General features: G+C 49.9%; 39 protein-coding genes and 1 tRNA gene (1 of these 40 running past the window's edge). 27 read left to right on the top strand and 13 right to left on the bottom strand.

What is annotated here, in order from left to right; genetic code table 11:
• A protein-coding gene (locus tag EKK48_26980; GenBank protein ID RTL36004.1) for an NAD(P)H-dependent oxidoreductase crosses the window boundary here: on the top strand, window positions 1–92 show its 3' portion. Its footprint begins 556 nt before the window's first position; 92 of the gene's 648 nt are visible here — the last part of the coding sequence; its start codon lies beyond the left edge, outside the window; the stop codon is at window positions 90–92.
• On the opposite strand, the gene EKK48_26975 is transcribed toward EKK48_26980, so the two are convergent.
• The 3 genes from EKK48_26975 to EKK48_26965 all read right to left on the bottom strand — a co-directional run bounded on the left by EKK48_26975 (window position 89) and on the right by EKK48_26965 (window position 5,766).
• Window positions 89–1,129, bottom strand: coding sequence for an ion transporter (locus EKK48_26975; GenBank protein ID RTL36003.1), 1,041 nt, complete (start codon window positions 1,127–1,129; stop codon window positions 89–91). The genes EKK48_26980 and EKK48_26975 overlap by 4 nt on opposite strands.
• Window positions 1,130–1,234: 105 nt before the next feature.
• On the bottom strand, window positions 1,235–5,230 hold the full coding sequence (locus EKK48_26970) for a CHAT domain-containing protein (GenBank protein ID RTL36002.1): 3,996 nt from the start codon (window positions 5,228–5,230) through the stop codon (window positions 1,235–1,237).
• A 140-nt stretch (window positions 5,231–5,370) separates the two neighbouring features.
• The gene (locus EKK48_26965) at window positions 5,371–5,766 is read right to left on the bottom strand and encodes a hypothetical protein (GenBank protein ID RTL36001.1); all 396 of its coding nucleotides are present in this window, start codon (window positions 5,764–5,766) and stop codon (window positions 5,371–5,373) included.
• A 120-nt stretch (window positions 5,767–5,886) separates the two neighbouring features.
• Here EKK48_26965 and EKK48_26960 point away from each other — a divergent pair, with 120 nt between their 5' ends.
• From EKK48_26960 to EKK48_26925, 8 genes are all read left to right on the top strand, one after another.
• Window positions 5,887–7,386 carry a hypothetical protein gene (locus EKK48_26960; protein RTL36000.1) on the top strand — a complete coding sequence of 500 codons (1,500 nt, stop codon included), beginning with the start codon at window positions 5,887–5,889 and terminating at the stop codon, window positions 7,384–7,386.
• 71 nt (window positions 7,387–7,457) lie between these two features.
• Window positions 7,458–8,078, top strand: a complete 621-nt coding sequence (locus tag EKK48_26955; protein RTL35999.1) for a hypothetical protein — start codon at window positions 7,458–7,460, stop codon at window positions 8,076–8,078.
• Between the two features lie 123 nt (window positions 8,079–8,201).
• The gene (locus tag EKK48_26950) at window positions 8,202–9,107 is read left to right on the top strand and encodes a PE-PPE domain-containing protein (protein RTL35998.1); all 906 of its coding nucleotides are present in this window, start codon (window positions 8,202–8,204) and stop codon (window positions 9,105–9,107) included.
• Between the two features lie 194 nt (window positions 9,108–9,301).
• Complete coding sequence (locus EKK48_26945; protein RTL35997.1) at window positions 9,302–10,702, top strand: hypothetical protein; 1,401 nt, start codon at window positions 9,302–9,304, stop codon at window positions 10,700–10,702.
• A 138-nt stretch (window positions 10,703–10,840) separates the two neighbouring features.
• Entirely contained in the window at window positions 10,841–12,313 is a 1,473-nt protein-coding gene (locus EKK48_26940; GenBank protein RTL35996.1) for a WG repeat-containing protein, read from the top strand.
• Window positions 12,314–13,222: 909 nt separating this feature from the next.
• Window positions 13,223–14,203, top strand: a complete 981-nt coding sequence (locus tag EKK48_26935; GenBank protein RTL35995.1) for a DUF4240 domain-containing protein — start codon at window positions 13,223–13,225, stop codon at window positions 14,201–14,203.
• A gap of 176 nt (window positions 14,204–14,379) precedes the next feature.
• A complete protein-coding gene (locus tag EKK48_26930) occupies window positions 14,380–16,926 on the top strand; it encodes a tetratricopeptide repeat protein (GenBank protein ID RTL35994.1) in 2,547 nt (848 codons plus the stop codon).
• A gap of 145 nt (window positions 16,927–17,071) precedes the next feature.
• Window positions 17,072–18,589 (top strand): hypothetical protein, encoded by a 1,518-nt coding sequence (locus tag EKK48_26925; GenBank protein RTL35993.1) that lies wholly within the window; start codon window positions 17,072–17,074, stop codon window positions 18,587–18,589.
• Window positions 18,590–18,647: 58 nt separating this feature from the next.
• On the opposite strand, the gene EKK48_26920 is transcribed toward EKK48_26925, so the two are convergent.
• Window positions 18,648–22,031: a hypothetical protein gene (locus EKK48_26920; protein ID RTL35992.1), complete on the bottom strand. Its 3,384-nt coding sequence runs from the start codon at window positions 22,029–22,031 to the stop codon at window positions 18,648–18,650.
• Between the two features lie 321 nt (window positions 22,032–22,352).
• Complete coding sequence (locus EKK48_26915) at window positions 22,353–23,846, bottom strand: peptidase S10 (GenBank protein RTL36172.1); 1,494 nt, start codon at window positions 23,844–23,846, stop codon at window positions 22,353–22,355.
• A 121-nt stretch (window positions 23,847–23,967) separates the two neighbouring features.
• On the opposite strand from EKK48_26915, the gene EKK48_26910 reads away from it, so the two are divergent.
• The 4 genes from EKK48_26910 (at window position 23,968) to EKK48_26895 (ending at window position 27,114) form a co-directional block, all read left to right on the top strand.
• Window positions 23,968–24,783 (top strand): ATP-binding cassette domain-containing protein, encoded by an 816-nt coding sequence (locus tag EKK48_26910; protein ID RTL36171.1) that lies wholly within the window; start codon window positions 23,968–23,970, stop codon window positions 24,781–24,783.
• 147 nt (window positions 24,784–24,930) lie between these two features.
• A complete protein-coding gene (locus EKK48_26905; protein ID RTL35991.1) occupies window positions 24,931–25,731 on the top strand; it encodes a hypothetical protein in 801 nt (266 codons plus the stop codon).
• 95 nt (window positions 25,732–25,826) lie between these two features.
• Window positions 25,827–25,903: transfer RNA gene (locus EKK48_26900), tRNA-Arg, on the top strand.
• Between the two features lie 206 nt (window positions 25,904–26,109).
• Window positions 26,110–27,114, top strand: coding sequence for a hypothetical protein (locus EKK48_26895; protein RTL35990.1), 1,005 nt, complete (start codon window positions 26,110–26,112; stop codon window positions 27,112–27,114).
• Window positions 27,115–27,172: 58 nt separating this feature from the next.
• Here EKK48_26895 and EKK48_26890 read toward each other — a convergent pair whose 3' ends face one another.
• Complete coding sequence (locus EKK48_26890; GenBank protein ID RTL35989.1) at window positions 27,173–27,733, bottom strand: hypothetical protein; 561 nt, start codon at window positions 27,731–27,733, stop codon at window positions 27,173–27,175.
• Between the two features lie 292 nt (window positions 27,734–28,025).
• Between EKK48_26890 and EKK48_26885 the strand changes: the two genes are divergently transcribed.
• The 9 genes from EKK48_26885 to EKK48_26845 all read left to right on the top strand — a co-directional run bounded on the left by EKK48_26885 (window position 28,026) and on the right by EKK48_26845 (window position 40,423).
• Window positions 28,026–28,880, top strand: coding sequence for an LpxI family protein (locus EKK48_26885; protein RTL35988.1), 855 nt, complete (start codon window positions 28,026–28,028; stop codon window positions 28,878–28,880).
• Window positions 28,881–29,014: 134 nt separating this feature from the next.
• Window positions 29,015–30,202 carry a tetratricopeptide repeat protein gene (locus EKK48_26880; protein ID RTL35987.1) on the top strand — a complete coding sequence of 396 codons (1,188 nt, stop codon included), beginning with the start codon at window positions 29,015–29,017 and terminating at the stop codon, window positions 30,200–30,202.
• Window positions 30,203–30,475: 273 nt separating this feature from the next.
• Window positions 30,476–31,558: a hypothetical protein gene (locus EKK48_26875; GenBank protein RTL35986.1), complete on the top strand. Its 1,083-nt coding sequence runs from the start codon at window positions 30,476–30,478 to the stop codon at window positions 31,556–31,558.
• Between the two features lie 249 nt (window positions 31,559–31,807).
• Window positions 31,808–32,221 (top strand): YjbQ family protein, encoded by a 414-nt coding sequence (locus EKK48_26870; protein ID RTL36170.1) that lies wholly within the window; start codon window positions 31,808–31,810, stop codon window positions 32,219–32,221.
• 21 nt (window positions 32,222–32,242) lie between these two features.
• Entirely contained in the window at window positions 32,243–34,504 is a 2,262-nt protein-coding gene (locus EKK48_26865; protein RTL35985.1) for a glutamine synthetase type III, read from the top strand.
• A gap of 26 nt (window positions 34,505–34,530) precedes the next feature.
• A complete protein-coding gene (locus tag EKK48_26860; GenBank protein ID RTL35984.1) occupies window positions 34,531–36,240 on the top strand; it encodes a tetratricopeptide repeat protein in 1,710 nt (569 codons plus the stop codon).
• 55 nt (window positions 36,241–36,295) lie between these two features.
• On the top strand, window positions 36,296–38,293 hold the full coding sequence (locus EKK48_26855) for an EAL domain-containing protein (GenBank protein RTL35983.1): 1,998 nt from the start codon (window positions 36,296–36,298) through the stop codon (window positions 38,291–38,293).
• Between the two features lie 75 nt (window positions 38,294–38,368).
• Window positions 38,369–39,673: a hypothetical protein gene (locus tag EKK48_26850; protein RTL35982.1), complete on the top strand. Its 1,305-nt coding sequence runs from the start codon at window positions 38,369–38,371 to the stop codon at window positions 39,671–39,673.
• A gap of 288 nt (window positions 39,674–39,961) precedes the next feature.
• Entirely contained in the window at window positions 39,962–40,423 is a 462-nt protein-coding gene (locus EKK48_26845) for a hypothetical protein (GenBank protein RTL35981.1), read from the top strand.
• Between the two features lie 5 nt (window positions 40,424–40,428).
• On the opposite strand, the gene EKK48_26840 is transcribed toward EKK48_26845, so the two are convergent.
• Together EKK48_26840 and EKK48_26835 are read right to left on the bottom strand one after the other, a co-directional pair.
• Window positions 40,429–41,343, bottom strand: a complete 915-nt coding sequence (locus EKK48_26840; protein ID RTL35980.1) for a hypothetical protein — start codon at window positions 41,341–41,343, stop codon at window positions 40,429–40,431.
• A 168-nt stretch (window positions 41,344–41,511) separates the two neighbouring features.
• Window positions 41,512–42,711, bottom strand: a complete 1,200-nt coding sequence (locus tag EKK48_26835; protein ID RTL35979.1) for an AI-2E family transporter — start codon at window positions 42,709–42,711, stop codon at window positions 41,512–41,514.
• A gap of 10 nt (window positions 42,712–42,721) precedes the next feature.
• Between EKK48_26835 and EKK48_26830 the strand changes: the two genes are divergently transcribed.
• Window positions 42,722–43,972, top strand: coding sequence for a sorbosone dehydrogenase family protein (locus tag EKK48_26830; GenBank protein RTL36169.1), 1,251 nt, complete (start codon window positions 42,722–42,724; stop codon window positions 43,970–43,972).
• A 94-nt stretch (window positions 43,973–44,066) separates the two neighbouring features.
• Here EKK48_26830 and typA read toward each other — a convergent pair whose 3' ends face one another.
• Entirely contained in the window at window positions 44,067–45,923 is a 1,857-nt protein-coding gene (gene typA, locus EKK48_26825) for a translational GTPase TypA (protein ID RTL36168.1), read from the bottom strand.
• Between the two features lie 269 nt (window positions 45,924–46,192).
• Between typA and rsgA the strand changes: the two genes are divergently transcribed.
• Both rsgA and EKK48_26815 read left to right on the top strand, forming a co-directional pair.
• On the top strand, window positions 46,193–47,344 hold the full coding sequence (gene rsgA / locus EKK48_26820; protein ID RTL35978.1) for a ribosome small subunit-dependent GTPase A: 1,152 nt from the start codon (window positions 46,193–46,195) through the stop codon (window positions 47,342–47,344).
• Between the two features lie 85 nt (window positions 47,345–47,429).
• Entirely contained in the window at window positions 47,430–48,755 is a 1,326-nt protein-coding gene (locus EKK48_26815; GenBank protein RTL35977.1) for a beta-glucosidase, read from the top strand.
• A gap of 122 nt (window positions 48,756–48,877) precedes the next feature.
• Here the strand turns inward: EKK48_26815 and EKK48_26810 are convergent, their stop codons facing one another.
• From EKK48_26810 to EKK48_26795, 4 genes are read right to left on the bottom strand one after another with little or no spacing between them, the layout of a single operon-like run.
• Window positions 48,878–50,185 (bottom strand): DUF2029 domain-containing protein, encoded by a 1,308-nt coding sequence (locus EKK48_26810; GenBank protein RTL35976.1) that lies wholly within the window; start codon window positions 50,183–50,185, stop codon window positions 48,878–48,880.
• Window positions 50,186–50,188: 3 nt separating this feature from the next.
• Entirely contained in the window at window positions 50,189–51,079 is an 891-nt protein-coding gene (locus tag EKK48_26805) for a hypothetical protein (GenBank protein RTL35975.1), read from the bottom strand.
• Window positions 51,076–52,098 (bottom strand): D-glycerate dehydrogenase, encoded by a 1,023-nt coding sequence (locus tag EKK48_26800; GenBank protein ID RTL35974.1) that lies wholly within the window; start codon window positions 52,096–52,098, stop codon window positions 51,076–51,078. The genes EKK48_26805 and EKK48_26800 overlap by 4 nt, the downstream gene beginning before the upstream one ends.
• A 30-nt stretch (window positions 52,099–52,128) precedes the next feature.
• A complete protein-coding gene (locus tag EKK48_26795; protein RTL35973.1) occupies window positions 52,129–53,814 on the bottom strand; it encodes a glycerol-3-phosphate dehydrogenase/oxidase in 1,686 nt (561 codons plus the stop codon).
• 346 nt (window positions 53,815–54,160) lie between these two features.
• Here EKK48_26795 and EKK48_26790 point away from each other — a divergent pair, with 346 nt between their 5' ends.
• On the top strand, window positions 54,161–57,055 hold the full coding sequence (locus EKK48_26790) for a CHAT domain-containing protein (protein ID RTL35972.1): 2,895 nt from the start codon (window positions 54,161–54,163) through the stop codon (window positions 57,053–57,055).
• A 298-nt stretch (window positions 57,056–57,353) separates the two neighbouring features.
• The coding region (locus tag EKK48_26785; GenBank protein RTL35971.1) for a hypothetical protein at window positions 57,354–57,671 on the top strand (318 nt) is incomplete at its 3' end.

Genomic DNA, 57,671 nt, shown 5'->3' with positions numbered 1-57,671 from the left:
TTTGTCCGCTTGGGTATAGAGCGGCTGACGATAAATATGCGCAGCTTGCGAAGGTCCGATTCGATGCCGATGACGTTGTAATTCGCGTTTAGGATTTGTCGGTAAATCGGCGTGTGAACAGACTCAACTCGGTCTCTAGCTCGAGTTTGTCTGGCACTTGTGGGCGCTGCTCTGTAGCGTCTGTGATGCCGCGCTGGGTGTTTGATGCGGTGTGCACATCTTGACTCGCGCTAGGGGCTGATACCGTAACAGGTGCTAGCAAGCTGAAGCCGCACATTCTGCAAAATACTGAATCACGATCGTGCGATTTCTCTCCACAGTTTTTGCACGTGCTGACAGGGTTTGCTGATTGGTGCAATTGTACAGAGACGATGCCGGTCGGTACTGCGATTATCGCGTAACCGAGCATCATTACTATGCAGGAAAGCAGCTGCCCGAGCGGTGTTTTGGGTGACATGTCTCCGTAGCCGACCGTGGTGAGTGTGACAATCGCCCAATAAATGCTGATTGGAATATTTGAGAAACCGTGTTCTTCACCTTCAACGACATACATCAACGCTCCGACTATGACGACTATCGCGACGATTGCTGCAGCAAACACAGTAATTTTCGGCAGGCTTAGCTGAAGCGCACGCTTCAACGTTTCAGCTTCGTGCAAAAATCGTGCCAGTTTCAGAATACGGAAAATGCGCATCAAGCGCAGAATTCGCACGATCATTAGATAGTGTGCATCGGCGGAGATCAATCCGATATATGTCGGCAGAACGGAGAGTAAATCAACGATGCCGAAGAAGCTAGTCGCATATGCCCAACGATTCGGCGCGCAGATGAGACGCAGTATATATTCGACGGTGAATATGGCTGTAATTGCAATTTCTGCGGTAAGAAATAGGTCGCCGTACTGCACGCGCAGCGAGTGCACACTGTTGAGCATAACGGTAACAACGCTGGTCAGAATTACCGCGATCAACACCAGGTCGAATGCTCGACCCATGCGTGTGTTTGATTCGAAGATTGTTTTGTAGAGCGCTTCGCGCCAGCCAGCCGGGGGCGCAGCAATGTTTGATGACACGGTGGTTACTTCAGGTTTCCGATTTGTGGTGGCTATTGTAAGGCCGCTTCGTGACATGTCAATGACAATGTAAGTACTATGAAGGTGTTGTCTGTACAAGTGTTTCTAAGCTTTCAAAAGGCTTGCAGAAACTTGCAAAAGGCTTTCAAAAAGCTGGAGCGGTTACCAACCGAGCCCATCGTAAATCCAGCCAGCCCAGTAGAACGGATGTTTCCACTGCCCGCTTGGGTTGTTGCGAACAGCTTGCTGTGCAGTTCTAAGCGCCATAGCCGGTGGCATTGGATTGGTTTTACTCCACAGGTTGAGGTAAAACTGCTTCATGAGTTCGCGCGTTGCATCGTCGTCTACTGGCCAAAGCGACATCACAACGCCTTTTACACCAGCTCCGATTAACGCTGCACGCAGCCCCATTACTCCCTGACCGTCATAACCTTTACCTCTTCCAGTATTGCAAGCGGAGAGGACGACCGTGCGACAACCACTCAAATCTTGACCGACGAGTTCTTCCGCTGTGAGATGATCGTCAGCGTCATTATTGGTGGAAGAGCTTGTGCCGTCACTTGCGGGCGCCACCAACAGACCAGACGACAGCAATGGATCCCTCTCCATCAAGAACGAGTTGTTGCTTACTTCTCCAGAACTCGCGCTGGCTATCTCCCTGGACACCCGCTTTTGACTGCTTCCAGGTGTGCCGGTGCCTGTTCCTATCCCTGCTGCTGACGCCGATCCTGCCGCTGCACTTCCCACTGCTGCTGCCGCCGATCCTGCAGATGCACTTCCCGCTGTACTGACGCCAGACGAAGCTGAGGCTAGTGTTGTAGTTGTCTGATTAAAAAATCCGTGTGTTGCAATATGAGCGAATGATGATTTCCCCAGGTTCTCCAGCAGAGCCGCCTTGGTTGCGGCGCCACCTGTCAATTCGGTAAGTTGATATCCCTGGTTTTTGACTAATCCTTCTATTTCTGAAACTTCTTGCTTCGTTCCGGGCAGGAAAAGCGCCTTGTTTGCAAAATCGATCCCGCCCACCAGAAGCACATTATTTTGAGTGTTCTGCGCAACTCTGGTTAAGCTCTCTTTCAATGAAATGAACGCCCGAGGACTATCGACCTGGGTCAGCAGCAAATTGTCTGCATGCGCGTTTTCCAGCAATACGCTCCATGGCAAAGTTGATAACTTCGAGTCTGGACATAACCACACTTTCCTCACGTTAGCCGGAATCGCCGCTTTTAGTGGCGTCCAAAGTTTATCGCTGACTGCGGTGCAAAGGACAGCAGGTGACCCCGTTGGTGTGTTCGCGGTAGCGGCGGTGTCGAATTTTAAATCGCGTACGGAACCGCCTGGAGCTGCCATGGACTGCACCCATTTGTTTATAGCGTCGTCAATGAGTGCTGCGTTTGAGAGACTTACGACTTTGACACCACTGGATTTGGTGACAACGAATGCGGCGTAAGCAGGACTGCCATCGTCGAATCTATGATAGTGAACTATATCTACAAAGGCTTCGTCGTCCGTCAACATATTGATGAAGTCTTTGCTGGTTTGTTGGAGCACTGTGTCGGCTTTGTCATCGGCTTTTCTTCGAAGCGCCAGCTTTCGTTCTAGTGCTTCCTTTTCCAAGGTCAAAGCTGCAACCGCTGAAGCATCTGCCGATTGAGTAGATGATTTTGAAAGTTGGTTTCTGATCTTTCTTAGCTGGTTGAGTGTGGCAGCGTCACCGGCTGAATCGCCGCTTGAGCGTCGCACAGAGTCGACCAATAAACCTTGCCACTGCATCAGGTATTGAAATGTTTTAGATGCTGAATCATTGTTCGATGCGTATGTTAACAACGGATCAATTTGATCGCCGATGCAGGTTACGAATGCGCATTGCTGCGCAAATGAAATTTGTGGAAAAACTGATTTCAGATATTTATCCAGTTTTAGACAAGCAAGTTGTACAGCTTGTGCTGACTGTCCGCCGGAAGCAGCTGAGCACTTCGCTAGCTGGTTGAGATCATTGACCATTCCTAAGATGCCAGAGGTGGCGGTATCATCATCGCGATACAAGTTGTATGCTCTGCGAAAGTGCATGTCGGCATCAGAATATTTCTTCGACGCGATCGCGATATCTCCGAGCATATCGTGTGCGCGTGCTAATTCGATTTCGCCTAGATAATTTCTATACGTGCTGTTTGATAGCGTTGTGACAGCAGTCTCAATGATTTTTGTTGCTTCCGCCGTTTTCGTTTCTAGCAGGAGAATTTTGGCGAGTTCGAGATAGTCGCGCTGTATCTGAGCAGCCGAGGGACGCCATTTCAGTGGTGACGTAAGTTGGCGTGCATACGATTCTGCCGCAGAAAGTTCGCCCCGCTCCACGCATAAATCTGTAAGCAGTTGAATACAGCTAAGATTGAAGGGCGAGTTCTTGTAGTACTCCGGACCTTGAGCTTCGATGAATAGTGATTCGGCTTGTTTCGCTTCCGACCAGGCACTGGTCATATCACGTTCTCTGAAACTAAGCGAAGCACGTGAAAGCGCTGCCGTTGCCATGTTCAGCACATTGTGTTGTGATTTTGCAAACTCGAATGATTCGTCATAAATGACCCGGGCTTTACCGAATTTGCCAAATAATTCGAACAAAGTCGCGAGGTCATACAACTCCGCGCCTCCTTTCGATTCGGTATCATATGCGATATCAGCTATTTCTAGTGCTTCGGTTCGATGGTCTTTGCCCGCCGCGCCGAGCAGATATGCCAGCCTCGTCATTGCAAACTGCCATGTCTTGAGTTTCGTGCTTCCGACTTTGTTCAACTCCTTCCAGGTTTTGTAGGAGTCCAACGCCGGTTGGGCAAATTCTCCACCAAGCGATGCCAGGCGGAAGGCCATCAAATATTGGTCATGAGCAATTTCTGGAGAAACTGGTCCCGCGAGTTTCGTTCTTATCGCTATAGCTTGCTTGAGCATTGGAATTACGGGCTCATTCCGCACTGGAAAAGCCTGGAACGACACACAAATGTCTTCCAGAAATTTTGCGTAGGCAATAGAATTCGGCTCGATCTTCTTCTGATTTTCGGCTATGCACAAATGAATATCGGTAGCCTTGAAATATTTTTTGTAAGTGGCAAAGCAGGTTTTATTCTGGAGCAGCAGCAGATTATCTAGAAAAATGTCTTTGGTGATTTGGAACTTGTTGTCTTTGAGCGCGGTGTTGTAGCACTGTTCCGCTTCATCCAGTTTTCCCAGCACCACAAGCACGCTTCCGAGGTCTCGCAGGCGCTCTGCTTTTCGCTCATCACTGGCTTCAGGGTCGGCTGTTAGAATTGCAACCGCAGCGCGATACTCCTTTTCTGCATCAGGATAGCGCTTCTGGTAGTAGTAAACATTTCCAAGTTGATAGTGGAAATCTGAGTTGACCGGCCGCGCCGATAATGTGGCTTTTGCCATTATGTCTAAGGCTTTCAGGAGAACGGTTTCGGCGGCCGGTAGATTATCTTGCAGGTAATAACAGTTTCCTAGCGATTCGTACGATTTGGCTAATTCTTCCGGATCTTTGAGTCTCTCTCTAATTGCAATTACTTTCTTGTATGATTCAGCGGCCTTTTTATACTCTTGTTTTTGTTTCAGTACATCTGCAAGAAGTGCCTGAGAAACGACCGAATCATCACTTGTGCCGAGTTTTGTGAGCGACTTGTTGAGGACCTTTTCGGCTTCGATGTAGTGTTCTTCGTTCAGGTACGAATTCGCCAGACCTTCCAAAGCAAAACGGTACATCTTCTTGCACCCTGCCAAAATCTGAGCCTGGTTGTAGCCTGCCTTGCTCAAATTCGCAGTGTGCGGCGGATTGACTTCCGCAATCTCGATGGCGCGCTTGCCTGCCTTTTCTGCGTCATCGCGGCGGTTGGTCCATGCATACAAATTCGCCAGATTCACAAGTGGATAAACGATTTCGATGTTATCTCGATCCGTTTCGCCAAGTTTGCTCACCAGAGGTTCCAGTTTCTTTATCGCGGCATCGTAGTTTCCGTGCTCGCTGTCCTGGTCAGCAAGTGTGCATGTGTGTTGCCACCACAATTGGGGCTCATTCTGCGCGCATAGTGGCGTGATTGTGCCTAGAACGATCGTCGCGGCAAATACGATCGCTAATACTGGACTAAGTGAGTTTTGGTGGTTTCTTTCCATTGACAAGCTGAATTGACTGATCAGCCTATTGTATATGCATTGGACGGTATGACGGTGAGCCTGATTTGACAATCGCCGCGCAGTGTTCTTTTGACCGCTTTCAGGAAAAGATTAAATCGGAAGAAATCGATCGTGTTGGCTCAAAGATTATTCCCGTCCACCTCAGGACCCCGCTCCTGTTCTTGTTTGGATTCATGCATCTCAGTCTTAATGAACCGCACTGTTTCTGTGCTCAGCTTTCGGAGCGCGCGTAAGTACGCTCTGCCCCCAAAGAATGCGATCGGCGGAACCAGGATGATTAGCGCCAGAATGGTCGGAATTGGAGTCACGAGCATTGCAATGTGGAAAAAAGGAGAGCCGAGACCAACGATGAAGACCACTCCTATAACGATCCACATGAGTGTATCGTAAATTACCGAAACGACTATTGAGAAAACGACGAAAGGGGCGTAAAAGGGTCTCGGAATGATCGCCTTAAGTTCAGGTCGAGCAAGACTATTTGTCTGATCCGCAGATTTGTCTGGAAGTGATGGCATAGATCTCTTTTATGCCCTTCCCCGGTGAACCTGATGCATCCAAAGCACAGATAATTCGTTCATTCCGTGCTTCTGCCGGGCATAATGGCTGCACTGTGAATCGGATAAGGAGTAACTCCAGTGCCATTGGATTGCACCCTGCCACTTGTCGAGCTCCGCGAAGCATTTTGCGATCTCGATCAAGCTCCGGAAGATGATGCGGTACAGTCCGTCCTGCATCTTATTGAGGAATCCATTGGGTTTGCGCGCCTTGTTGTTAACCTGCAAAAGAACAATGACAGGTTGATTAGCGTCGATTTGTCATCCTATCCGTTTCGAGAGACTGCCGATTTTTTCAGTCGTATCTCATTCGCAGACCTGCCTTGCGCTGACGGCCCATGTGAGAGATGGTCGTTGCCTATGCCGGAAATCATAATCGATGAATTGCGAGAAATGGCGCCGATTTTTGCCGCGGAAACGAAACGACCCGAGCTTATCATCGTTGGCGTTTTGGGACTGAACCGGCTGTTCAACGACTTTCTGCGCGAGGTTGAACACAATAAGCAATTTGTTGCGATTCGAGGTGCGACTCGCGATATTTATCGTTGTCTTACGTCGCCGCCACTGAATTACAACCAGGCTTTGCGCAGACGCCTGCGCGCACCAATCAAGACTTTCGCCGCGAAAGTTTACGATGACAACGATAGTGCTAGCATCATGCAGTTCGAAGTTCGCTACGACGATTTGCCTATAGTCCAAGTCGTAGATTCTATCAGCGACTCTCGGAAGCTGGAGTTTGGTTGGGATTCTTTGCTTAAACCCTCTTACAGCAAGATTCGCGGCGTTTCATGGCGAACCACTCCGAGCACGAATATCCAACCGCAGAACCTGCAGGAGGTTCTCTGTTTGATCCCGAGCCGTATTGATTCAATGTCATTTTCGGCAAAACTACAGCAGAAGACAAATCTCGCAGACACTGCAGCAGGAGTTATCGATGACACACTTTGTTTCCTGCGCAAGTTCGAGCAATTGAAGAAGCATAATCTCAAATTGGCTCTGGTCAACACTTATAGAACGCCTCACGAGATTTATGAGGAAGATTTTGCAGAGAGCATAAACCGCTCCCTGGAGATACTTGTGTCTTTCGATAAGTATCTGGAAAAATTTATTGAGGAGCAAAAGAAGTCGCCGAATCCTTACGATACTGATGGCTGCCGTTATATCTGCGAGTCCAAACTCGAGGAGGCCCGCCGTGAGCAGATTGAAATCAAAGTGGAATTGCCGAAGCACATTGTCGACGAGTTGGAAAGCTACGCACACTATGTTCCTGTGCCGAGAGAGCGCATCGACCTTGTCATCGCCGGATTGGTCTCATTGTTTGCTTCTGCCAGGTCTACGCTGCACAAACAGCGCATCAACGCCTTAACGAAAAAGGAATCAGGATATAGACTGGCGATTCGTGGGCTGCAGAATGATATTGAAAAGTTTGAATCGGCTTGTGCACATCTGTTGCGTGATTTTGGAAACGTCCGAGTGGTAGATGGCGGAAACTCTTCGGAATTGATGAAGGCGTGGCCCGCCAATGCACCGCATCCAATTGATGTTCCTGTATATATTGAGCGTGACGATTATTTGTTATGAAAGAATCGCTCGAATGTGTCAAAATTTCGAGGAGAATAGACGGATTCAATTAATTCAGCGAGGTCAAGCACATGCAGCATTTATCCAGAAGACGGCAAGATATGTTTGGAATGCTGCTAGTTTCTGCGCTGTGCCTCTCAGCATCTGCCGGAGCTTCGGCTCAGGGAACCGCACAACCTTTTAGTTGTGGAAACGGAATACAAGCCAGTGTCGAATCTAATTCCGGCGTCGATAGAAGATATACGGTTGGAAAAACTGGAAAAGTTATACAAGTAATTGCATTCGGCTCTGATATATCGACGGGCGGAATGGATGTTCGCAATCTAAGGCAGCCAAACAGCTTTCGTGGATTGTCCGTCTATTTCATTGAAAGCCTCGGGCGGACACGCGAGCAGGTTACGACACAATTTTGCTTTTCCGATAAAGACGGAGATTTCACAGTCACGCGGGAGTTGAAAGACTACCAAACGCAGATAATGAGAGATGGTTGGATTCTTGGTTCTGTTGATGCGATCGAGCTTCCGCCTCGCGCCACCGGCGCTACTTTGAAGCGATACACGCTGACATTCAAGTCGATTCTGCGCACTAACCTGATTAGATTTGGGGATGTGCTCTTGTCAGGCGATGATGTAGGACAACTTTTGACCGAAAACGCTGGTTGCGCCGGCGGTGCTTCGTGCAATCCTCGATGAACGATTACCTCAGCTGAAAACTTCTCTGGCCATACCGATATTTGTCACAAAATTATCCTGATTTATTCCGGTATTTGTTGTTAGAGTGACTGACAATTCGAGGATTTGTAAGTCGCACAGCAAATGCAAAAGGTATTCCTGCTAAAGTTTTTGGTGCTTGTTTCAGCGATGAGCATGCTTATATTGCCGCACTATTGCGCAGTGTCGGCACAGGCTGCGTATGCGCAGAACGTGTCGCCCTTGACTCGCCTCATTCCTGCGTCGGCGACTGTTCTGACGCTCACCGGACTGAACTTCAATTTGATAAATTACATGCCCGAGGTTTTTCATGGGCGTTTCTCTCGGTCGCCATATCGTATGTATCAGGTGCGTTATCCCGCGAGCATAAGTCCGCAAACGATTACGAAAGGCGTTGCTGCGCTGGATGCTGCATTGCGCTCCACGCCCGGTCCAATTATCGTTTTAGCGCACAGTCAGGGCGCGCAGGTCGCCTCTCATTGGATGCGACAGCACGCGAATGATTCTTCCGCTCCGCCGCCCAGTAGAGTGACTTTTATCCTCCTTGGGAATCCACTGCGCGCATGTGGCGGCCGCGGTATCGGTCAGCGCGAATTTGGTGGCACTATTGGTAAACCGACACCAACTACAACACCCTGGACGGTGATAGATGTAGCCAGAAGATACGATGGCTGGGCAGATTGGCCGACGGACGAGAACAATCAATTAGCAGTTAAAAACGCGAATATCGGAAGGCGGGTCTACCATATTCACTACGACGAAGTCGAACTCTTCGACCCTGCACATACTGTTTGGCAAAATGGCAATACCACTTTCGTGCTGACGCATGAGACTCTGACTCTCTTTCGTGGTCTGTCTCAGCCTCCTGGATGGGCTGAACGTGCGGCAAGCGCATATGTCGAGTCGGCTTATAACAGACCGTCTAACGATCCCAGAATTTCACCGCTTCCGATTCAGAAGGGCGACACGCTCTGGTACTGGAAGTTGCGGCGTTGGGGCGTGCCACTCTAATAGTCGCTCGCTAAGCGCTTTAGCGCGTCGGTACATGGCTTTAACAACTCCGAAACAGGAAGCTGTCTTTATTAAGTCCATGGATGCACTGCGTCCGCTTACTAGACAGTTTATTCACATCCGGACCAGGCGCAGAACACGACTCTGGGTTCGCGCGGTAGCATGCCGATTCTAATTTAAGCGAGGAATTTACTATGGGTGAAGGTTTCGAATCGAGCCGCAAGTTCACGAAAGAGGCTACTCAAGAGAATCGTGAACGTTCAAGTTTTCAGCAAGATGATAATTCGCAACCCGCTCACGGTGCCAGAGCACAGAAGTCCGTTTTGCAATCGGAGAACAAGCGCAAAGAGAATTCGACCAAGCAATATCTGCAACCTTTTGAAATCGTTGATAGTAAGAGCCGAGAAGGTCACGGACAAATTGGTAACACTGAACAAGTTCCGGATAAAGACAAAAGTCCAGACCGCGACAAAAGCCAAGACAGTGAAAATCGACCTACGGATGCTTTGGGCAGTAGCGACATGAAGCGCTTGTACGAGAAAAACAAGGGTCTCATTGATACCGATAACGATGGCTTTATTACTAAATCTGAAATCGAACAGGCTACTGCCAGCCAATTATTCAAGGGACAAGATGCACAGTTCGTAAGTGTTTTGAAAGGCAATTTGGAAAAAATTCAAACGCTCAGTGACGATGAATTTGGCTTTGAAAACGATGGCGTTACTTCGAAAGATATCGATGCGTGCAACGAGATGGTTAATCGCGCTGACCAAACTCAGGCGGAAAAAGACTTGATTGGTGGCATTGACGCAGCCTTTTGGCAGACCGGTCAAAAACTCAAAGATGCAAGTCATGAGTTGTTTGCTGATCAAGAAAATCCATTGAATAGCATTACTTTTGACGCCGTAACTCAGGGCGGTATTGGAGACTGTTACTTTGTTTCAGCGTTGTCGTCCCTGGCCAGGAACAACCCGCAGGCTATAAAAGATATGATCAAGGACAACGAAAACGGAACCTACACAGTTACTTTCCCGGGCGATCCGACTCATCCGGTCACGATTGATGCACCGACTGATGCAGAAATGAGTTTGTACGCATCAGGAAACAAGGGCATTTGGCCGTCTGTAATAGAAAAGGCTTACGGCAAATACTACGATCAAAATAAGACCGTATCTCAAGATGGCGTGCCCAATGGTTCCATGCTCCACGATGGCGTCCGAATTCTCAGCCCGAGCGGAGTCGACATCGATTTAATATCGTATTCGTCTTCATCCGAAATCGATGCAAAGTTGCAACAGGCAATCAAAGATGGGCAACCGGTCACAGTAGGCATCAATGGGAATATTCTGTCGTTAATCAAATCGGGCTATGATAAGACTGAACAGGGGTTGCAGAGAAAGCACGAATACAGCGTTGAAGACTACGATCCAGCCACCAAAACTGTGACGATTAGAAATCCATGGGGGCGTGGGGAACCTGTCGATGCTGACGGCAAACCCCGAGATGGTAAAGATGATGGTGTTTTTACTATGAGCCTGGACGAATTTCAACGTACATTCAGTGATGTGGCTTATGGACAGAAAAAATCGTCTTGATTATTGTCGGCTGAAGTGGTCTTATTGAAGCAAGGTGAGTTGCATATACTGGAATTGGACATTTGTGACGCGGATAAGTGATCGCAGTCTCTGATATAAGTGTTATTTCCCTTATTCTTGCGCCAACGGAACAAATTCATGGATAAATATGGATACATCAACACCAGAGGTGAGTTTGTTGTCGAGCCGCAGTTTATCAATGCTACCGAGTTTGTCGATGATTTTGCGGTAGCGGAACTTCCGCACAACAAAGCGTCAGAACCAGCTATGGCAGTCTGTTGCGTAAATACGCACGGGCACGTCGTGCCGATTCGGAATTTACGTGTTCACTCGCAAACTGCAGAGGGTCTCTTTGAAGTTGGTAAAGACGGCGAACCGAAAGGTTTTGCAGATATTGAAGGAAATATTCTTGTTCCGCCAAAATACGTGCGTGTATCAGCCTTTTATCAAAATCGCGCTGTCGTCATGAAGTCGCGAAGTGTTCCTCACCCCGGACAGTCGTATTCATTCGATCTGATATTGATCGATAATAGAGGTCGCGAATTACGCAATCTTGGCTTGAGTCACCTGCGCGACGAATATTGGTCCGACGGCTTGCTGCGCGTTGACGAGGGTGAAAGGACATGCTACGTCGATCCTGATGGAGAAATCGTAGTTCGTGCGCCTGAACATTACAGCGGCGACTTCAGTGAAGGGCTGGCCAGCTTTATGTTCACTATCGACAAGCAAAGGTATCACACGCAACAGGGATATTTTGACAAGCATGGTCGCGTTGTCATTCCGCCGACGTTCGATTCTACTTACAATTTCAGCGAAGGATTGGCGGGTGTTAAAAAGAATAATCGCTGGTTTTTCATTGATAGGGAAGGAAATGTCGCGATCACGCTTCCTGAAGATTGCGCTGACGTGCGAGAATTTCGACACGGTCTTGCCGGCGTAGAACTCGGTGCCGAACTGGTTCGTGACGAAACCAATAATTGCTACCGGCACCAGGGTGGAAACTGGGGCTACATAGACCGTACCGGCAAAGTTGTTATTCAACCTGCGTTTATCGAAGGAATGAATGCTCGTTTGCACTTCGGTGTCGAGGGTCTCGCTTGTGTTGCTGTCAAATCCGATGACATGAACGAGCGGCTATTTGGATTCATCGATCGAACCGGCAAGTTCGTTATTGAGCCGCAATTCATCGAGGCTACCCACTTTAGTTCGGGATTAGCTGCAGTAAAAGTAATAGTTCCGGGTTTTGATCCCGCTGATTGGCGTGACTGGGAATTGATTCGGGAGATTCCATGTCGCGGCGAAGCTCTGCAGAAATTTTTCGAAGATTATCCTGTTTACGGCATGACCCGTGGCGAGGTGCATGATTTGCTTGGTTCAGGGGCGGGGAAGAAGTATCCGATCGAGCAATTCCCGCCGACTTTGGTCAACGAATCACGCGGCTCGGTTCTTAGTGTGGAAGCTTATGGATTTGATTTTGAGACCGAACCGCTCAGACCTGGGTTCGATTTCGAGATCTTGTATGCCGATGATCGAGTGGCAGGTTGGCGGATTGCTTGCGAGGATTACACTCCGCTATTTAATACAAGCGGCAGATGGCCGAAGGTTGGATGATGGACTTTCCGAATTACTAAGTGTTGGCTTCACGGAGGTCTTGTCGCCAGTTTCCTCCTGAAATAACATTGGATGTGCGCGAAGTAAGCGCTTCAAACTGATAGGTTCTGTGGGCGAATGAATTAGCGAGAATGTCGGAACAAGAGCGTAAGAAAAAGCTGAGAGATGTTGAGACACGGTTGAAGGCGCTCTCAATCAAACCTGCTTCGTTCGATCAGCTGTTGATGGCAGAGCGTGCAGAGCAAGCTCGGTTACTTTGTCACGAAGCTTATCGGCTATACGATCGTCGTCTGGGGCGAGACGACTAAGAAGCGGTCTGGAAAGAAGCGGCAGCGCTGTTCCGGCAAGCTACGGACGAAGCTTATCCTCCGGGCTTCTGGGAGTCATTTGCGAAACTCAAGAAGGGCGATTCTCGTGGTGTAAAGCCGGCGATAACTTTTCTAGAGAAAGACCCGTGGTTCTTTGGTTCTGGATATGTGAAGGCGGATCTCCTGCGTTTTATCCGAAAGCATCCACTATCGAATGATGATGCGCAAAGAATACGGGCTGTTGTGATCGCGGCGGTTAAACTGCGGGATCGGCGTGAATTCAAATACTATTGCCGAGTGGCTAGATACGTTGATTCGTCTGAGTTTCAAGCTGACCTGGAAGCTCTTTCGCGTCACCCTGATGCCGATGTTCAGCGGCGTGCGCGTTGGGTAATCTCCGCTACTTCGCAAAAGATTTCTTTTTGACTCGTAGAATCAATACATCGCTACATTTTAGTTCAAGTGCATCATCGATTCAGCTCCTGCTTGATGGCTTCTGCCTCCGCTGTTTGTTTTGCATCGGTAAGCACTTCCGCGTAATTCATCAGTACTCATGTTTATGTGGGATACTTGATCGTTAACGAACTTGAGCAACTCTATTATGACGTCTGCGCCGCTGCTGTCTATAATGATACGCCATACTCGTCACGGAGGATGGAACCGACATGAAGCAGCCATTCAAAAAGACATCCAAAAGAAGCTCAACGATCTGCTCTGTTTTGAAGAATTGGGACTAACTCGATACAAAGAAATTCGATTGAAGATTGAGTTTAGTGATCGAGATGGTGCTATTAATTGCGGACCCTTGAGTTGCAGAAGAGAGCTGCTTTGTGCAAAGGTCGAGCGAGATTGGCGAGATAAAACGGATAGCGATTTCAGCGAAATGGAAGCTTTTATCGGTGAGAGCGTTTCTCTGCTGCTGCTTGGCTTGGCTGTTAAACTTGAGCTTGCGATTGATCTGTTGTTTGAGTCATTACCAGCGATTCTTAATGGTTTATCAAAGGAAAAATTGATTGCATTGCAGGATTCTGCACGAGCCGCAGTTGCAGTGTCCGACGCAGGTTCGATGACAGAGGAGATCTTCTGGCAACTTGTGGAGAAAACTCGTGACACTAATATCAGCGTTCATGCCGAGAATCTGTTGCAAGCTTTGACCGAGCTGAACCCAGGCGAAATAATTGATTTTGCAATAATTCAGAACCGAATGCTCGCCAGGGCGTTCAGGTGGGACTTGTGGGCAGTGGTTTACATCGCATACGACGGTTGTTCCGACGATTCATTCGAGTCATTTCGCGCTTGGATGCTGTCACTTGGCCAGAAGAACTTTCATCGAAGTCTGGGGGATCCACAATTCTTAGTCTCGCAGTTAAGTGAGATTTTGCCTTCCTTGGAACCGTTTGAGGAGGACTTCCTGATGACGGTAGCCACTGCCTATGAAGAGAAAACAGGGTGGAGTGTTGCGGATGTTTTGTCCAGAGATGAATTGTCCTTCGATACTGAGATAACTGGGCAAAGCTGGGATGAAGATAAGGTGTGCTTGCAATTCCCCTCTATCTGTAAAGGGCTTAATCATCAACACTAAATTGTGATTTTTAGCTGTCTGTTGCCGTAGGGATTTGCGATAACCGTGCTAATTGGAACTGACCGGCGCGGGCATTAAGGAGACAGAATTATTGTCCGGAGGCGTCTGACTCAGCAGTTTCTATTTCGCGCTAAAATCTATAGTCATCGTGGTCTGTTCCTTTCAGTCAGGTTTCTATGAGATCCCATCGTTTTCTCGCTGCTTTTCTAGCACTTTCTTTCTCTGTGGCTCAATATCCAGTTTTTGCTGCAGATTCAATGCAATCAGCCGCAGCTGAGAGCGAAGCTGCCCACGTTAATCCGATTGAAAAGCCGTTTCAGCTCGATAGTCTTATCGTCAGTGCTCAAACCAATTACCAGCACGGGCGCTATAAAGATGCCATTCAGTTGTTCGAGCAAGCGCAAAAATTCCCTGGCGAGAAAACGAGCTATCAAGAGGCTCAGATTTCTCTTGGGCTAGCCGAAGCGTACAGGTCGTCTGGTCGCTACAAAGAGGCTGAAGCTCTTTTCAAAAGCGCTATTGCGCAGGCTGAAGAATCTGACAAAGGGCACCTTAACAAGAAATACAAAGCAGGAAAGAAGCGCGCTAGCGATTTAATTCCGGCGATGATGAGCGACTTGTCTGTTCTGTATCTGGACCAGAGCCGATTTCCGGAGTGTGAGCAGATTCTGAATAGCTCGATCGCAATCGCTTTGAAGAAGGTCGGACCCAAAAACATAAATCTAGCCCTGCCGTACAACGGCATGACTCGCTTGTACATCAAATGGGGAAAACTTAGCGATGCCAAAGAGATGAACGACAAAACGATGGCGTTGTTCACCACTCCTGCGTCCAGGGAGAATTGGCTGTACGCATATACGGCTTTCAATCTTGCGCAAATTCTCAATGAGAAGGGGAAATACAAAGAAGCAGAAGCGTTGTACAAAGCAACTTTGCTTGGCATTCAGTCACTCGTAGGTTTTGAGCATGAGTATGTTGCGATAGCGCAAGAACCGCTTGGCGAGTTGTATCGAAAGGAAGGCAGATTTGCTGAAGCAAGAAAAGCGTTCCAGAATGTGCGCAAAATTCGTGCTGCAACTTTAACGAAGGAACATCCGGAATATGGAAAAGTTTTACTCGATCTCGCCTTGCTCGCTAGAGATGAGGGGCGCTACGTAAAAGCTCAAGAACTCTGTCAGCAAGCGACTAAAGTGATTGAGCGCGCTCTAGGTAAAGAGAACGTAGAAATTTCGAAATGCTGGATCACACAAGCTTCAATTGCTCGCTATCAGGGACGATACAGCGAAGCGGAAGAATTGGCGCGGAAAGCCCTGCAACTCGACGAAAAACTTCTAACTGCAGACCATCCGTCTATTGCGCATGACGAAGTCGAACTCGCGAATATTTTGGCTGACGAACGGAAGTTCGATGAGTCTGAAAGTTTGCTGAACAAGGCGCTGAAGATAAGCAAAGAGAAGCTTGGTGCGGACCATCCTGATATAGCATTGACTGTGCATAGCCTGGCAGACGTTTATTTTGCGCAGAAAAATTACGCAAAGGCTGAAACAATGTTTCGTGATGCGCTGGCGCTCGCACAAAAAACACTCGGATCAGACAACGTCCAAACGATCAACGATCAGCGATCGTTGTGTGATGTGTTGGTGGCTCAGAAAAAATACGATGAAGCTGAGCCATTGTCGAAGAGCATATTGAGCGCGGATGAAAAGCTTTTTGGGAAGAAGAGCCCGCAGGTCGCCGGCGATTTGGAATCACTCGCAACCTTGTATCGAAAGCAGAATAAGAATGATCTTGCCGAGCCGTTACTCAAGCAATCTCGCGAAATTACGGCTGCGCTACCCGGTGGATCTGCTGTGCAGAGCTATACATCCGCCACATTGTCCGGCACATCCAACGACAAATCGGTTTCTGACAAATGGGCTCTTTTGATCGGTATCAGCAACTTCAAAGATTCAACCATCAACTTGAAGTACGCTGCGAAGGACGCGACTGACTTTAAAAATTTCCTGGTCGGTCAGGAAAATTTCGCGAGTGATCACGTGAAGTTGTTGACTGATGCGAATGCCACCAAAGAAGAGATCATATCTAAGCTTGGTGATGGATGGCTCGGAAAGCATGCTAAGGAAAACGATCTTGTTGTCGTCTATGTTTCAAGCCATGGCAGCTCGTCTCAGGAAGATGTCGGGGTCAACTTTCTGGTCGCGCATGACACAGATAAGATGAAGCTCGTTTCTACCGGACTGCCGATGCAGTGGTTGACGAAGATTATTCAGGAGCAAGTTCACAGCAAGCGAGTCGTAGTCATTCTCGACGTTTGCCATAGCGGTTCGGCCGGCGATGAGAATAAGAAGGCGGCAGATGACATCGATGATGACGATGATACCGGTGCTGGTGACTCTTCCAGCAAGGGGCTGCTGCGAACTGCAAAATTGGATGCAGGCGGTCTGAAGGTCGGCAGCGGGCAAGTTATTCTCTGCTCTAGCCTGGCGGACCAGGTCTCATGGGAATCGAAGAATTATCCCAACAGCGTATTCACACGGCGCCTGATCGAATCGCTTCAGTGCAACGGCAAGGGCACTACTCTGAACCAGGCTTTCAATCAGCTAAAGACTTCTGTCGGCGCCGAAGTTCTCAGTGACCGCGGCATGGTGCAGACTCCAGACTTGTTCAACAAAGCATGGACTGGCGGCGACCCTGTGCTTGCTGTTCCTGTTGGGAAGAAGTGAGTTGAGTTTTTGGGACTACTGGTTAAATGCTGTATTGAGCTTTCGGCTTCCATGCGCGAAGAAGTTTGCATGATGCACTTTCTAGGATTAAGTGAAGAATATCTTGGGACTGATATAGAAAGAGTGACTGACAAAGAAAGAGCCAATGAAGTATCAAGAACTTATCGCGCAAGTTCGCGCTGATCCCTGCGACTCCAACTTTGCAGCGATGCGGTGCTGGCTGGATAAACGACAGAAGGATAGCCCGAGCGTCTACGATGTTCTTTTCGCTTTCATAGAGATGAAACCCGAAGCTGAGACATTTCAGTGGTTTGAGTTTTGGCTTGAATCGCGTGAATGGTTTTCGTTGGATTCCCTTGTTCATATTAGAAACGTAAATTGGCATGAGTGGCTGATTAACTACGGTGCAACTCATCCTCGTAATCCACACATTGTCAGTTTGTGGAAGAATTTTTTGATCAGCTTTAAGTATCAGTCGCTCGTCGAAGCCGCATCGGATTGGTTGGTTGATTTCGGTAGCGGTAAGGATTCAGTCCTGATAGCTGAATTGTTGCTTCCAATGACAAAAGCTGCTGCTGTGCAGCAAAAGTCCGTTGAATTATTACGAGAATTTCCGAGTGAATTTACTGTTTCTACTTTGATAAAACACATAGGTGATGAACAGTCCATTCAGCTTGGGCTCGAAATCATGAATGCGACATCAACTGATACAGGTGTCTTCGCAGCAGCTGCTCTTTTGGAAAAAGATGATTTAAAATATGGGGCTGCAGTGCAGCAGTGGCTTCTAGATCGATGGCATGAAAAATATACTCCATTCGCGCTGGGGCACTTAATGGATGTGTCACCTCTTGTGGTGGCGCCACTTGCCTTGAAGTGGATTGATGAGCATCCGAACTCAAAGAAAGCATCAAGAATTCTTTCAACTGGCGTCACGCTCAAACCATCCCCTGAGTTATTCGATCTGATTTGGCGGTGGTTGGAACCACGAACCTCGAAACGGTATAGCCCGGAGATACTTACCGTGCTGTTCTCTCACTGGGGGCGTTTCGAAACACCAGCAGGCGCACTCGTTTTTGCGGACGCCTGGCTGAAACGGAACGAGGGGCATGGATATTATGAGAGCATTTTGCTTGGTGCCATCGGTGAAGGTAGTACAGAGTTTCGCATCGACCTGGCACGACGGTGGCTTGCATCGCGATCCGATGCTTTGAAGGGTCACATGTTAATGAACCTAAGGCGCAGAGCTCCAGAGTATTTCACCGACGAGGCGCTTGACTGGGCTTATCGGAATCCAGACGAAATTGAAACTCAAGTAATTAAGTATGAATATTTTAGAGACACTAAAAACGACAGAGGCGTTACCGTTGAGGAGATAGAGGAATTTGTCGATTCCAATCTTTTTTCGAAAGAGCACCTTTGTGAAAAGGTTCGCCTGAAAGACGAGCAGGCGATTGCATGGGCGAAAGCTCTTCTCAAAACTCCTCGGATAGAGCTTAAATACTCTGAATCGACAAAGTGCAGGAACGCGCCCATTCTGTTTGCTTTGTATCAAGCTCTGCCGACTGACGCGGATGTGCTCGCGGAGATCGAGCGTTGGTTCGACAGTGAGGAGAGCGTTTGTGATGAGCACCTTGATATGATGCGAAAGGCTGTCGGGCGGTAATACAAACTAAGTCAGGATAACCAGGCGGCCAGATTGAATTGATAATGCAACTCGAAGGTCATGGTCTGTCTACTCCAACGTACCTGAGTTTGGCCAGACTTTGAGCCTCGGAAGTCTTTCCGAGCTTTTCCAGTGCCAACAGAAATTCTGGACCAGCTTGACGCACCGCAAACTCGCCGCTGAAGTACTGTTTGCTAATGTCGTATGCTTGTCTTCCGTAACTCTCGGCTTGTTTAAAGTCGCCTTGTCGATACCTGAAGCCGGACATAGCCGCAAGCGTGATCATCATACGGTCATCGTTGGGTTTGAGCGCTTGTTGCTGGGCCGCTAAGACCTTTGTCAAAATAGTTTCAGCAAACTTTGGGTGCGTTTTCTCTTTCGATCGAGCAATAGATAAGAGCTCCGCTACGCATTCTACAGCGTTGGATCTTCGAAATGGACCCATGCCGCAATGGGAATGCATCATAGACTGATGAACTGTTTCGCCTGTTCTCATATTGCAGAGAAGTAGTTTGTCTAGAATCTGCTGTGCTGATTGTTCGTTTGAATTATTCACTTCGTATTTGAACGAGTCCAGTAGCTGGACTTGTGTTTGACTAGACTCCGGGCCTGTTACCGAAATGGTTTTTTCTAGCGCCTCTCCTAATATACGTTCAGCATCAGCACCTCGGTTAAGTCTCTTCAAACCTTCTGGAAAGTACTCCGATGTAAACGCCATGGCGCCACCACTGGAGAGGTTACCGTCGTAAAGTGAAATTGCACGTCGCATATGCTCAATGGCGCGTTCCACCATTGTATTGTTCAGTTCTTCGTTGGCAAGTAGCGCCCAAAGCCGTGCTGCGTTTGAGGCGTGGTTCCTTTCAGCAAGTTGAGCTGCCTCATTTTTGAATTTTAAGCCCTCAGCCTTGCCTGGTTCTCTACCCGGGCCCATACTGTATGCGCTTAAATTTGCCAGTTTCTGGAGTAGCTGCACTTTTTCTTGACTATTATCATCAGGTGTCATCGATAGTGCTTTTTGATACAACTCATATTTTCGCTTCGATTGTTTCTGGTCTAGCGAATCTGCTAGTTCGGTGCAAATTTTGGCGTGGAGCTGCGGATTCTCTTTTGTCTTTTCAATATTTTCGAATGCCTCCTGTAGTATCTCAGAGGTGCTCGTTAATTCCGGTGTGGACATCGAGCCTCCACCAAGCCAGTGCCTTTTTTCAAGATATTCGGCGGCTTTTTCATAATCTCCTGCTGCTTCTGCGCACTTACCGACGATGTAGCACTCGTTCCGGTTTAGTAGTTTTACTTTTTTGCTTGCTGTTGCTGACGCAATTGCGTACGCTTCTTTAGCGCGATCTGATTCAAGTAACAGTTTTGCGAAAGTAATCTCCATTGGAACTGAACTATCGTTCCACCGATGGCCCGTTTGACTGTTCGGTTTTTCTCTTACTAGTTGCAATGTCTTGATTGCTTCATCGCGAAGGTTTGAGTTCTTGTAGATGCTGCTTAGTTCGATTGCGGTAAAATAGAACGCGTCGTCAATTGGACCTGGAATTGTGATAGCTTCGTGGAATAGTTGTTGCGCTTTCTTGTAGTTCTTTTGTGATGCCGCGATGCAAGCTGCGTCAAGCTTAATGATGTTTTCCCGGGACCGACCAGACTCTTGCTGTAAAACATCCTGCGCGTTCTTGATAAAGAACTCGGCTCGTTCGGGCATCGCTGCGTAGTAATATAAGACTGCTAGTTGCCGGAATTGTTCGCTTAGCGGCTCTTGGCTGTTGCTCTGCTTTGCGAAATTGTTCCAGGCATCGCTCAACGCTACAGTTTTGAGCGACTTAGATTCGTGCATCTTCGATGCGTCATAAAATATCTCAGCTGCAAGAAAGTGTTGAGCCATGGGATTTGCATCTTTTCCGCCAGCTACTTCACGTAATTGTGTCATGGTGGTCTCTGCCATCGAATACCAGCCCCGGTTAGTCATCTGACGAGCAAGGCTGAGGATTGCGCAATAAACATTGAGTTTGCCCGTTGAACTAAGCGGATCGGGTATGTTGTATCGGTAGTGCTGCAGCAGCAGTTTTATGTTTTTCGAGGCAGTATCTTTATCGGCTTTTTCTATCGCTGAGGCAGTGCTGGCAACTGCTGCGCACTCGAGCTGTTGCTCAAGTTTAAGGGGGGTGGGTGAAATTAGCTTTTTGCTTGACTCGACATTCTCCTTGGCCGCCCTGAGGTCACCAGGTTTCGGAAAGTAGACTGGTTGTTTGTCGAGCGCTTCGAGTTGGCTTTTTGAGAGCTTTGATTCGTAGAGAGAGATTCCTTTTTTCAGCGTGAGAGCGGCTTCTGTGAATTCTCCAAGCTCGCTTTCCGTGCAGGCTAGTTCATAAACCCATCTGCAGTATTCGCGCAGTGGACCTATAGCTACTGCACCGGAAAGAGCATCCAAGGGTCTACGTTCCATGTTTGCATAGCTGTCGATTACTTCTAAATGTTTTGCAATGAGCGCCTTTGCTTTTGCCAGATCCCCTGTCTTTCTATAAATGTAGGGCACCCAGAGTGGAGTTTCATTTCCCTGCCATTGGGCTGCACAATTTTGGGTCAGCTCAAAAGCAGCATTGGGGTGCGAACTAACCAGTGTCAGCGCGACCTGACCATAGCAATCTTTCAGTTGGAACGATCTACTATCCCTCATCATCTCTAAAACTTTTGAGCAAAAATCATCCCGGTTTAAGCCAATTAGCAGGTTGATTGCTTGGATGGGTTGAATGTTTTGACTCGTCAGCCATCTCTGATTCTGCTGGTAGTTTTGAAAACATTTTTGTAAGTCAAGGTCACCCTGTTGAAGATTCCCTAGCTGATAGTTTGTGATGGCACTAGCAAATGCGACGATACTGATGCTTTGTTTGGTGGGCGGAAGGCTCTCTGCTGCTTCTCGGATCACCAGACCTTGCGTAGCTAGCGCTTCGAGGTCCAAGCTGTCCTCGACGAACGAGCTGTTCCAATTGCGAGCAGAACGCGCATCGTAGTTCGAGAACAATAATTTGCGTCGATCCCACATTGACGATCGTAAAGGTCGCGTTCGTTTGACTCTTTCTGTTTCAAGCTGACCATCGTAAGTTAGAACTGAAATTTCTACTTCAGAATCGAGTGGACCGTCCAACAGGCTCTCAATCTCGGATTGGTTCAAGTTTATCAGGTTTTTGCGATCGATAGAAACTAGTGTGGAGCCGTGAGAGAAAGATCTGAAACTACTAGTCCCCGTCACTGTATAGCCTAAGTCCGGTACAAGTGTCAGGCGTAGAGGAGCTCTGGCTGGCAGCACAGAATTGTTATCTGGTTCAGCCCTTGTCGCTGCAGTTGTGCCGTAAGTATGAACTACTAAAAGTCCCAATACTATGGCACAACAGATCCATTTTCTGTAGTGTACGTTATAGTCGACAATGTATGATTTATCCATAGTTCCAATCCTACTAGAACTAGGTCGCTTGGTCTCGATTTTATGAGTGTTTTACGCATAGGATCAGGCTATGCTTTGCCTGGTTTGCTCGCTAAGTTCTTACTGTTTATCTGATTTCTTTGCGAGAAAAGGAAATGTGGTGCAACTTGCACACATAAGAATAACGCCGAACCAACCGACTGTATCCGGCACCGAGTGTAGCCACGCAAGCACCCAAAGAGTGGCACCAGTGCCCCAAATCAACCAAGATGCAACGTATTTCGGAGACAACTTACTCTGGTCCTTTGTTTAACAACTGCAGAAGGTTGACGAATTTCTTGCTTATGATAACCACCCTGCCAGATCGTCCTTGAGCTTCTTCATGTCCTTCTCTCTCGTGTACATCATGTGCCCAGCATCGTAATAGTGGTGTTGTACTCGGGCGAGCACATCGGGTGGTGCGTCCAGTTGGGAGAGGGACCAATCTGTTGCACTGTAAGGTGTGCCGAGATCGTAATATCCGCTTGCTACAAAGACTTTAAGATGCGGATTTCGGCGCAGTGCGCGCGACAAGTCAGGACTTGTGCAGGTGAAAGAATTTCCTTTCTCTTCCCCGCGGTTGAAGTTCCACTGTTTGTGTGCGTCCATTGAAAAGATTTCGTATCGGTCATTGGTCTCGATGCCCAATTGCTCAATCATGTATGCGTGTGCCGCCATGGTATAAGGGGCGACGATCGACTCCATGCCGGGGTCGAACTCCCAGTTACGAGTGCGGCTGGCCGCCATCGGACTAATGGCTCGTGCGTCCAATCGACCGACGATCAATCCCTTATCGCGAAGTAAATCGAAGAAGAATGTCTCGTCACTGATACGCAGATTCTTTTCCTCTATTAGCGAAACCGGAAGTCCGGTCAAATCCGACATTCTGGCTGCAACGCTCGCTCGTTTCGACTGAGAGAGTCGAGCGCCGGCGTGAAGTGCATGCAGGTAATCCTCCTCGACAAAACTTTCGGCTGCAGCCCGCGCTGCTTCTGGCGATTCGCCCAGCGGACCGGAAAGTTTTCCATGATACTGTGCAACGCACGCGAAACCCGGGAGGAACAATGAATATGGAAGGTCATTGCGAGGGGCAAAGACGATGCTTTGGAAGTCCATCGCGCATGAGACCAGGATCAAACCTGACAGCGCGATACCTTTGTCGGTTAATTTGTCAGCTAGTGCCGCACCACGCGTAGTGCCATAGCTTTCTCCTGCAAGGAAAATTCTGGAGCCCCATCGGCGGTGCTCGCTGAGCCAGGTTCGAATACATTCAGTGAGTGCATCGACGTCGCCATCAACTCCTAACATCTTTTTTCGGGCTTCTTCACTTGCTGTCAGTGAATAGCCTGTGTGAGGCGGATCGATGAACACCAGATCGAAGTGCTCAAACCATGACCTTTGATTGTCAACAGCCTTGTAGGGCGGCGTTGGCATTTTTCCATCGTCATCGACGACCACCCGCTTGGGACCGAGGGCTCCCAGATGGAGCCAGACGGATGACGAACCCGGACCGCCGTTGAATACAAAACACACTGGACGGTCGGTCGCCTCGGCGTCTTCCATCAAATAAGATATGGTGAAAATTGCGGCTTCAGGCTCGCCTCGCTTTTCGTCGAGCCCGCCTGCGGTGACAGGTATGAAACCGGCAATGGCTTTGTATTTCAACGACTTGCCACCCAGCTTGATGCTGCCTTTGCTTTTCCAGTTATCCTGACTGAGCAGCTTATTGACTTGTTCTTTCAGCCGCTTTTTAGCGTCGTCGTCTGTCGCCGTTGCCGCAGTTGTTTTCTCGCTCATCATCGCCTCTCTGTTGAGTTATGCAATTATCGCTCAAACTTTCCGTTTCGCACTGTATTCTATTAATTTCTGAGGTGCGAGCGGATCTCGTGTGCTCACTGTTGTGGAGTGTCTGGAAGCCATGCTTAAAATCGACCACGCAACAGTTCGCCGCAACGGCATCAACATTCTCGATGACATATCCATCGAAATTTCGGAAGGTGAACACACAGCCATTATTGGACCGAATGGCAGCGGAAAATCCATTCTCATCAAGTTGATTACCCGACACATTTATCCGGTTGCGCATTCTGATGGAAGACCTGCTGTATCGATATTCGGTCAAACTACATGGAACGTTTTCGATTTGAGAAAATTGCTCGGCATCATTACGCCGGAATTGCAAATTGCTTTCACTGCCGCGGGCGGCATTACAGGTATCGATGCAGTCTTGAGCGGATACTTCTCAAGCCAGGGTACATTCAGCCACCAGCTAGTGACTGATGAAATGCGCCACGACGCATTGGCCGCCCTGGATGACATGGGCGCATCTCACTTGGCTGAAAAGACTCTTGAGACCATGTCAACGGGAGAGTCGCGCCGCGTTCTAATTGCACGCGCACTTGTGCACCGACCGCGCGCTCTGCTGCTCGACGAACCTACAAGCGGGCTCGACATTGTTGGTCGTCGGCATTTTCTTGAAACGCTGCGCGGACTTGCCGCTAAAGGATGCGCGCTGCTCATCGTGACGCACCACATCGACGAGATCGTTCCGGAGATCAAGCGCGTTGTCTTGATGAAAGGGGGCAAAATACATAGCGACGGTGAAAAGGTGTCTTTGCTGACGCGAGGCAAACTGTCATCAGTATTTGGTATGGATGTCGATGTCAGATGTTCTAAAGAAGGCTATTTTACTGCTGACTTACAAAGCAGATCGCTTCACGCCGAGGAGTGTTGAAATGGCATGAAGTGCAGAATTACTTAGTTACACCTATGAAGTACGGCTTGTGCAGGGATGATTACCCCACTGTGACCAGCAGCTACTCCTTAGAGTTACAGCTTTTCACGCGTACCATAGACATCATGAGGAGGAGCATTGCCTGTGATGAACGCTATAGCAGCTCTATTGATGTTGTTATTAATTAACCAACCAGCGTTCTCTCAAGAAGCTCCAAGTCCGCTGCGGGTTCGTTCGGAGTTTCACCCAATAATCCAGTGTGGCGATCGTTATGACCCGCTGCGTATGATCCGCAACGATTTAGCCAAGCGCATGAGCCCGGGGCTATTTAATGACAGTGCTCTTGGTATAGTGCGAAACAATTTGAGTTTTGATCATAGCGACTGCAAACCGTTGCCACCGCGCAGAAGCAGTGCGCCAATTTTCGCTGAAACAAATCAAAAATACTTCCCTTCGAGTTTGGGCAAGTACCGCCAGAGTTGGTACACCCGCCACTTAATTGCCATGGATGAAAAATCCCTACAAGTGCTCGCGAACTCAAAAGAACAATTCGTTTGCAGGTTACTCTGGCTGCGTTCCTTCCACCACTCGATATGCATCCGAGTCACCAAATACGATGATGGAAAAGCAATTTTGGTGGCGAAGGAATTGAGCGGAAGTGGTGGATTTGATCCAGGCAAACTCACTAAAAATACCGAAGTGAATTGGACGGAGCTACAATTCAGACAATTCGAACAAATCCTAGATAAGGTGAAAATCTACGATCAAAAATCCATGGATGAATCGACACTCGGATACGACGGCGCGGAATGGGTATACGAATTAAATGATGGTGGTCGCTATCATGTTGTCGATCGTTCATCTTGTCACAACACAATGGGCGACTTAGGGATCTACCTAATAAAATCCGCCGGAATGATGCCTCCAAGAAAGTCGGAATTTTACTAGGCACATGACTTCGCGATGTCAATCTTGTAACACGAGTGTTTTCTCGTAAATTCAATTCTGTTGCAACATGGTATATTGATATTCCGCTACGAAATGTGCCCGTAGCCCAGCTGGATAGAGCGCATGGCTACGAACCATGAGGTCGGGAGTTCGAATCTCTCCGGGCACGCCACTTTGATGAAGGCAATCTAAGTTGATTGCCTTTTTCTATTTTTCCTGCGATTGCCTTTCGTCTCTTGGTAGCGTTTTGGCTTAATGCAACGCTAGAATCAACATAGACTGATTTGTTAACATCCTATTAAAACCGAGCGGATGTCAAGCGGTTCGGGCTATAGTTGGGACGTTACTAAGACCAGCGAAATCTATCGGACTGAAACCATGAACAATGATAATTCGATTTCGGTGCGCGTGCATCGACTGGACGGGTTCGCGCGCAAACAGTGGTGGCAGACGGCTTACTTTTTTTGTGTTCGAAAAAAAGAACCTGTCCACCCAAATCAAAATCATTCCATCAGGGCAGTTATCTGTACCCTGACGATCATGCCTATCTATGTGTTTATGGCTTATCAAAAAGTGACGACTCCAGCTGAGATCGCTTATCTGGCAGCAATGTTTAGCTTCGCGTTCCTCAGTCTAATCGCACTCATTTCCCCTTGCGTATGGCATCACATTCATCACGTGCTGGAAGTTAAACCTTCTGACTTGGAGTTGCAGTTCACCAGTCCAGGACTCAAACGGAGAGTCCCCTGGCATGAAATTGACAAGTTCTTTCTCGCTGGAAGCACCGAATTAGGCTTTCACGAGTACGCTGTGGTTTGTAAAAATGGGGAGGTTTTTTACCTATCCAAAGATTTGACCGATAGCGATCATTTGTTCAATTTCATTCAAAAACGATTGCCACCGCATGTGGTATCGTCTACACCAGCCCAAATTATCCCGGATGGGCAATTCGATACACAGTGGGTGGCCGCAGGCGCGATTCTGCTCGCAGGAGCGTTCGCAGCAGTTAATTTAGTCATCGGGATGTTTCGAGCTGGCTCCGCTGAGACTACAGAACACCTCTTAATTTATGGTCTGATTTACGGTTTGATGATCATCATTCCAATCGTGATTATGTACTTGCATAGAACAAGATTTGTTCAAATCTTACAGCCAAGCAACGAAGGACTTTTCTTGAGAACCCGCTCTGGAAGTGCATTCATACCGTGGGAACAGATCACTGCGATCCAAAAGCTGCCTGGTCACATACTGATCAAATCGAAAACAAATATGCCGTTTATCATGATGGCATCACAGAGGGAACCGATGATAGTCGATCTGATCTCGCGTACTGACCGAAAGCTTACCCCTATTGGAGAAGAAAGGAAGCTGTTAGAGAAGTAACTGCAGCAAAAATCAAAAGCCGTGGCGGGGCTGGTGGCACCATGTGTGGTGAGTGGTTCTAATAATTCTTCCGTGGGCGTGCCCAGTGCAGCACGCTACCGCGCACGGCTGAGTTGGACTGCATGGCCGCCGATCCAGCTGCAGCTGAGTCAGGTGCGTACTGTTTATATGGCGAGTACGCTTTCACGACGGGAGCCGAAGGCGCAGGAGGTTGTGAAGATTTGGGCTTCGCGGCTGTCTTCGGGCCGTTAATCAAGCCGCCTGCTCTTCCCCGCATCCCCATAGGCGGCGGTGGCGGAGCCTTTTCGGGAACGCCATTATTAGTCTTGGGAAGGCTGGTTCTCAAGCTTGGAATCGATTGGGAATATGGCTGCCACCCGGCCCGGGGCAACGGCATCGGTCCGCCTGGCATTCCGCCCATTCCTGCCTGAGCTGCGGCTGGATTAGTGCGCTGGTCGTTCACCATCGGCGCCTCATCAGTAATTGTGATTTGTTGGCGCGCCATATAGAAGTGCCCGATGTTCGGGTCAGACTGACGCTGCGCCAGCGCCGGTGCAATCGCCATTGCCGCGCTTGCAATCGACAAAGCCGTTAACAGAGGTGCCGAGAACTTGGTCATTGCTTCTCCCGTATCCATCAAGCCGCTTAACACGCAGCGGCGCAACCTGAGCCCAGTTTAATCGTGTTGTTTTCTCGATGTCAAGCAAAACTGGTAATTACCCTGAACGCCCAGTTTCGACCAACTGAACACGCACGCGTAGTTTTAGGATAACAAAATCTTGACCATCTCGCTCACCGCAATGCAGCCGGCACGCCATTAATGCGAAGATCGTTCCAGACTTTCTTAGCTGCACGCAAGGGTGGAGCGGGATACCGAGTGCTAGACTTTCGTAAACTCTGGAGGATCGCCTGTGGCGGAAGTTTCCGCAGCCGACAAAATCAATGAAGCAGGTCCGAAGTCCGGCACGCTTGGGCTCATCGCCGGTGACGGCACCCTTCCGCTGTTGCTCGCGAAATCTGCCAAGGCGCGTGGCCTCAAGGTTGTTTGCCTGGCCCTGACAGACGAAGCTTATCGGAACGTTGAGACCACCGCCGACGTTACCATCAAAATCGCGCCTGGTCAGATCGGTCGCAATTTCAAGCTGCTGCAGGACAATAAGTGCAATTACGCCGTTTTTATCGGAAAAATTCGCAAGCTAAATCTTCTCAAGAACATCCATAAGTTCGACTGGACTGCCGTTCGCGAGCTCACCCAGCTTTCCAATTTGACTGACGACAGCATTCAAGTTCGCATGGGCGAGTTGATCGAGGGGCTAGGCATCAAGGTTCTAACTCAATCCGAGTTTCTGCGGGAATTGTTTCCCGATGTCGGCGTAATCACAAAACGTGAACCCAACGCGAAAGAATACATAGATATCGAATACGGCATGCAGATTGCCAAGGAAATCGCACGCCTGGATATTGGTCAGACTGTCATTGTTCGCAATCGCATTCTTCTGGCTGTCGAAGCGGCTGAGGGTACAGATGAAGCAATCAAGCGGGCTGTGCAGCTTGCGCGCGGTCCTGTGGTTGTTGTGAAAGTTGCCAAACCTGGGCAGGACCAGCGCTTTGACATTCCTGCAGTGGGCATGACGACGCTTGAATCGATGAAATGCGAGGAGGGTGGCGGCGTTCTGGCGCTGGCAGCCAACGAAACCATGATTGTCGAGCGCGAAGAGATGATTGCCCGAGCCGATGCTTGCGGCATTTCGATAGTCGCCGTTTAGGTTCCGGAACAGTGTTCGTCCCTTTTGCGCAGTTCATACAGGGAAAACCCCGGAGTTTTACCAGTCATAAAGTCATGAGCAATAAGCTTTGTTCGATGCCATAATGAGTTATCGACCCAGTTGTGAGTTTTGGCATGCCATCTATCAAAGTTAAGCTGCTCAATGTGATTGCGTTGACCGCGCTCGTTTCTTCATCTGTTCCGCTGGCATTTGCGGGCGATGGGCAGCAGTCGAAAGTCGGCAAGTCGCAATCGAAAGCGCCTCAGGCGACAGTGGCACAGGCGCTGTCGAAGCCGGATAAATCTGACTCAGTCGCGGAACAGGCGCAGTCTGAGCAATTGGACCAATCGGAGCAATCTGAGTCGAGTGATGTGAGAGCCGCTAGTGCAGAAGCTAGCAATGACGCTGCCGCTGACTATTCTGCTGCTCTGGAACGCGCCGCTACGGCTCGAAGAATCGGACTCAATCAGGCTCTGGAGCACTATGACCTGGCTCGCTATTACTGGTCGCGCTGGAATTTGAAAATGGCTGAGCTTGAATATCAGGCAGCCATCATGTTTTCGCCTGACTTGAAAGTGGCGCATCGCGATTTGTGCTTGCTGTCTATGTTTACGGCCCAACCGTCGCGTTGTCTCGCTGAGTTGATGATGGTAGTCGGGCTCGGTGAGCCAATTCCGTTGAATGAAGACGAGCGAATCGCCTTCAAGAAGAATGCCGCCAAACTGCACAACCAGCAGGGAATAGCTTATGGGCGCAAGAATCGCTGGGATAGAGCGATTGCCGAGTTCAAGTGGGCACTCACTTATTCGCCTGGAAACGCTGCCATTGAGCGCTCTCTGGCTTTCTCGTATGCCAACAAGGGAGATTTCGAACTGGCTGAAACGGCTTACATGCGCAGTTTTAGCGAAGATCCAGCCGACGGATATGCGCACGCTGACTTCGCCTTCTTGCTTGCCGACAACGGTGGCGGCGACCGCGCTATAAAGCAACTTTCCGAGGCTGTTAAGCTCGAACCTCAAGACCCCGCGTTGCACGTGGACATGGGCTGGATGGCTGAAAGCAAGGGCGATCTGGCGACTGCGCAGACTGAATTTCAGCAAGCGGTCAAGCTGAGTCCGAAGCACGCCGGGCTCTGGGCGCATCTGGGCAAAGTATTTGAACGCGAAGGAAAGGCTGAAGCTGCCACCAGCGCCTATTCTCACGCTCTCGCTCTTGACCCCGGTCAGGACGAAGCCAAAGAGCGCCTCGAAAGTTTGAAGAGTCACCAGCCAAGCGCGCCATCGGCGCCGTCGCACTCGGACAGTACCAAGCACGAATCCTGATGGGGCGCCCGCGTCCCGCGGGCTTTTCGCGCACCAGGCACGAATTCTTATGGAGCGCCCGCGTCCCGCGGGCTTTTTTTTTTAAGCCCGCAAGATGCGGGCGCTCCATTGCCCGCAAGATGCGGGCGCTCCATTGCCCGCAAGATGCGGGCGCTCCATGGCGGATCGGTGCGGCGCCCTAGCGCGACGTCGCCCTGCCCTCGTAGTTTCCCCAATGACATGCGCGCCCCCTGGGGCTAGGATCACCGTGGATGAACCTACCTGCCGGAAGCCATGTCTGACTTCAGTTTCAAGAACATCGAGAACGAGTTTAATGTTGCCGGGCGCGTCGCCTTAGCTACGCCAGGCGCAATTCTTGATGAAGTGCAGAAAGACTGGGCTACCAATAAAAGCAAATTACTTACTACGACCCTCGAGTCTGCGGCAATTGGTTACGCCACAGGGTTCGCATTTAAATCGGCTCCGGCTGCGGCGCTTCTGGCGACTGGCGTGCTGGCAGGAATTGGTGTCATTTCCAAAACTGCACCAATGTTCGGCGATGCCTGGAATGCAAATTCAGATGCTCAGCGCAACTCGCTCGTCAACAAATACAGCCTCGACTTCGGCAAAACTGGTGCCACCATGGCTGAGGGCTTGCCCGGTTTCATGCTCGGCGGAAAGGCAGCATCCATCTCACTTGCGCGCTCGGAAGCGCTGCAAAACTTCGCCTATAAAAACATCACCAAACCAATCGAATTTCCGATTCAAGAGCAGATTGCCTTCAGAGGTCCCGGTGCCACCATGTTGCCGGAAGGCACTCTCAAAGCCGGTTCAGTCGATGCGCTCAAGTTGAGTGAAACTTTGGCACCAAAATCCGGAGCAGAACTTGCACGTTCGCTCGACCTGCAAACCGGCAGGGCGAGCCGCATCTTCACTGGCAAAGAATTTGAAGTAACACCAAAATTTGAAGACAGAAGCGGACGCGCTCTCATCCACACGCATCCGACAGAAGTTGGACCAAGACCCGGTCTTTATGACTTGACTGCGACCCAAGATCTGGGCATCATCCGCAGCGGCGACTACCGCACCTTCTACATCGGTCAGAAAGGGCTTGGCAGCGGCGAAGCGCAGCTGAAGGCTCTCATCCTCGACGATGCGAATAAGCAAGCCTTCCTCCTTCATAATCGTCCTGGCACCAACGGATACACCTGGCAGCACGCGGCTCCGCAGTATGTTGAGTATGAGGGAGCGACCAGCGCATTAAAGTCGCTCGATGTAAAGAATGCCTGGTCTCAGTTTGAGTCTATACCGAAAGCCGCTCCGTCAGCGAATCTCGAGCACCTGAAGATTGCAGCCGGTCAAAAATTGGGCGGTTAAGACATCAAGACCGAGCCCCAAGCCGGCGTGTGCAGCTGTAAATAGCCGTCGTATATATCAAGAAAGTATCAAGGCGACAGCCGCTGAGATCCCTTGTGTAACGGGTTTTCGCTTTTAACCTCATAAACTATCGCAATGGCAGAGGTGGCGTTGTAAGATCTTAGCCGAGCTGCCAGCCTGCCTGTATTCCATTTGGACCCAGGCGCTATCTCACTTTTGCGTGGAGAGATCGTGAAAACTTCAGACGGCATCAAAGCCTTCACCAAGTATCTATGGTTCGAAACCAAAGAGCGCAGAGAATACATCCGAATAACAGACGACGTGCAGGCCTTTTGTAAAGAATCGGGCCTGCGCGACGGTTTTATATTGGTTTCTGCGATGCACATAACCGCGGGCGTATATATAAATGATTGGGAAAGCGGCCTGCTCAAAGACATTGACAAATGGGTGGAAAAACTGGCACCAGTTGATCCTTCCTATCAACATCACCAGACTGGTGAAGACAACGGAGATGCGCATCTAAAGCGGATCTTGATCAATCATCAAGTGACGGTGCCAGTCACTGATGGCAAATTGGATCTGGGACCATGGGAGCAAATTTTTTACGCGGAATTCGACGGCATGCGACGAAAGCGTGTCGTGCTGAAGGCTTTGGGCATATAAACGGGGAGGAGCAGATCGTTAATGAGTACTATGACAGAAAATAAGAAAGCACATTCACATCGGAATGGTGGCAATAACACCCATTCCAGCAGTCGTAGAGCGGCTATTCAAGCGATTCAATCCCGCGAGCCAGTGTCGGCATCTGTTGATTACACAAGAACTACCGTATCTGAAATTTACGGCTCGAATGTTTTCAACCGTCATATCATGCGCACAATGTTGCCGAAAGCGGTTTATAAAGCCGTTCTTCGCTGCCTGGACCACGGTGAGCGTCTTGACTCAAATCATGCAGACATCGTTGCTAACGCTATGAAAGATTGGGCAATCTCCAAAGGCTGCTCACACTTCACGCACTGGTTCATGCCGATGACCGGTTTGACCGCAGAAAAGCATGATTCATTCCTCGTCTCTGGTGGCGATGAAGGTCTGGCTATTCTCGAATTCTCCGGCAAAGTCTTGATTCAAGGTGAGCCTGACGCATCGAGCTTCCCTTCGGGCGGCATCCGCTCCACATTCGAAGCCCGCGGATACACCGGTTGGGACCCAACCAGCCCTGCTTTCATCATGGAAAGCACCAACGGCAAAACGCTCTGTATTCCGACAGTATTTTGCTCGTTCAGCGGTCACGCGCTGGACAAAAAGACACCACTTTTGCGCTCGCTTGAAGCCATCAACAAGCAAGCAACAAGAATGCTTCACCTTCTCGGAAAGAAGGAAGTTAAGCGCGTTGTCTGCACCGTTGGACCAGAACAAGAATATTTCTTGATCGATGAAGCCTTCTACTTGCAGCGCCCTGACTTGATCAACGCTGGTCGCGCTCTCTTCGGCGCCAAGCCTCCGAAGGGTCAGGAAATGGAAGACCACTACTGGGGTTCAATCAAAGAACGCGTACTCGCGTACATGATGGAAACAGAAAACGAACTCTACAAGCTTGGTGTTCCTGTTAAGACCAGACACAACGAAGTTGCACCTGCGCAGTTCGAAGTTGCACCGGTTTTCGAAAACAGCAACGTCGCCACCGACCACAACATGGTGCTCATGGAAGTCTTCCGTAAAACAGCTTTGAAGCACGGTTTGCGTTGCCTCTTCCATGAAAAACCATTCAGTGGTGTCAATGGCAGTGGCAAACACAACAACTGGTCTATGGCTGACGATGAAGGCAACAACCTTCTCGAACCAGGCAAAACACCGCAAGAAAACACTCAATTCCTCGTTGTTCTCGCTGCTGTAATTAGAGCCGTCAACAAGCATGCCAAGCTGGTTCGTGCCAGCGTTGCTTTTGCCGGTAACGATCACAGACTTGGCGCCAACGAAGCACCACCTGCCATCATCAGCATCTTCCTCGGTGACAAGTTGACCGAAGTTGTGCAGCAAATCATCAGCGGTAAAGCAGCAACTGGAAATCTTTCCGGACGCACAATCGAGTTTGGTGTTTCCACATTGCCTGCATTGCCTCGCGATGATTCCGACCGTAACCGCACTTCACCATTTGCTTTCACAGGCAACAAGTTCGAGTTCCGCGCCGTGGGCAGCAGTCAATCGATTGCCTGGCCGAACACGATTCTCAACGCCATCGTTGCAGAATCGCTCGACTACATGGCTACTGAGATCGAAAACCTGATCATCTCCGGTACCGAACTCAACGCCGCTGTTCAGCAGGTCGTGAAGAAGACTCTCGCAGAGAACGAGAGAATCTTGTTCAACGGCGACAACTACTCGCAAGAGTGGCACGACGAAGCGGAAAAACGTGGTTTGCCTAACTTGAAGAGCACCATTGAAGCATTGCCTGTTTTGATCGAAGACGATGCTAAGAAGCTCTTCTCGAAGTACGGCATTTTGCAGGAAGATGAACTCGTTAGCCGCTACAACATTATGTTGGAAGGCTACTGCAAGACAATTAACGTTGAAGCGCTGTTGACTGCCAACATGGCGACAACGATGATTCTGCCTGCAGCACTCGAGTATCAAAACAGAGTTGCCACGACAGTCGTTCAGACGAAGCAAGCAATCAGTGGTATCAATTTGACATCACAGGAAGGCATGCTCCGTGAGTTGGCTGAAAAGGTCAACAAATTGCGCGAAAACATCGAAACGCTCGAATCCTTGCGCCATATACACAAGGAAGATGATCACGACGATGTCTACAATCATGCCAAGTTCTACCAGAACAAAGTTCTTCCTGCGATGAACGAAGTTCGGGCAGTGGCTGATGAATTGGAAAATATCGTCGACGACTCACTGTGGCCGTTGCCGAAGTTCCGCGAAATGCTCTACATCTACTAATGATGTAACGCACCGGTCCCGGTGCCATGGAGCGCACCCGTCCCGGGTGCATCCTCCAGTTCCACCGTCCGATAAACCAACAAGGAGGACGACAGCGATGTCGTCCTCTCTTATTTCGTGTATATTTTGGATTGCGTCAGGTTATAGAAAGTGAGTGGGATATTTTAAAGCGCTACGGCGACTTCAAAGTCACCACTCGTTGCTTGGGCACTGTTGCCCTTGCCGCGACGCTGCTGCTCGGGTGTTCTCAATCTGAAGAGACTTATGTAAAACCTCGGCAATTTGCTCTGGAGCAGTGCGAGCTGGGCCATTACACCCAGGCTGAGGCCAGGCTGATTCCGCTAATCAAGACTATGAAAGCGAATCACGCCCAATCATTAGCCAATGCAACACAGCAGCTGGCGTGGGTTTATATGTGTGACGGCAAATTCAAAGAAGCTGAAGATCTCGCTTCCAAGGCGCAGTTTAGTCACGACAAAAACGATTCTTCCGATGTCGAAAGTAGAATTCTCGACGCCTATACCCTTGCCTCCATTTATTTGAGAGAGGGCAAGTTCGCGCAGGCTGAGCCATTGTTCAAAGATGCGATCGAGATGCGCCGTCAACTGACGAAAGAGAATAAGCCACCAGCAACCGACAAAATTGTCGAGGCACCGCGGCTGGCGCCACTCGAGCTGGGCATGGCGAAGTTGGAATTTGAGACCGGCAGGTACAAAGAAGCTTCGAATCGGCTGCAAGAAGTGGTGAAGCTGGCGGAGGCGGATCGACTGGACAATAAACCCGGGTCGGGGGTGGTATTAGCTCAGGCGCTGTTGACGATTGCTGCGTTAGATGAAGCCAACGGTAAGTTTCTGGATGCAGAAAGTATCATCAATCGGGTTATGGCTTTGAAGGGGAGCGGACTCAATGGGCATAGTAATCTGACTCTCGGGACGATGCTAGGTTTACTGTCTGTGTTGACAGCGCAGCACCGTTATCGCGAGGCTGATGCACTAGCCCAGCACGTTTGGCTTGAGATGAACACGCTGTTCAGGGAAGACCACCCCGACCTTCTGCGGGCGAAACTGTTGAACATGCCGAACGTTCATCATATGCATCCGGAAGTCCCAAATGCCGAGTTGCAGTCTGTTCACGAACGACTGATCGCCAGTTACGCTGATACTTACGGTGCCGACAGTCCATACCTGATTGCGCCATATGAGTTAGCCGGGCTCTATTCGCTCACTATTAGTGATTACGAGTCAGCCGAGTCTAACCTTCGCGCTGCGCTTGCCCTGACGACGAAGCGGTTGGGCGAGCACCACCCTCGCACCATTCGAGTGGTTGACGATCTTGCCCTGACACTCGGATTCAAAGATCTGAATACCAAGACTAAAACTGATCTCGCCGAGGCTCAGAGCCTGGCCAGGCAGGCAATTGCGAATCTGAACGAGTCAACGCCCGAAGATAACCCGGTTCGTGCCAGAGCGCTTGGCGTTTTAGCCAGCATTTACATGGTGGAAGGTAACAATGAAGCCGCCTATAAGGCATTCCAGGACTATCTTGCAGTTTCGAAAAAGGTCAATTATGAGGACCCGGTCGACCGCATTCGATTCCTCAAAAACTACCAGACAGTTTGCGAAAAGACCGGACACACAGCTGAAGCGCGCCGTATCAAGGCGCTGTTTGCCGATACTACTCCTGTCGTTCACGCAAGCGTGGGCAAATCGGGTAAGGTGCCTCTACTCTTAAAGTAGATAGCGCGGTGGTACACTGCTAATGGCAGGTTAGGTCTCTAGTTTAAGAATCTGCTTGACATGGCGTTTTAGCAATCCTGGTCAACTGCGCATGGCATCGTCTGACAACAACAAAGTAGTGCAGGGCGTTGTCGCGGTTCTGGTTCTCGGTGCTGCATGTGCTTATTTGATGAGCAGTGGTCCGACTGGCGCTAATTTGACTACATGGATGAACGAGCGCAAAGCTGTCTTGTCTGAATTGCAGCAGATAGAATCGTCTTTCCGTGACGCAGAGATTGCGCAACAAAGTTACATAGGCACCGGCAATGATGCCTACATGGAACAGTTCAAACAGTTTGTGCGCAGTGGCAATGCGCAATTGTTCAAGTTGCGCAACGAACACGGCGAAGCTTATGGCGATAAGTTCCGTCCTATTGAACAACGTCTGCAAGCCTTGAGCGAGCAGTTGCGTGTGAGCGCCGAAGCTCGCAAGCAGCAGGGTGAGAACGCCGCCCGCGACCTTTACGTGACTTCTCGTGAGTACCGAGAGCGCATGAAGTTGTGGAAAGATATTGGCGACGCCGAACAATACGAAATTTCTCTGCTTGAAAATAAAGCCACCAAAGATGGTGATGCTCTCAGTTATGTTCGATACATTTGCTTTATCTTCATCGGGTTGATGATTTTTGGTGTCTGGATTGTGCTCGGCTCGCGTCAACCGGCATTGAAAGACGCTGAAGAGAAGAATCGTTTGCTCGTTGCTGAACTGGAAGCTGCGAAAGCTCAACTCGATCGATTAGCCAACATCGATTTCCTCACAGAAGTTTTGAACATTCGCGGACTGCAAGCTGTATTGCCAATTGAAGAAAATCGTACCGGACGGGTCGGCGGGCAGTTGGTTGCAGTACTGATCAACGTCGATAATTTCCGCAAGATAAATGAGAGCCTCGGGCATGCAGTAGGCGACATTGTCTTGAAGGAGTTGGGCAAACGTGTGGGTGGCACGCTACGACCGTCAGATCACGTTGCGCGTGTAGGTGGTGACGAGTTTCTCATCATTTTGCCCGATACGCAATTGGCTTATGCCATGCGTGTTGCTGAGAGAATTCGCCTGGCTATCTCTGAATCTCCATTGCGTTGCTCATCAGAGTTGATCAGTATCACTGTTAGTGTAGGTGTGGCCACTTTGCCACCAAAAATCACATCTATTGAAGAGGTATTGCAAGTCACTCGCTCGGCGTTGAAGCGCAGCAAAACGGCCGGGAAAAATCGCATCTCTCTGGCACGGGAAGGCACATCTCCTGAGCCAGAAGCAGGACCAGTCACGCGCGATATCGTAGAGGTGCTTTGCGACGGCAAAGATTTCCGCACGGTATTTCAGCCTATCATTGACCTGGGCAGCGACCAGGTCGCCGGCTATGAGATGTACAGCCGTGGACCCGATGGAGCTTTCGAAAGCCCTGCTGATTTCTTCAGGGTCTGTGTGGAAAACAACGTTCTCACCACCGTCGACATTTTGTGCCTTAAGCTTTGTATTGCGCAAACTGCCAACACTGGTAATCATCTGCGTTTTCACATCAATCTTTTTCCAAGCACGATTCTTGATACACCAATAGACAATTTGATTGCGCTTTTCCCGACCGATCGAAGTGGCAAGTCGTTTTGCGTAGAAATTAGTGAGCAGCAGTTTGTTGGTGACCCCGGGTATCTTCGAGATCACGTCAATGCTCTGAAGCAAGCTGGAATTCTGGTGGCAATAGACGACGTTGGATTTGGCAGAAGTTCATTGGAAAGTTTGATTTTGCTGGAGCCGGATCTGGTCAAAGTTGACCGCAAGTACGTTAGTGGTGTGTCGCGCGAACCCGCGAAAGCACGCCTTCTGAAGCGCGTCGTCAATGTGGCGAAATCGCTGGGAGCCGAAATCGTCGCGGAAGGAATTGAAGTAAAAGATGACCTTCCGATTCTTAAAGAAATCGGCGTGCACTACGGGCAGGGCTACTACTGGGGAGACTTGCTTGAAGTGTTGCCGTCCAGTACGACACCGAAACCGGCATTCCAACCAGAAAAGCGTTAGGGCAAAACAAGGCAGTCGCGAGCCTTGCATTCGACAGTGGCAGACATAGTGAAAGTTCAATAGAGGGAACTACAGGTGAGCGAAGAAAAACCGAGTGAAGAGCATCAGCAGCCAGGAATCGGTGGCGAAGCGGACAGCGCTGCTGCTGATCCAGTCGGTGATTATGTGTTTGGACTTCAAGCGCCTCTAGATCTCGCCACATCGGCAGAAATTCAACCTGCCAGGTCTGACCAGGCAGCGTCTGCCTCGCCTGGCGATCCGTCAAATATGGGCTCTCAATCAAATACGGGATCTTCATCAAATCCTTCATCTACATTGAATTCTGCATCGCCATCGAATTCTACAGCTCCGTCGAATTCTGCGTCTCCATCGAATGCCGCAGGCGACGATGATGGTGATGTTCCGCCGCCCCCGACATATGCAGATCTGGCAAAAAAGAATCTTCCAGCAAAGGTATCTACAACTCCACAATCCCCAGCTACTGTCGGCAACAAGGCGCAACCGGCATCCACTGCCGGTAATCCGCAACCGGCATCCACTGCCAGCAATCCACGACCGTCGTCCACTGGAAGCAATCCGCAGCCGTCGCCTGATACAACCAGCGCCCCATCAGCTCCGAACTTCCCAGCACCTGCAACAGCGGGCACACAGGGTGTGGTTCCCGAACCTGGTGCGTCTAAGTTTGCAGTTGATGAGGTGATCAGTTTCGGCTGGAAAGAGATGCTCAAGTATTTCTGGCCTCTCACCGGCGTGATGACTTGCACCTTCCTGGTTCAGATGGTGCCTACCATTTCTTCGCTTGTTTTGAAGTACCTTGTTGCGCAGACGGCAGTGATCGGCACGATCTCTCTGATTGTGTCTCTGGTTGGCATGATTATCGGAGTCGTCATCGGTCTTGGAATGCTGAATCTTTTTCTCAAAGTAGTTGAGGGCGATACGCTTGCCGTGCGAGATGTCTTTTCTAAGTACTCTCGCGCCTGGAATTTTGCTTTGGCTAGTCTTCTCTACGGACTGATGGTTGGCGCCGGGTACGTTTGTTTGATTATTCCGGGCGTTTATTTACAGTTGCGATTTCAGTTCTATCCTTATTTCATTCTTGATTCAGACGCCGGACCTCTTACCTCGCTGAAAGCCAGCTGGGCTATCACCAGGGGCTCAGTGGCAGAAGTATTTTTCCTTGGCATTGTTAACTATTTCATCAACTGGGTCGGCTTGTTGTGCCTTGTAATCGGTATGTTTCCCGCTTACATCGTGCAGAATATCGCGTTGGCAAAGACATATCGCCAGCTCCGTGCTAATACACCGCTCAGTGAAATGCCACCAAATCTGATGCCGTTGGCGCTGATTTCAGATTCTGAATCGTCCCAGCGAGCAGGTTGAAATTGCCGGCTAACCTCTGCAGCCTGATTAGAGTGGACTTTCGGGACTCATTTCAGCGAACAATTTTCGATTCTGTTATGGTTCTGCTATGAGTGATTATCAGAAGCGGAAGACCTGTGATCTCGCAATCGCAATCCCAGTTGGGGATGCCATGAGGTTGAGGGTGATTTGAAAACAATTTTTGGTGGCAAAATAGGCATGTGGGAGAGGCACATTTTCTCTAAGGCGTCGTCTACCACTACAGGTGAGCACTTCAGTGGTTGTGCCGCGATTTTAAGGTCCAGGGAAATGAAGCAATTCTTGCTGGTTTTCATTGCGTGTTTGGCTGTCGGCTATTGCTGCGATCCGCCCGCAAATGCCGCGCCAGACGATAATTCAAGCAATTCTGCAACTGCTAATGCAGCTAACAAACCATATGGTCAATACGGCTCGCACCTGGAGCCGATTTTGAAAACAATCAATGCCACGCCTGACCAGCGCGTCAAAATTTCAGCAGTGGTCAGTGAGTTCAAGCCGAAGATAGAGCCGACTCTGGTTAAATATCACGAGATTCGAGATCAGTTCTTGCAATGTATGTTCACTGGTAAAGCCTCTGAAGACATCATGTCTAAGCAAGACGAAATGAATCAACTTTCCAGCCAGATCAATAATCAATACATGATGATGAATTTGAAAGTGCGCAAACTTCTTAAGCCCGATCAAGTCGAGCCTTACGAGAATTATCGACGCAAGCAGGGCTGGGTGAAGTAGCCTGACTAAATAGCGGCTCGGTTCGCGCCTGGTTTTGATTCCGGTTTTTGAACTTCTTCAACGCCGTTTGATTGCGCAGTTTCGATCAGATACGTGTCTCTCAACTGTTGTGCGTTGAGGTCGAGCCCGGCTTCCATACTGATTTTTCTCACGACGAGATTGACACCAGCTTGCGATATTCTTCGACGTTGAGGATTTAAGAACAATGCTTTTTCGTTGGAGCGAGTGAAGCGCTGGCGGCGCTGCTGCAACCACTGTTCCATGGCTAGTTTAGTAGGTGCATTGAGTGTAATGGCGCGCGCAGTGGCAATATCGTCTCCTCTCAGGCACAATGTCGCAGTCGCGGGAATGTAATCATCCATATCGAGCATCGTGCAATCGATTGCTCTGATGCCGGTTGTGCCGAGAAGCAGAGCCAGGGCTCGGTGTTTCACCGATGGATTGGCTTCTGCAGCTGCCAGGAATTTCTGCACGTCTTCATTCGACAGAGCCTGCGGATTTGCGCCGGGCAATTCGTCGCGCACAATTGAAATTGGCTCCAGCCCGATGTATTCGTAGAACTCTCCAATGGTAGTTAGAGCTTTGCTGATGGTAGAAGGTCTTGCCTTCAAAAAATATTGCAGGTAGTCGAGGTAATCGCTTACAGCAGCATCTTTGGCTTGACGTTCAGGATTGGTTGTTTCGTAACTGCGGCGAGAATGGCTCAGGAAGCTGATGAATTGACTGAGTCGAGAGCGTTGTGCGCGCCTTGCATGAGGCGAAGGCATCTGTGTTTTCAGGGCATGACTGTAAGAACTGTAATGCGTCTGCAGATTTTGAATGAATTGATTTGGAGTGGTCGGGTCGTTACTAATAGGGCACATCAAAAAACTCTCGCTCGGGTGTCCATGACAGAGTCGCGTAGACTTTAAGTCACTCATAAGGTGATTGTCAAACGGTTCGCGTCGATCCCCTATTAGAGATCCTTTACTAGGAGCCAATCGACCAACTGGCTTGAATCTCGCCCTTTCCTTTTGTAAAACCTTTGAGATGCTTGAAAACCTCGTTGAAGACGGGGAGGAAGATTTTGCCAAGCTATTTTTGGGGGACTAAGGGCTTTCCTCGGCGGCATCCAACTCGGGATTTATTGATTTGAAGTAGAACTCGCGTGCCAGGAAAAGCAGGGCTGAAGCAAGCGGCACTGCTATAACAGCTCCCGCCAGACCGAACAATGTGCCACCAATCAACAATGAAAACAGCACTATGAGCGGATGCAGGTCGACATTTTGGCCGATTAAATGCGGCACGATGAAATTACTTTCCAGCCATTGCTCAAAGGCGAAAAGTCCGAAGGTGGCGAGACCAAGCATCGGTGATTGATTCGCCGCTATAACTATTGAGAAGACGCACGTGATGATCGATCCGACAAACGGTACGATGTTCATGAGTCCTGCAATTATGCCGAGAATCAGTGAATATCTGACTTGCAGCAGAGTCAATCCCGTGCCTAGAATCAAGGCAACTGCTAAGCTAACGAGCAGCTGCCCGCGCACATAGCCACCGAGGCGTACTTCGAGCGGTCGAATCAGCGAGGCAAATCGTTTGCGGCGATATTCGGGCACCCACAAAATCAGTTTCGGCCACATTTTGTCGGCTTCAATGACGAAGTAGGATGTGAGGAAGAGTATGAAAATGCCGTTCAACAGCGCTTCGAACACGTCTTGTGTGAAGTTCAGAGTTTTACTGACTGCCTTGGCACCGAGGTCCTGAACCATGGTGGCGTAATCGACATGATGAACATTTTCTGCGCCTGCATAGTTGCCCGCTAAATCTTGCAGTTTATCGACCGATTCCAGCAGTTGTTTGATGTACTGTGGCGCTACCGAGAACAGCTGCTGCGCCTGTTCCTTGACTAGCGGAATCAATGACATCGCCAGCACCGCATAGACAACGGCAATCAAAATGTAGAGTCCGATCACTGTAACAGTGCGAGGAATTTTGTGGGATTCCATGAATTCGGCAGCTGGGGCGATAGCTGACGCCAGAATGATTGCCATGAATGTGCACATCAGAAGCGACTGCACTTTGACTGCAATCCAGGCAAGCAGCAGCGTCACGAAGACGAGTAGAATCGCTTTCTTGATTAGCTTTAGTTTTTCATCTGTATCTGTGCTCATTACTGAGGTTATTCTTTCACGAATAGATCGATTCTTGCGCCAGAAGTGTATCTTTTGAGTAAGCGACTTTGCGTTTTTGTTTTCAAGTGAACCGGGAGTTTCAGCAATGGTAAGTGTCAGGCGCCTCATCATCGGTTTGCTTATGTTGACAACGGGCGTCTTGCCTGGGGCTTCGGCGCAGACCACCAAGGTTCCGCAGCTCGATAAGCTGAAAGTACCTCCTGGCTTTAAGGTGGAAGTTTATAAGGACAATATAGAAAACGCCCGGTCGATGACGCTGTCACCATCGGGCACGTTGTTTGTCGGCACGACAAGAAAAGGTTCTGTATACGCAGTTGTCGATAAAGACAAAGATGGGAAAGCCGATGAGGTTTTTGTCATTGCTCGCAATCTCGACTTGCCTAATGGCGTGGCATTTCGCAACGGTTCTCTCTACGTCGCCGAGCTTAATCGCGTGATTCGATTTGATAACATCGAACAACATTTGAAAGATCCACCAGCACCGGTGGTGGTGTCAACAAATTTTCCGGACAAGAGACATCACGGATGGAAATTCATTCGCTTCAGTCCTGACGATAAGCTGTATGTGCCTGTTGGCGCGCCTTGCAACGTTTGTATGCGCAACGATCCATTCGCTGCCATCTCTCGTATGAAACCTGATGGCTCCGAACAGGAAGTCTTCGCTAGAGGCATTCGCAACACAGTCGGCTTTGATTGGCACCCTGTTACGGGTCAGCTCTGGTTCACTGATAATGGTCGAGATCTGCTCAATGACACCACTCCGCCAGATGAGCTGAATTGTGCACCACAGGCTGGAATGCATTTTGGTTTTCCGTTCTTTTTCGGAAACAATGTGCCTGACCCTGAGTTTGGATCGCGGGCGCCTGCGAATTTGAAACCGGTGCCGCCACGCTATCCCTTCGCTGCCCACGTAGCTGCGCTCGGAATGCGTTTCTACACAGGCAAGATGTTTCCGGCGGAGTACAAAAATCAGATTTTTGTCGCTCAGCATGGCTCCTGGAATAGCAGCAAGAAGGTCGGCTATCAGGTCATGTGCGTGAAGCTTGATGGAGAGAAAGTTGTTTCAGCGACGCCGTTTTTGACAGGATTTTTGCAGCCTGGGGAGCAGGTGCTTGGCCGACCTGTCGATGTACAGGTCATGCCTGACGGCGCTCTGCTTGTGTCAGATGACGATGCCGGGGCTATTTATCGTGTCAGCTATCAGTCAGCTAAGGGAACGGATAAGGGCAGCAGTAAAGCCGCTGGCAAAGCCGCGGATACGGGCAGCAGTAAAGCCTCTGGCAAAGGCACGGATAAGGGCAGCAGTAAGGACCCCGGCAAGAGCACCGGCAAAGCAAGCAGCGGCAAAGCAAGCACCGGCAAAGCCCGTTGATAATGGCACGCGGGACGCGTGCGATCCATGCCGGGGCACGCGGGACGCGTGCGATCCATGCCTGGCACGCGGGATGCGTGCGTTCCGTGGCGGATTAGCGTCTGGGGAGTTGGCGCTTTCTCATGCGGATGTTTTTCGGCGTTACTTCTACGAGTTCATCGGCAGCGATGTACTCGAGGCAACGCTCCAGATTCATCTCGATCGGAGCCTGCAAGGTCACCAGCGTATCTGCGTTTGAGCTGCGCATGTTGGTCAACTTCTTGAGTTTGCAGACGTTGATGTCCATGTCTTGCGTGCGGTTGTTTTCGCCGACAATCATGCCACCATATACTTTGATTCCAGGTGTGATGAAGTAGACGCCGCGATCCTCAGCTTGTCCGAGAGCGTACGCAGTGACTGTGCCTTCTTCCCATGCGACGAGAACGCCGTTGCGCTGCGAGACGATGTCTCCGCACCATTCACGATACTCGAGGAAGGCATGGTTCATGACGCCATTACCTTTGGTGAGGCGCAAGAACTCGCTGCGAAATCCGATCAAACCGCGAGTCGGTATGACGAATTCGAGAAGAGCTTGAGTTTTATCGACGTGCATATTCTGCAGTTCGGCTTTACGTGGTCCAAGCTCGTTCATGACGGCGCCCGTGAATTCATCAGGAACGTCGATCATCAACTTCTCGAACGGCTCGTGGTCTACGCCGCCAATTTCTTTGATGATTACTTCCGGTCTTGATACCTGAAACTCGTATCCTTCACGTCGCATCGTTTCAATCAGGATGCCCAGGTGAAGTTCTCCGCGTCCACTGACGATAAACGTGTCTGTATTATCAGTCTCATCGACGCGCATACTGACGTTCGTTTCCAGTTCGTGGAAGAGGCGGCTGCGCAGCTGTCTGGAGGTTACGTACTTGCCTTCCTGCCCGGCAAACGGGCTATCATTGACGAGAAACGCCATCTTCATAGTCGGTTCGTCGACTTTGAATCGATGCAGGGCGACTTGATGCTCAGGGTCGCATACGGTATCACCAACGTTGGCAGTGGAGAATCCGGCGATGGCTACAATTTGTCCCGCTGATGCTTCACGCGCTTCGATGCGCTTCAAGCCATGGAACGTAAAGAGCTTGGAAATTTTTCCACGCACTGAGGTGCCGTCTTCTTTGAGCAGCACCACTGACTCTCCGTCATGAATCTTGCCGTTGTAGATTCTGCCGATGCCGATGCGGCCAAGGTAGTCGTTGTAGTCCAGAATGCTCAACTGCATCTGCAGTGGTGCATCCGGATTTCCAGACGGCGGTGGGCAATGTTTGACGATCAAATCGAGCAGCGGTCGCAAGTCGACACCTTCCTCTTCAGGTGATGCGACTGCGAATCCTTTCACGCCCGATGCGAAAAGATATGGGAAATCGAGCTGTTTTTCATCTGCTCCGAGTTCGACGAAGAGGTCGAAAACCTGGTCGACCGCGATGTGCGGGTCGATGTTTGGACGGTCGATTTTGTTGATTACAACGATCGGTCGCAGTCCTTTCTCGAGCGCTTTACGCAGAACGAAACGTGTTTGGGGCATCGGACCTTCGCCCGCATCAACAACGAGCAGCGCGCAGTCTACCATTCCCAGAATACGTTCGACTTCGCCGCCGAAGTCAGCGTGGCCCGGGGTGTCGACGATATTGATGAGCATGTCATTGTAGGTGACGGCTGTATTCTTCGAAAGAATTGTGATACCACGCTCACGCTCGAGGTCATTTGAGTCCATCACGCATTCGACGACTTCCTGATTCTCGCGAAAAACTCCGGTCTGGTGCAAAAATCCATCGACCAGTGTCGTTTTGCCGTGGTCGACGTGCGCGATGATGGCGATATTGCGGATGTGCGAGAGGTCGCCCTGTGGCTCTCCGAATTGCGCAATTGCTTCTTGCTGGCTGGTTAGTTCTTCATTCACGTTCTGGACTTCCATTGTTGCCGTGCTCATTGATTTTACCTATTGTCTCATCATCGCGTGGTGCCTTGCAGCTATGCTGCACTGGCTTTTGTAGATACCGGGTGGAACGATTGTTTTTTATTGGACTTTGCGCTGGACTTTACTGGACTGTTGCTGAACTATTCAGGTTTGGACGGTTTTCGAACTGTTTGATTACGTGTTTCTTAGTATGTCGATTAGTGTATTCTTGTTGTTGAAGTCGATTTCGTTTTGGTCGGCTTACAGTGAGACTTTCGAGAGATTGAATGGCGTCCGGAACTGTATTACGAAGTCATGCTGGCGGCTATCTGGTTTACGAACCTGAGCTGGACACTGTTTTTCAATGTGCTGCTCGCGGCAGGTTGAAGAAAGAGCGAGTCTCCATCTTTACCGGCGACCGCGTTGAGCTGGACGAGTTGGACTCAGAGCAGAACACAGCAGTCATTACCACGATGCTGGAGCGCGAGAACTTACTGTCTCGACCGCCTTTAGCGAACGTGGACCAGGTCATCATTGTACAGGCCGTCCATCAGCCGGAATGGAACCCCCTGCTCACCGACCGTTACATAGTGCATTTCCAGCTGGAGCTGTCTCCTGCGCTGCCTGTGCTCTGCTTCAACAAGTGCGATCTGGCGGAGGAAAGTGAACTTGAGGCTTTACGAAGTATTTATGAACCACTTGGATACTTCGTCATATTTGTGTCGGCTGTGACCGGTCGGGGTATCGATGATCTGGCTCGAACTCTCGCCAATAAAGTGTCTGTATTCGCCGGCCAGTCAGGCGTTGGCAAGTCGACTCTTTTGAATTGCATCGAGAAAGATCTGCAACTTAAGACCGGTGTCATGGATCATGAGTTCGGGGTTGGTCGTCATACGACAACATCGAGCGAGTTGTATCGGTTAAGTTTTGAACACTTTCCAGAGATTCGCGCCTCCCAAACTGCAAGCTGGGTCGGTGATACGCCGGGGTTCAACCTTCTCGAACTGAAGCACCCGCAGCCCACGGAGGTTGTGTGGCAATTTCCTGAGATTTTGCGCCTGGCACAAGACTGCAAGTTTTTGAACTGTTTGCACCTGGTCGAAAACGATTGCAACGTTTTGAATAACATCGACGAAATTTCGCTCGGACGTTACAACAGTTATGCTGCCATCGTCAGTGATGCTCAAATGGAATACAGCCGACGTCAAGTCACATCGCAAAAAGTCGAAGCTACGGTGAAGAAGGTCGGTGGGCGCGGCGGCAAAGAAATTCATGTGCCCAGACTGAGCACCAAATATCGTGCTGTTTCTCGTCGCCGGGAAAGACAGGGACAGTATGAAGAAATCGACACGGACGATGACAGCATCGACGATAGTCTTGATGCCACCGAAGATGACACCTTTCAGGATGGCATCGTCGGTCAGGAAAACTTGGATTAACCAGGATATGATTAGATTTGGTGGTGATAGTGAATCTGAGCGTGAATAACCAGACTGCACATTTGCACTTATCAGGGGCGGTTGAATGACGTCGGAAAAGTATGGTTTTCCCAGAGGGTTTGTGTGGGGCGCGGCCACAGCCGCATATCAAATCGAAGGCGCCTGGAATTTAGACGGTAAAGGACCGTCGATCTGGGATACCTTTTCGCACACGCCTGGAAAAATCTTCAATGACGACAACGGCGATATCGCTTGCGATCATTACCATCGATTCCATGAAGACTTTTCTCTTCTCAAACAAATCGGCATAAAAGCATATCGATTCTCGCTGTCCTGGCCCAGGATATTTCCCCAGGGGCACGGCTCTGTAAATTGGGCTGGATTGGATTACTATGACCGCATGGTTGATTCATTGCTGGCGCTGGGAATCGAGCCATTCATAACGCTTTATCACTGGGATCTGCCGCAGGCACTGCAAGACAAAGGCGGTTGGGGCAATCGTGATTTGATTGGATATTTTTCCGATTATGCCGCAGTTGCTGTGAAGCGATTGGGCGATCGGGTCAAATACTGGACCACATTCAATGAACCATGGGTGGTTGCAGTGCTGGGTAATCTGACGGGTGAAATGGCGCCTGGTTTTAAAGACAGAAAGTTGACTGCGCAGGTCGCTCACCACCTGTTGGTGGCTCATGGAATGACCGTTCAAGCGATTCGTTCGATTGAACCAGACTTGCAGGTTGGAATTGTCCTCAATTTATCCCCTGTAGAGGCTTACACGGACGATAAGTATCAGAAAATGGCTGCAGAGCGTGCCTGGAATGCAACCAGCGCCTGGTTCCTGGACCCACTCTTCAGGGGGTGTTATCCTCCTGGCGCCTTACGAGATCTGTCTGCCGATGCACCGCAGGTGAAGCCGAATGACTTTGCTTTGATTGCCCAAAAATTGGATTATCTGGGTGTTAATTATTACACGCGCACCACTATCGGTCCGCAAGGCGAAATGAAAAAGGTGCCTGGCTCCGATTACACCGAGATGGGCTGGGAAGTGGCTCCTGAAGCGCTTGGCCGCATGCTTGTGCGGATGCATAACGAATATCGTTTGCCCCCTATCTATGTAACTGAAAACGGCTGCGCATTAGACGATCAAGTTGTCGATGGTCACGTTCATGACACCAGGCGTATCAAGTACGTGCACGATCATCTGGTCGAATTGCGGAAAGCAATGCGACTTGGTGTAAACGTGCGTGGTTATTTTGTCTGGAGTCTGCTAGATAATTTTGAGTGGGCGCATGGCTATTCAAAACGATTCGGGCTGATTCACGTGGACTATGAAACCCAGAAACGCATCTTGAAAGACAGCGCATACTGGTATTCCAAAGTGATCACACACAACGAAGTACACCGCTAACCACGAGCGCGTCCGTCCCGAACACATGGAGCGTGTCCGTCCCGAACACATGGAGCGTGTCCGTCCCGAACACATGGAGCGCGTCCGTCCCGGATGCATGGAGCGCGTCCGTCCCGGACGCATCAAGTACCAGTTTCTATTTCCCCAGGCTCGACACGATCACCGCGCTGGCCAAACCAAACCACAACCGACAGCGCCAGAACCACAGCTATATGCACTGCCAGCGGTTGCAGCTTAAGGACATTTTGAATGAGCGGTTCCGCCACGAAAAGTATCCAGCTCACCAATGGGTAGCTAACCAGTAAATATCGCAACCACTGGCTGCCTTTTGTCACGGGCGCATCCAGCACGGCAACGTACAACAACACTGCCGCGCAAACGAAGACGCAGTAATCGTGGGCGTGCGTGTGTACGTTGAAGAGCAGCATGATCATCATGGAAATTGCCGACACGACTTCAAAGGCATATTTCGTATAGCCTTGAAGTCGTTTATAAGGAGACGTCCACAGATATCCGATCAAAAGAATCGTGATAATGCACAGTGCCGCAGAAATCATGCGCACAGCTGCTGAATCGTCGCCCGTCATCAAGTTCAGTATGCCGCGCACATTTTGCATCATAGCCGGTGCGATCAGACCGCGGTTGATGTCGCTCGTTTCACCGTGCAAAACGATGTTCGGCCAGGCAATACAGTTTTCCCATCCGAGCGTGAAGACGCACACTCCAACGGCAAGCAGACCAGCGAGGATGCCCCCAAGGACGAATTTGACTCGCCCTCGAATCAATCCAATTAATACCAGCACGGGCAGATATTGAACTTTGATGAGCAGGAAGAACGTTGATAATCCTGCCAGAAAGTGTTTTTCGCGCTTGAGCAGGGCGAAAAATAAGGCGATGCCGCCCAGAAGAAAGAAGCTGCTCTGACCCAGTTCAAAGCAATTCCATACTGGAAAGCTCGTCAAGACTGCGGCTGCAACAAAGAAGAAGGGAAACGTCTTGCCGAATCTCCGGTAAGCGAAAGGTAATGTGCTCAACAAAAGCGCAATGATTCCGACGAGATTCCAAGCCAGGTATGACCAGAGCATCGGCACGAAGCCGAATGGAATGGAAAGGACAAAAAGCAGTGGCGGATAGTGCGAGTAGAATTTTGTCGTCGGCACCACCGGCGACATCAGTTTGGCGATTCCGGCTGCTTGCAGATCGGGATCGTATATGTTCAGGTGGTCGCTTTTAGCGTGTAAGGCCAGATATTCGTCTTCGTAAAACAGCAAATAGTCGAGCACGTGCGGCTGCCCGTCTATAGATCTGGCAAAGAGCGTGCCTTCAGATGCCCAGGTGCTGATCAGATAGTAGGAACTGAATGACCAGCAAATCAGGGCTACGAAATACGCAAACCAGAGCCGCTTTTGGTTCTCGATGCTGAGTTGCATGAATTAGCCGGAATTTTGAGCTTTGAATCTGGCTGTGAGAATCTTGTTGGTTTCGACATCGAGCGTTGGCAGCAAGCATACGGAGAGTACGACGCCCCAGACAAAGTAGACAGGCAGGCTCAGTGAAGCCATTGCCGCTTGCGCACCAAAGTAGAGCCAGGAAAAGATCGGATAGGCGATGATTACTTTTCTTACTAGTCCGCCGTTATCGTTGATGTCGTCTGCGGTGGCTTGCCACAACCAGACCAGTACAGGAACGAGGACGACGTAATCCTGAATTGTCGTATGTATGCTCGTCGTCAGCATGATAATGGTAGTGGCAGCGCATTTCTTCAAAAATTTGTGGTCACTGTCGACGAGATGATGCGTACGCCACCACAGCTCAGTCGACGACACGATTGCCATGGCATAACAGGCGAGTGTGCCAATTTGCAAGTTCGGTGTGCTGTCGCCCAGTATGAGCGCCAACATCGCGGCGAAATTCTGGTAGGTGTGAGTGGCTACCTCTGGGGTATTGCCTGCAATAATCGACCAGTCGAGGGGCAGATGCATCGCTTGTGCACCGAAGAAGGTCGCCGCAGCTGCGATTGCAAAACCGCCGGCGAATTGCAGCCCGCCGAAGATGAATCCTGGCAGCGCCAAAAATGGAAGCCATTCGGGTTTGAAGGCGCACAGCGCCATGAGCAGCCCGGCTACAAAAAAGAGTTTGCGGCGCATCGATAACCAGTAGGCGAAAACGCCGACCGGAGCCACGAGCAGCGCTGGTGTGGTTGTCAGCGCCAGCCAGGTCGGGTAGGCAGCCAGCACCAGAAGTAGTGGCGGAATGAAATTCGATGTCTGCGCTGGTTGCGGCGCTTCAACTTTTTCGGTGGGTGGCGGTGATGTTAGATTCATCTGGAAGATCCTACTTTTAGTCGTTCTACAAATAATGGCCAAACTTCTTTGTTGACTGTATTTTCAGGCAATCTTTCACTGAAAGCCGAAAGCAGTCCTTCCACTGCCAATTGCGCCATGGCTGCTCGAGTTTCGCTCGTAGCACTGCCGATGTGCGGAACTATCACCACATTTTTCAGGGCAATTAATTCGTCAGGGACATTTGGCTCGTCTTCGAACACATCCAGACCGGCTGCGGCAAGTTTTCCATCTTGCAATGCTGCGATCAGTGCTTTCTGATCCACTACAGCACCGCGCGCGGTGTTGATTAAAATGCAGTTTTTCTTGACACGAGAGAGCTCGACTTTTCCGATCAAGTGCCTTGTTTCGTGATTGAGTGGGCTGTGAATACTGATGAAATCAGAATTGCTGATCAACTCAGGCAAAGAAACACGTCTAGCTGCAAGCTCGCGCGTGAGACGGTGGTCTTTCTCTTCATTGCCTTTGCGTGTATAGATAATTTTCATTCCGAAGCCGAGCGCGCGGCGTCCTACTGCTTCACCGATGCGTCCCATGCCGACGATTCCCAGTGTCTTACCGTGCAGATCCGAGCCCAGAAGAAGGTTTGTTCTCCAGCCGGTCCATTCGTGGTTTCGCACGTATTGGTCCGCTTCTACAATTCGCCTGGCGCACGCCAGCAACAATCCAAAAGCCAGGTCGGCAGTAGCATTATCGAGCACACCAGGCGTGTTTACGACGAGAATGCCTCGCTTTTTCGCGTGCGCCAGGTCAATGTTGTCGAAGCCGACCGCGACATTTGCGATCAACTTCAGCTCAGGAGCGGCATCCATCACTTCAGCCGACATCTTATCGCCAAGCAAACAAACAACTGCGCTGCGGTCTTTGATCTGCTCAATCAGATGTTCCTGAGTTATTTCTGTTGGCTCTTCCCACGACTTGAGATCAGAAAAGCGCGCCAGTTTTTCGCGCACTTGTTTAGGAAGTGGTCCGGTTGCAAATACCTTGACTAGTTGATCCAATTTATTGAGCCCGCTATTTGTCGCCGTCTATCATGTCACTGCGGCGAACGATGTTATATGTTCGTTCAGACTTTTTTCCAGTGCGCTCAGCTCTAGATTGATGCGTGTGTTATCCCAACCGAGTGTCTCAGCCATGAGCTGTGCCACTTTTGGAGCCGCGTCCATTGTCTGTTTCTGATGAAGCATAGCCAGGCGCATTCTTCTGAATAGCAAGTCTTCAAGAGATACTGCCATCTCGTTTGTGACGCAGTGCGGAACCTCCGCCATGACATTGGGAAAGTCCGGACAGATGCGCTGGTTGAGAGATGGCTGCTGTTCGATGATGTCAACAACGAGGGCTGCATCTTTGCCGTAGCTGGCGATCAGATGGTCGAGTGTAGAAGGCTCGATTGAGAGTCGACGAGCCCGCGATGCGATGCTGGCTGTCTGTGCGAGGAAATCGTTTTTGTCGGTCCAGCCGCCTATCATCATGCGACCGGTCGACGCTTCTTTTGTTGTGGGCAGCGGAATTTTGGCCAGCACTTTGTCGACGACTTGAACGGCCATCAACCGATAGTTCGTCAATTTCCCACCAATCAAGCCGACTATGCCGCCTGGTCCTTCGAAAATTAGATGCTCTCGCGAGAGATTTCCGGTCTGTTTCGGGTCGGTGGTGGCACCGCCGACAAGCGGGCGCAGACCAGCCCAACTTGCTGTCACGTCGCTTCTGTTCAATCTGTTTGAGCCGCTGTAGCGATTAACAACATCTAACAGATAATCGATTTCGTCCTGCACCGGCAATGGGTTATCGATGTCGCCTTCATATCCGGTGTCAGTCGTGCCGATCATCAAAGACCTGTTCCAGGGCACGACGAACACATATCTGTGGTCCTGAGTCGGTAAGAAAAGCGCCGTATTGGTTTCGAACGCCGAGGGCGGCACCATGATGTGCACCCCTTTTGCCGGGCTAACTGTCGGGCGCCAGCTGTCGTCCAGTTTCTTCAGGAGCTTGTCTGACCAGACGCCGGCGGCGTTAACGCACGATTTGCATTTGACGATAATCTCTTGCCCGCTGTAACGGTCATGGCATTCAACGGCTGTGACGAGATTGTTCTCTGTCTGGAAGCCGGTAACCTCAAGGTAATTGACGACATGCGCGCCTTCTGCAACGGCGGACTTGAGTACTTCGATGACCAGGCGCGAATCGTCTGTTATGCAATCGTGGAATCGCAATCCGCCTGTGACGACATTTGGAGACAGTGCTGGGGCGGCTTCCAGCAGTTCTCTCTGATCGATTCTCTGATGATGGTGGCTGTTTGTGGCAGACCAGGCGAGCAAATCATAAAGAGTTAAACCGAGTTGAGCTTTCAACCCGAACAGGGCGTTTCGCTTCGTAAGAGGCAAAATAAAACTGAAATCTCTCACCATATGCGGAGCCAGCGTCTCCAGCAAGGCTCGCTCATGACAGAGCTCTCTGGTTAGATGGAAGTGAAACTGTTCAAGGTATCGCAGTCCACCATGAATGAGTTTTGTGGTTTTGCTGGATGTGCCTGATGCGAAATCTTCTTTTTCGATTACCAGAACCGATAAACCTCGCGAGGCGGCGTTCTGTGCGATGCCCGCGCCGACTATACCGCCCCCGATGACAACCATGTCGAACTCTCTGAGTGCTACAATCTCTAGAGCTTGACTTCGGGGTTTCACTGAGGTACTCGCTGACTGGTTTGGTCTAAACATACAAGACCGAAACCATTGAATCTACAACAATAGAAAGAGGCTAACATCAATTGCAACATTTGGCGAATTTAAGACTGATAGCGGTTCTTAATCAAATAGCAAAAGACCGTTTCAGGAAAAACTGTTGCTGAATCGCCACAACTCACAGCGGATCGGGCTTTGCGGCTCGCTTGCTTGAGATTGGCAACCTTATATTTTGTCCATCTATGTTGAAAGCTCGATAAACAAAAGGGGAAATAGCTTCCTCTTGCCGTATCCTTAAGACCCTGTCGGCTTAACTCAAGCGGCATGTTCGAGATCAGCTGAAAATTTGTTTCAGTATTCTTCCCTTGCCGTCGAACTGTTTATGAGGCTCATTTTGAAAGAAATTCTTTTCGTATCAAAGCTCAATCAGCGCGTTGCCGCCACCATGTTCTCAGCGGCAGTTTTGAGTAGCACTATATGTGGTGCAACGATGCCAGTGCTAGCTGAAGGCGCAGCGCCTTCTACAACTATCCGCGAGATTCCTGTGTTTCCTGAAGTGCAGAAAACACAAGAATCGATGGAAAAAGTAGCAAAATTGATGGATGAGGGCGAAAAGTTTTTCGCCGCGAAGAATCTCGAGAAAGCTTTGATCAAGTGGCAAGAAGCCTATGGTCTCTCGATCGAGATGAGATATTCCGAGGGTGAAGGTCAAGCCCTGACCAACATGGCACGGTTCTTCCTTGAACGCGGGCAATTCGTTAAAGCAAAGTATATGGGCGAAAATGCCGTTGAGGTTCTTGGTGGAATCTCGGACAAGCAACTGCTCGGTCGCGCCAAAGTGCAACTTGCTCGAGCCTACTTCGGTCTGGATAACGCCACAGGCGCAGGCGAGCAACTTGACGAAGCTCTGAAAATTTTTACAGGCTCTAACGTTACAAACCCTTCTGATGCTGCAGAAATCTTGTCTGTTTCAGCCAATCTGCTCAGCCGCTTGAACAAACAGAAAGAAGCGCTTAAGTTCTACGAGCAGGCAGCTACATTCTATGTGCAAGCTAACGACACAGTCAACGCTATCTCGACTCGAATTCAGATCGCCGGAATTCTCAATCAACTAGGACTGTTCGTCGCAGCCAATGAGGAAGCTCAGAAAGCGGTTTCACAGGCGCGAGTTTCCAACAATACACTGGCGATGATCAGTGCTTTGACGACGCTGGCAAATACTCAATACGTTCTGGCTGAATATGCAAACGCTCGGAAGACTTTTGAGCAATTGATCGGCATGATGCAGCAAGTCGATCCCAAGAAATTGCCGGCCTCCAATCGTGGTGTAATCGACGTCGGTTATGGATGTTGTTTGGCTGCCACGGGCGACCTTGATCAGGCACGCGTTGTGCTCGAACGAGCCATCCCTGCGGTGCGGAAATCTGGTGCGCTAGCTACTCAGGCGACCGCTTACAACACGCTCGGCATCATTGACGAAATGCAAGGAGCACATGCCAGGGCTCAGCAGAACATCCAGCAAGCACTCGACTTGCAGAACGTTACAGCCGCCAATACGCCGCGTTTCAAAGCCGTTCTTCTGCAAAATATAGCCGCCGTTGAAACTCGTTCAGGTGACAATCGCAATGCTCGAATCCATCTTGAGCAAGCATTGGCAATTCAGAAGAAAAACAAGGATGTGCTTCTTGAGGGGCGCACACTCAGCTCGCTCGCAGAGATTCAGTTGAAGTTGGCGGATGCTGCTGCTGCTGAAGCGCTCGTTAAGCAGGCGATTGCAATATCAGAGAAGATAAAAGATGATGCCGCTCTGTGGCGAGATTACACTTTACTTGCTCGAATTCAATTTAGTCAGGAGCAGGTGGCGCAAGGAAAATCTTCTCTGACCAGCGCACTTTCATATTTCCGTTCGCCGCAAGCTGGAGTTTTCCCTTCTGTTGAACAGCTTTCTTTCCCGTCAACGAGAGAAGATTTGGGACAGAAGCTGGTTGCAATGTGTGCTAAGGAAGGAATGTCGGAGCAGGCATTGTTAGCCGCCGAACAGTTGAAAGAGGAAGCGTTCAGCAACGAATGGCACCGTCGGGGCGGTCTGGTTAGACCTAACGATCGAGACGTGTATACCGATCTGGTCACGCTGAGAGCCCATCTGCACGCTGCCGAAGCCAGTTCTACACCGGACCAGTTGATCGGTGAGTGGCAGAACTATCTCGGGCGTTTCCGCACTCTCGTGTCTGAGAACAAGAATCTTGCGCGCATGATTGCTCCAGTACCGATAACCGTTATGGACGTTATGAAAGCAGTACAGTCTCGCCATGCCACAATCGTTGAATATCTTTGCGGCAGCGAGTCGACAGTAGTGTTCACCATGGATCCGTCAGGGCGCATATCGTCCACCGTACTTCCGGTTGGTTCGAAGCGTTTGCAGAGCCAGATTACAGCTCTACTGGCCCCTACAGAGGGAGATCCCGCTGCTAGCGATCAACGTGAACGCGGCATACTCCAGGCTCTATATAGTGAATTGTTGCCGGCGTCTGTGCGCAATTTCATTCCGAAGAACCCCGATCAGATGGTCGTGATTATTCCGGACGGTTGCTTGTTCAACCTTCCATTTGCAGCTCTTGTAGATGGACAGGGTAAGTTCCTCGTTGAGAATCACCTTTTGACCATGGCATCGTCGATGGGCGTGTTGCTCGACAATCGTCCGAGATATGCAGATGATTTGAGCGTTGTGATAACTTCAAATAATTCCAGTGGCGAAGAAAACCAGATCACGCAGAATCTGCAACCAGAATTGGTGACTCGTTTGACTGGCGCCGCTGCCGACTTGAACTCGATTAGCGAACAATCTCGCGGCAAAGCTGTGGTGCACATCACCAACAGCACGCCTCTTTCGACTAACCCGATGCGTTCTGTTTTCCCGATTGCCTCCGGTAAAGGCGAAGGCAATCGCAAGGTGACTGCCGATCGAGTTTTCGAGCAGACCATCCCGAGCGATCTGGTTCTGATGAGTGCCACGTCCGTCAATGCGAAAGATGTGCAGGGAAATGCCATCAAAGTATTCAGTCGTGGATTCAACTACGCTGGTGCACGCAATGTGATGATGAGTCTGTGGGTGGAACCAGAGTCTGTGCGAACCCACGAGCTGATCGAATTCTACAAGGGCAAGCAGGAAGGTCTGAATCAAGCCCAGTCGTTGAGAAAGGCTCAGCTGCTTGCTTTGTCGAAAGATCCATCACCTAAATCTTGGGCTGCCTTCCAGCTTCTTGGACCGGGATTCTAAACACGCGTGTTAGCGCAGAGAGTATTGCTTGCGTCGAGACTGTACTTGCGCAGGAATAGCGCTTGCGCAATGAACGTAACCATTTCGTGGATACCGCCGCGCACCACCAATGGTTGTCAACTGGATTGAATGTCGAATATCGCGACATTAAGTCTTCATCTGTAAGGCAACTGAAAGTGTCGCATCGTAACGTAGTCGTTGTATAAGGAATAGGTATAGTTAGACTATACCGCCCGCTTGAAAACGTCTTGCCAAGCGGTTCTGGCGAAAAGCCTTGAAGCGGAGAGAACACAAGATCATGAGCAATCAAAATTCAGGTGAGCGCTTTTTTGCGTTGGTGATGAAGAGAATTTTGGTATCACTCTCATGCGTCTCCGTAATCGCGTCAACTAACGTCTCATTCGCTTTTGCTGATGATGCTGTTGTTGAAAATACTGCTCCATCATGGTCTGATGACAGAACCGAAACAAAGGCGAAGACTGAAGTCGCCACTAAGGCTGATGCAAAAGAAGCAGATGCCGCATCACCTGCGGCTGTGGCTGCACCAACTACAGAAGTAAAAACGGAAGCGACCGCGACTGCACCAACTACAGAAGTAAAAACGGAAGCGACCGCG

This window comes from Candidatus Melainabacteria bacterium (assembly GCA_003963305.1).
Taxonomy (GTDB): Bacteria; Cyanobacteriota; Vampirovibrionia; order Obscuribacterales; family Obscuribacteraceae; genus PALSA-1081.
Note: the sequence above shows the minus strand (reverse complement) of the source record. Positions and strands in the feature narration are given on the sequence as shown.

Excerpts from the sequence above, each read along its gene's own strand:
- EKK48_26835 (RTL35979.1), bottom strand. The coding sequence starts at position 42,711 with ATGATGAGGCGCCTGACACTTACCATTGCTGAAACTCCCGGTTCACTT.
- EKK48_26830 (RTL36169.1), top strand. The coding sequence starts at position 42,722 with ATGTTGACAACGGGCGTCTTGCCTGGGGCTTCGGCGCAGACCACCAAG.
- EKK48_26970 (RTL36002.1), bottom strand. The coding sequence starts at position 5,230 with ATGGAAAGAAACCACCAAAACTCACTTAGTCCAGTATTAGCGATCGTA.
- EKK48_26815 (RTL35977.1), top strand. The coding sequence starts at position 47,430 with ATGACGTCGGAAAAGTATGGTTTTCCCAGAGGGTTTGTGTGGGGCGCG.
- EKK48_26910 (RTL36171.1), top strand. The coding sequence starts at position 23,968 with ATGCTTAAAATCGACCACGCAACAGTTCGCCGCAACGGCATCAACATT.
- EKK48_26950 (RTL35998.1), top strand. The coding sequence starts at position 8,202 with ATGCAAAAGGTATTCCTGCTAAAGTTTTTGGTGCTTGTTTCAGCGATG.
- EKK48_26920 (RTL35992.1), bottom strand. The coding sequence starts at position 22,031 with ATGGATAAATCATACATTGTCGACTATAACGTACACTACAGAAAATGG.
- EKK48_26935 (RTL35995.1), top strand. The coding sequence starts at position 13,223 with ATGACGTCTGCGCCGCTGCTGTCTATAATGATACGCCATACTCGTCAC.
- EKK48_26895 (RTL35990.1), top strand. The coding sequence starts at position 26,110 with ATGAACAATGATAATTCGATTTCGGTGCGCGTGCATCGACTGGACGGG.
- rsgA (RTL35978.1), top strand. The coding sequence starts at position 46,193 with ATGGCGTCCGGAACTGTATTACGAAGTCATGCTGGCGGCTATCTGGTT.
- EKK48_26865 (RTL35985.1), top strand. The coding sequence starts at position 32,243 with ATGAGTACTATGACAGAAAATAAGAAAGCACATTCACATCGGAATGGT.
- EKK48_26890 (RTL35989.1), bottom strand. The coding sequence starts at position 27,733 with ATGACCAAGTTCTCGGCACCTCTGTTAACGGCTTTGTCGATTGCAAGC.
- EKK48_26945 (RTL35997.1), top strand. The coding sequence starts at position 9,302 with ATGGGTGAAGGTTTCGAATCGAGCCGCAAGTTCACGAAAGAGGCTACT.
- EKK48_26880 (RTL35987.1), top strand. The coding sequence starts at position 29,015 with ATGCCATCTATCAAAGTTAAGCTGCTCAATGTGATTGCGTTGACCGCG.
- typA (RTL36168.1), bottom strand. The coding sequence starts at position 45,923 with ATGGAAGTCCAGAACGTGAATGAAGAACTAACCAGCCAGCAAGAAGCA.
- EKK48_26805 (RTL35975.1), bottom strand. The coding sequence starts at position 51,079 with ATGAATCTAACATCACCGCCACCCACCGAAAAAGTTGAAGCGCCGCAA.
- EKK48_26845 (RTL35981.1), top strand. The coding sequence starts at position 39,962 with ATGAAGCAATTCTTGCTGGTTTTCATTGCGTGTTTGGCTGTCGGCTAT.
- EKK48_26875 (RTL35986.1), top strand. The coding sequence starts at position 30,476 with ATGTCTGACTTCAGTTTCAAGAACATCGAGAACGAGTTTAATGTTGCC.
- EKK48_26955 (RTL35999.1), top strand. The coding sequence starts at position 7,458 with ATGCAGCATTTATCCAGAAGACGGCAAGATATGTTTGGAATGCTGCTA.
- EKK48_26795 (RTL35973.1), bottom strand. The coding sequence starts at position 53,814 with ATGTTTAGACCAAACCAGTCAGCGAGTACCTCAGTGAAACCCCGAAGT.
- EKK48_26940 (RTL35996.1), top strand. The coding sequence starts at position 10,841 with ATGGATAAATATGGATACATCAACACCAGAGGTGAGTTTGTTGTCGAG.
- EKK48_26975 (RTL36003.1), bottom strand. The coding sequence starts at position 1,129 with ATGTCACGAAGCGGCCTTACAATAGCCACCACAAATCGGAAACCTGAA.
- EKK48_26840 (RTL35980.1), bottom strand. The coding sequence starts at position 41,343 with ATGAGTGACTTAAAGTCTACGCGACTCTGTCATGGACACCCGAGCGAG.
- EKK48_26860 (RTL35984.1), top strand. The coding sequence starts at position 34,531 with ATGGAGCGCACCCGTCCCGGGTGCATCCTCCAGTTCCACCGTCCGATA.
- EKK48_26925 (RTL35993.1), top strand. The coding sequence starts at position 17,072 with ATGAAGTATCAAGAACTTATCGCGCAAGTTCGCGCTGATCCCTGCGAC.
- EKK48_26810 (RTL35976.1), bottom strand. The coding sequence starts at position 50,185 with ATGCAACTCAGCATCGAGAACCAAAAGCGGCTCTGGTTTGCGTATTTC.
- EKK48_26790 (RTL35972.1), top strand. The coding sequence starts at position 54,161 with ATGAGGCTCATTTTGAAAGAAATTCTTTTCGTATCAAAGCTCAATCAG.
- EKK48_26930 (RTL35994.1), top strand. The coding sequence starts at position 14,380 with ATGAGATCCCATCGTTTTCTCGCTGCTTTTCTAGCACTTTCTTTCTCT.
- EKK48_26905 (RTL35991.1), top strand. The coding sequence starts at position 24,931 with ATGAACGCTATAGCAGCTCTATTGATGTTGTTATTAATTAACCAACCA.
- EKK48_26965 (RTL36001.1), bottom strand. The coding sequence starts at position 5,766 with ATGCCATCACTTCCAGACAAATCTGCGGATCAGACAAATAGTCTTGCT.
- EKK48_26915 (RTL36172.1), bottom strand. The coding sequence starts at position 23,846 with ATGAGCGAGAAAACAACTGCGGCAACGGCGACAGACGACGACGCTAAA.